The sequence below is a fragment of the Xenophilus azovorans DSM 13620 genome (genome assembly GCF_000745855.1).
Lineage (GTDB): Bacteria > Pseudomonadota > Gammaproteobacteria > Burkholderiales > Burkholderiaceae_C > Xenophilus > Xenophilus azovorans.
The window spans coordinates 1-56681 of record NZ_KN050768.1; the positions used below are offsets into that span (position 1 = coordinate 1).

General features: G+C 70.9%; 51 protein-coding genes (1 of these 51 running past the window's edge). 15 read left to right on the forward strand and 36 right to left on the reverse strand.

Going from position 1 to position 56681, the window contains the following annotated elements; genetic code table 11:
* The 7 genes from Q392_RS29995 to Q392_RS30025 all read left to right on the forward strand — a co-directional run.
* A partial coding sequence (locus tag Q392_RS29995; RefSeq protein WP_211260338.1) for an IS110 family RNA-guided transposase occupies window positions 1-1211 on the forward strand: 1211 nt, incomplete at its 5' end.
* Window positions 1212-1426: 215 nt separating this feature from the next.
* Window positions 1427-1927 carry a PadR family transcriptional regulator gene (locus tag Q392_RS30000; protein ID WP_038218154.1) on the forward strand — a complete coding sequence of 167 codons (501 nt, stop codon included), beginning with the start codon at window positions 1427-1429 and terminating at the stop codon, window positions 1925-1927.
* 3 nt (window positions 1928-1930) lie between these two features.
* Window positions 1931-2776, forward strand: coding sequence for a siderophore-interacting protein (locus Q392_RS30005; RefSeq protein ID WP_038218155.1), 846 nt, complete (start codon window positions 1931-1933; stop codon window positions 2774-2776).
* Window positions 2777-2926: 150 nt separating this feature from the next.
* Complete coding sequence (locus tag Q392_RS30010; RefSeq protein ID WP_038218156.1) at window positions 2927-3511, forward strand: hypothetical protein; 585 nt, start codon at window positions 2927-2929, stop codon at window positions 3509-3511.
* A gap of 120 nt (window positions 3512-3631) precedes the next feature.
* Window positions 3632-4870 (forward strand): glycosyltransferase, encoded by a 1239-nt coding sequence (locus Q392_RS30015; protein WP_051954099.1) that lies wholly within the window; start codon window positions 3632-3634, stop codon window positions 4868-4870.
* A 223-nt stretch (window positions 4871-5093) separates the two neighbouring features.
* The gene (mutS, locus tag Q392_RS30020) at window positions 5094-7685 is read left to right on the forward strand and encodes a DNA mismatch repair protein MutS (RefSeq protein WP_051954100.1); all 2592 of its coding nucleotides are present in this window, start codon (window positions 5094-5096) and stop codon (window positions 7683-7685) included.
* A gap of 22 nt (window positions 7686-7707) precedes the next feature.
* Window positions 7708-8535, forward strand: coding sequence for a proteasome-type protease (locus Q392_RS30025; RefSeq protein ID WP_038218157.1), 828 nt, complete (start codon window positions 7708-7710; stop codon window positions 8533-8535).
* Between the two features lie 24 nt (window positions 8536-8559).
* Here the strand turns inward: Q392_RS30025 and Q392_RS30030 are convergent, their stop codons facing one another.
* On the reverse strand, window positions 8560-8865 hold the full coding sequence (locus Q392_RS30030; protein ID WP_157008443.1) for a hypothetical protein: 306 nt from the start codon (window positions 8863-8865) through the stop codon (window positions 8560-8562).
* A 199-nt stretch (window positions 8866-9064) separates the two neighbouring features.
* On the opposite strand from Q392_RS30030, the gene Q392_RS30035 reads away from it, so the two are divergent.
* Window positions 9065-9754 carry a response regulator transcription factor gene (locus tag Q392_RS30035; RefSeq protein WP_245610866.1) on the forward strand — a complete coding sequence of 230 codons (690 nt, stop codon included), beginning with the start codon at window positions 9065-9067 and terminating at the stop codon, window positions 9752-9754.
* Complete coding sequence (locus tag Q392_RS30040; RefSeq protein WP_051954101.1) at window positions 9664-11601, forward strand: sensor histidine kinase; 1938 nt, start codon at window positions 9664-9666, stop codon at window positions 11599-11601. Before Q392_RS30035 ends, Q392_RS30040 begins: the two co-directional genes overlap by 91 nt.
* Before the next feature lie 17 nt (window positions 11602-11618).
* Here the strand turns inward: Q392_RS30040 and Q392_RS30045 are convergent, their stop codons facing one another.
* From Q392_RS30045 to Q392_RS30065, 5 genes are all read right to left on the reverse strand, one after another.
* Window positions 11619-12443, reverse strand: a complete 825-nt coding sequence (locus Q392_RS30045) for an undecaprenyl-diphosphate phosphatase (RefSeq protein ID WP_038218165.1) — start codon at window positions 12441-12443, stop codon at window positions 11619-11621.
* Window positions 12444-12469: 26 nt separating this feature from the next.
* Window positions 12470-13138 (reverse strand): aspartate/glutamate racemase family protein, encoded by a 669-nt coding sequence (locus Q392_RS30050; protein WP_038218166.1) that lies wholly within the window; start codon window positions 13136-13138, stop codon window positions 12470-12472.
* On the reverse strand, window positions 13135-15720 hold the full coding sequence (locus Q392_RS30055; protein WP_038218167.1) for a TRAP transporter permease: 2586 nt from the start codon (window positions 15718-15720) through the stop codon (window positions 13135-13137). The genes Q392_RS30050 and Q392_RS30055 overlap by 4 nt, the downstream gene beginning before the upstream one ends.
* Before the next feature lie 117 nt (window positions 15721-15837).
* The gene (locus Q392_RS30060) at window positions 15838-16818 is read right to left on the reverse strand and encodes a TAXI family TRAP transporter solute-binding subunit (protein ID WP_038218169.1); all 981 of its coding nucleotides are present in this window, start codon (window positions 16816-16818) and stop codon (window positions 15838-15840) included.
* 40 nt (window positions 16819-16858) lie between these two features.
* Window positions 16859-18184, reverse strand: coding sequence for an aspartate aminotransferase family protein (locus tag Q392_RS30065; protein ID WP_038218171.1), 1326 nt, complete (start codon window positions 18182-18184; stop codon window positions 16859-16861).
* A 142-nt stretch (window positions 18185-18326) separates the two neighbouring features.
* Between Q392_RS30065 and Q392_RS30070 the strand changes: the two genes are divergently transcribed.
* Window positions 18327-19193, forward strand: a complete 867-nt coding sequence (locus Q392_RS30070; RefSeq protein ID WP_038218179.1) for a MurR/RpiR family transcriptional regulator — start codon at window positions 18327-18329, stop codon at window positions 19191-19193.
* Window positions 19194-19204: 11 nt separating this feature from the next.
* Here Q392_RS30070 and Q392_RS30075 read toward each other — a convergent pair whose 3' ends face one another.
* The 18 genes from Q392_RS30075 to Q392_RS30160 all read right to left on the reverse strand — a co-directional run bounded on the left by Q392_RS30075 (window position 19205) and on the right by Q392_RS30160 (window position 36592).
* Window positions 19205-20488, reverse strand: a complete 1284-nt coding sequence (locus Q392_RS30075; protein WP_051954102.1) for a lytic murein transglycosylase — start codon at window positions 20486-20488, stop codon at window positions 19205-19207.
* Complete coding sequence (locus Q392_RS30080) at window positions 20488-21513, reverse strand: aldo/keto reductase (protein ID WP_038218182.1); 1026 nt, start codon at window positions 21511-21513, stop codon at window positions 20488-20490. The genes Q392_RS30075 and Q392_RS30080 overlap by 1 nt, the downstream gene beginning before the upstream one ends.
* A 190-nt stretch (window positions 21514-21703) precedes the next feature.
* Window positions 21704-22294, reverse strand: a complete 591-nt coding sequence (locus Q392_RS30085) for a rhomboid family intramembrane serine protease (RefSeq protein ID WP_038218185.1) — start codon at window positions 22292-22294, stop codon at window positions 21704-21706.
* 41 nt (window positions 22295-22335) lie between these two features.
* On the reverse strand, window positions 22336-23526 hold the full coding sequence (locus tag Q392_RS30090) for an MFS transporter (protein ID WP_038218187.1): 1191 nt from the start codon (window positions 23524-23526) through the stop codon (window positions 22336-22338).
* The gene (gene aroC / locus Q392_RS30095) at window positions 23523-24656 is read right to left on the reverse strand and encodes a chorismate synthase (RefSeq protein ID WP_038218188.1); all 1134 of its coding nucleotides are present in this window, start codon (window positions 24654-24656) and stop codon (window positions 23523-23525) included. Before aroC ends, Q392_RS30090 begins: the two co-directional genes overlap by 4 nt.
* Before the next feature lie 37 nt (window positions 24657-24693).
* Window positions 24694-25455 carry an ABC transporter ATP-binding protein gene (locus Q392_RS30100; RefSeq protein ID WP_038218189.1) on the reverse strand — a complete coding sequence of 254 codons (762 nt, stop codon included), beginning with the start codon at window positions 25453-25455 and terminating at the stop codon, window positions 24694-24696.
* Window positions 25452-27305, reverse strand: coding sequence for a branched-chain amino acid ABC transporter ATP-binding protein/permease (locus Q392_RS30105; RefSeq protein ID WP_051954103.1), 1854 nt, complete (start codon window positions 27303-27305; stop codon window positions 25452-25454). Before Q392_RS30105 ends, Q392_RS30100 begins: the two co-directional genes overlap by 4 nt.
* Entirely contained in the window at window positions 27302-28330 is a 1029-nt protein-coding gene (locus Q392_RS30110) for a branched-chain amino acid ABC transporter permease (protein WP_038218190.1), read from the reverse strand. Before Q392_RS30110 ends, Q392_RS30105 begins: the two co-directional genes overlap by 4 nt.
* A gap of 92 nt (window positions 28331-28422) precedes the next feature.
* Window positions 28423-29574: an ABC transporter substrate-binding protein gene (locus tag Q392_RS30115; RefSeq protein WP_038218191.1), complete on the reverse strand. Its 1152-nt coding sequence runs from the start codon at window positions 29572-29574 to the stop codon at window positions 28423-28425.
* Window positions 29575-29655: 81 nt separating this feature from the next.
* Window positions 29656-30276 carry a TetR/AcrR family transcriptional regulator gene (locus Q392_RS30120; RefSeq protein WP_038218192.1) on the reverse strand — a complete coding sequence of 207 codons (621 nt, stop codon included), beginning with the start codon at window positions 30274-30276 and terminating at the stop codon, window positions 29656-29658.
* A gap of 10 nt (window positions 30277-30286) precedes the next feature.
* Window positions 30287-31381: a 1,2-phenylacetyl-CoA epoxidase subunit PaaE gene (gene paaE, locus Q392_RS30125; RefSeq protein ID WP_038218194.1), complete on the reverse strand. Its 1095-nt coding sequence runs from the start codon at window positions 31379-31381 to the stop codon at window positions 30287-30289.
* Window positions 31378-31902: a 1,2-phenylacetyl-CoA epoxidase subunit PaaD gene (gene paaD, locus Q392_RS30130; protein ID WP_084217498.1), complete on the reverse strand. Its 525-nt coding sequence runs from the start codon at window positions 31900-31902 to the stop codon at window positions 31378-31380. Before paaD ends, paaE begins: the two co-directional genes overlap by 4 nt.
* Entirely contained in the window at window positions 31899-32672 is a 774-nt protein-coding gene (gene paaC, locus Q392_RS30135) for a 1,2-phenylacetyl-CoA epoxidase subunit PaaC (protein WP_038218198.1), read from the reverse strand. Before paaC ends, paaD begins: the two co-directional genes overlap by 4 nt.
* Before the next feature lie 10 nt (window positions 32673-32682).
* Window positions 32683-32988 carry a 1,2-phenylacetyl-CoA epoxidase subunit PaaB gene (gene paaB / locus Q392_RS30140; protein ID WP_038218200.1) on the reverse strand — a complete coding sequence of 102 codons (306 nt, stop codon included), beginning with the start codon at window positions 32986-32988 and terminating at the stop codon, window positions 32683-32685.
* Window positions 32985-33995 (reverse strand): 1,2-phenylacetyl-CoA epoxidase subunit PaaA, encoded by a 1011-nt coding sequence (paaA, locus tag Q392_RS30145; protein WP_038218202.1) that lies wholly within the window; start codon window positions 33993-33995, stop codon window positions 32985-32987. Before paaA ends, paaB begins: the two co-directional genes overlap by 4 nt.
* Before the next feature lie 19 nt (window positions 33996-34014).
* Complete coding sequence (gene paaK, locus Q392_RS30150; protein WP_038218205.1) at window positions 34015-35325, reverse strand: phenylacetate--CoA ligase PaaK; 1311 nt, start codon at window positions 35323-35325, stop codon at window positions 34015-34017.
* 25 nt (window positions 35326-35350) lie between these two features.
* Window positions 35351-35791 (reverse strand): hydroxyphenylacetyl-CoA thioesterase PaaI, encoded by a 441-nt coding sequence (gene paaI / locus Q392_RS30155; RefSeq protein WP_038218207.1) that lies wholly within the window; start codon window positions 35789-35791, stop codon window positions 35351-35353.
* A 3-nt stretch (window positions 35792-35794) separates the two neighbouring features.
* The gene (locus Q392_RS30160) at window positions 35795-36592 is read right to left on the reverse strand and encodes an enoyl-CoA hydratase-related protein (RefSeq protein ID WP_038218208.1); all 798 of its coding nucleotides are present in this window, start codon (window positions 36590-36592) and stop codon (window positions 35795-35797) included.
* Window positions 36593-36738: 146 nt separating this feature from the next.
* Between Q392_RS30160 and Q392_RS30165 the strand changes: the two genes are divergently transcribed.
* The 3 genes from Q392_RS30165 to Q392_RS30175 all read left to right on the forward strand — a co-directional run bounded on the left by Q392_RS30165 (window position 36739) and on the right by Q392_RS30175 (window position 38328).
* The gene (locus Q392_RS30165) at window positions 36739-37341 is read left to right on the forward strand and encodes a phenylacetic acid degradation protein PaaY (RefSeq protein WP_038218209.1); all 603 of its coding nucleotides are present in this window, start codon (window positions 36739-36741) and stop codon (window positions 37339-37341) included.
* Between the two features lie 173 nt (window positions 37342-37514).
* The gene (locus Q392_RS30170) at window positions 37515-37826 is read left to right on the forward strand and encodes an EthD family reductase (protein ID WP_038218214.1); all 312 of its coding nucleotides are present in this window, start codon (window positions 37515-37517) and stop codon (window positions 37824-37826) included.
* A gap of 79 nt (window positions 37827-37905) precedes the next feature.
* Window positions 37906-38328, forward strand: coding sequence for a cupin domain-containing protein (locus Q392_RS30175; protein WP_038218219.1), 423 nt, complete (start codon window positions 37906-37908; stop codon window positions 38326-38328).
* Window positions 38329-38331: 3 nt separating this feature from the next.
* On the opposite strand, the gene Q392_RS33585 is transcribed toward Q392_RS30175, so the two are convergent.
* Window positions 38332-38571 carry a response regulator gene (locus Q392_RS33585; protein WP_051954104.1) on the reverse strand — a complete coding sequence of 80 codons (240 nt, stop codon included), beginning with the start codon at window positions 38569-38571 and terminating at the stop codon, window positions 38332-38334.
* Window positions 38559-40163, reverse strand: coding sequence for a sensor histidine kinase (locus Q392_RS31585; protein WP_051954105.1), 1605 nt, complete (start codon window positions 40161-40163; stop codon window positions 38559-38561). The genes Q392_RS33585 and Q392_RS31585 overlap by 13 nt, the downstream gene beginning before the upstream one ends.
* 85 nt (window positions 40164-40248) lie before the next feature.
* Here Q392_RS31585 and Q392_RS30185 point away from each other — a divergent pair, with 85 nt between their 5' ends.
* Both Q392_RS30185 and Q392_RS30190 read left to right on the forward strand, forming a co-directional pair.
* On the forward strand, window positions 40249-40827 hold the full coding sequence (locus tag Q392_RS30185; RefSeq protein ID WP_038218221.1) for a GbsR/MarR family transcriptional regulator: 579 nt from the start codon (window positions 40249-40251) through the stop codon (window positions 40825-40827).
* 576 nt (window positions 40828-41403) lie between these two features.
* Window positions 41404-44820: a hypothetical protein gene (locus Q392_RS30190; RefSeq protein WP_157008449.1), complete on the forward strand. Its 3417-nt coding sequence runs from the start codon at window positions 41404-41406 to the stop codon at window positions 44818-44820.
* A gap of 274 nt (window positions 44821-45094) precedes the next feature.
* Here the strand turns inward: Q392_RS30190 and cydX are convergent, their stop codons facing one another.
* The 10 genes from cydX to Q392_RS30235 form a co-directional block, all read right to left on the reverse strand.
* Window positions 45095-45223, reverse strand: a complete 129-nt coding sequence (gene cydX / locus Q392_RS31590) for a cytochrome bd-I oxidase subunit CydX (RefSeq protein WP_051954106.1) — start codon at window positions 45221-45223, stop codon at window positions 45095-45097.
* Between the two features lie 38 nt (window positions 45224-45261).
* Entirely contained in the window at window positions 45262-46416 is a 1155-nt protein-coding gene (gene cydB, locus Q392_RS30195) for a cytochrome d ubiquinol oxidase subunit II (protein WP_038218224.1), read from the reverse strand.
* A gap of 19 nt (window positions 46417-46435) precedes the next feature.
* Window positions 46436-48022: a cytochrome ubiquinol oxidase subunit I gene (locus Q392_RS30200; RefSeq protein WP_051954107.1), complete on the reverse strand. Its 1587-nt coding sequence runs from the start codon at window positions 48020-48022 to the stop codon at window positions 46436-46438.
* A 42-nt stretch (window positions 48023-48064) separates the two neighbouring features.
* Window positions 48065-49774 (reverse strand): ATP-binding cassette domain-containing protein, encoded by a 1710-nt coding sequence (locus tag Q392_RS30205; protein ID WP_051954108.1) that lies wholly within the window; start codon window positions 49772-49774, stop codon window positions 48065-48067.
* Window positions 49775-49835: 61 nt separating this feature from the next.
* Window positions 49836-51509: a thiol reductant ABC exporter subunit CydD gene (cydD, locus tag Q392_RS30210; protein ID WP_038218225.1), complete on the reverse strand. Its 1674-nt coding sequence runs from the start codon at window positions 51507-51509 to the stop codon at window positions 49836-49838.
* A gap of 179 nt (window positions 51510-51688) precedes the next feature.
* Complete coding sequence (locus Q392_RS30215; protein ID WP_038218226.1) at window positions 51689-52780, reverse strand: BMP family ABC transporter substrate-binding protein; 1092 nt, start codon at window positions 52778-52780, stop codon at window positions 51689-51691.
* A gap of 103 nt (window positions 52781-52883) precedes the next feature.
* Entirely contained in the window at window positions 52884-53933 is a 1050-nt protein-coding gene (locus Q392_RS30220; protein WP_038218235.1) for an adenosine deaminase, read from the reverse strand.
* Between the two features lie 92 nt (window positions 53934-54025).
* The gene (locus Q392_RS30225) at window positions 54026-54766 is read right to left on the reverse strand and encodes an enoyl-CoA hydratase/isomerase family protein (protein ID WP_051954109.1); all 741 of its coding nucleotides are present in this window, start codon (window positions 54764-54766) and stop codon (window positions 54026-54028) included.
* A complete protein-coding gene (locus Q392_RS30230) occupies window positions 54759-55919 on the reverse strand; it encodes a CaiB/BaiF CoA transferase family protein (protein ID WP_038218237.1) in 1161 nt (386 codons plus the stop codon). The genes Q392_RS30225 and Q392_RS30230 overlap by 8 nt, the downstream gene beginning before the upstream one ends.
* A 25-nt stretch (window positions 55920-55944) precedes the next feature.
* Window positions 55945-56681 carry the 3' portion of an MmgE/PrpD family protein gene (locus tag Q392_RS30235; RefSeq protein WP_051954110.1) on the reverse strand. 664 nt of this gene lie beyond the right edge of the window, so the window shows 737 of its 1401 coding nt (coding positions 665-1401); the start codon falls outside the window, past its right edge; the stop codon is at window positions 55945-55947.

The following is a 56681-nucleotide window of genomic DNA, read 5'->3' on the forward strand; positions in this document are numbered from 1 at the left end:
GCTTCGACAGGCTTGTATGGTTTTGCCACCGCAACAACCATTGGAGAAAGGGCAAGGCGCCGGGGTGGAGGGACATCGACAGGCCTGGGCGATGTAGAGGCATCGACCCACCCACTGAGCAACGTCCCACCCTTGCACCGAGCGTCGATAAGGAACCCGGCGCCGCCTTGGCGAGCGCCGATGCCTGCAAGCTGACGCCGTTGCACGAGCCCCGCCCCGGCCTTTGCATTGTCACCATGCATCCCAGGCTGACAAGCCAGACGATCTGGCATCTTGGGGCCGATGTGGCCAGCACCCACCTGGACATTGCCGTGCACGGCGACAAGGCCGGCGTGCGGCGCATCGCCAACAACGCCCCGGCCATCGCGCAATGGCTGGCGCAGGTACCGCCGGGCTCGTGCCTGGCCATGGAGTCCACCGGCCGCTACCACCTGCTGCTGGCGCGCCTGGCCCACGCTCAGGGGCTGCAGGTGCATGTGCTCAATCCGCGGGATGTGAGCCACTACGCGCGAGGCGTGGGCCAGCGCGGCAAGACCGACCGGCTCGATGCGCAGGTGATTGCCCGCTACCTGGCCCATGAGCACGCGCAGTTGCGCAGCTGGCAGCCCGTGCCCCCGGCGCTGGCCGAACTGGACAGCCTGCTGCGCCGACGAGCGGCGCTGGTGCGTCACCAGGGCGCGCTGCGCCAGAGCATGGGCGAGGACCCGGTGACCCGGGCGTTGCTGCCCCAGGTGATGCTGCCCCTGACACAGGTACTGCAGACGTTGGACAAGCGCATCGCCCAGGTGGCCCAAGGCATCCAGGGCGCGCAGCAGGCGCTGGGCAGCATCACCTCGGTGCCGGGCGTGGGGGCGCTCAGCGGCGCGGCCCTGCTCGTGCTGTTCACACGCCTGGCTCAGGCGAGCGCTGACGCGGTGGTGGCCTTCACCGGGCTGGATCCGCGCCCGATGGACTCGGGCCACAAGCGGGGTGTGCGCAGGCTGTCCAAGCGCGGGCCGGCCGAGCTGCGGCGGCTGATGTTCAATGCGGCGATGTCCGCGTCCCGAACGGCGGCCTGGCGCGAGGTCTATGCGCGCGAGATCGCCAAGGGCTTGCCGCGCACGGCAGCCCTGGTGGTGCTGGCCCGCAAGCTCGTGCGTGTGGCCTTCAGCCTGTTCAAAAACCGCGCAACCTTCGATCCGACTCTCCACCAGGCGGTCAAGATCGCTTGACGCGGACCATAGAACCTCAGCGTGAACGGGTGAGGGGAATTGAACGGGCAAGGGGTGTTCTGCAAAGGTGCGTTGGGTCGCGGGCGCAGGCCCAGGCCCCGGTGAGGGGCCGGACCACGAACACCCCCTTCGGCCATCCCCCCGACAACCTCCATCCCGAAAGGGACATTGTTTTCGATATATCGTTTACTTTTTCGATATAGACGAAACATCGCATGAGAAACATGACTCCCGGCCATGGCAGCGGCCACCGCGTGTTCGGCCGCGGCGGACTGCGGCTGGTGCTGCTGCAGCTGATCGCCGACGCGCCCCGCCACGGGTACGAACTCATCAAGGCCATCGAGGAGCGCCTCGGCGGCCGCTACAGCCCCAGCCCGGGGGTGGTCTACCCCACCCTCACCCTGCTGGAGGAAACGGGGCTGGTACAAGTAGACGCCCCCGATGCGGGCGGACGCAAGCGCTACAGCGTCACCCCCGCCGGCCAGGCCCACCTGGCCGAGCACCGATCCCACACCGATGAACTGATGGCCCGCATGCGCGCGGGCGTGGACGGCGCGGGCCTGCGCGCCGGCCGCCCCCCGCAGGTGACGCGGGCCATCGAGAACCTCAAGCTCGCGATGCGCCTGCGGCTCGCGGGCGAGCCCCTCAACGATGAACAGGCGCACGCCTTCGCGGCCGTGCTCGACCAAGCCGCGCAACACATCGAACGGATCTGACCGATGACCGACACCACCACCCTGTCCCGCCCGGCGCCCGTGCCGCACCCCGAGCGCCTGCCGCAGCGCGTGCGCCACGTGCTGCGCTTCCGCCGCCTGTCGGTGCTGCGCACCGAGCGCGTCACCCCGCACCTCGTGCGCATCACCTTCGGCGGCGCCGACATGGCAGGCTTCACCAGCCCCGGCTTCGACGACCACGTCAAGCTGTTCTTTCCCGACCCGGCCACCGGCCGGCTGACGCTGCCCACGGCCGGCCCGGACGGCCCCGTGTGGCCCGAGGGCGCCAAGCCGGTGATGCGCGACTACACCCCGCACCACCACGACGACGCGGCCGGCACCGTGCAGATCGACTTCGCGCTGCACGAGGCCGGCCCCGCCACCGCCTGGGCCGAGCACGCCGAACCGGGCGACCTGCTGGGCGTGGGCGGCCCGCGCGGCTCCTTCATCGTGCCCACCGCCTTCGACTGGCACCTGCTGGCCGGCGACGATACCGCCCTGCCCGCCATCGCCCGCCGCCTGGCCGAACTGCCTGCCGGCGCCCGGGCGCTGGTGCTGGCCGAGGTGGACGGCCCCGCCGACGAACTGCCGCTGCCCAGCGCCGCCGACGTGCAGGTGGTGTGGGTGCACCGCAGCGGCAGCGAAGCCGCCGAGCCCCCGCTGCTGGCGGCCCTGCGCCGCACGCCGCTGCCCAGCGGCGACTTCCACGCCTGGATCGGCTGCGAGTCCGCCACCGCCAAGGCGCTGCGCGCGCACCTGGTCGACGAATGCCGGGCGAACCCGAAGTGGATCCGCGCCTCCGGCTACTGGCGGCGCGGCGCCGCCGGCACGCACGATTCGCTCGACGGCTGACGGCGGCCCGAGGGTCCGGCGGAGGCGGCCGGTGCACCGCCACCCCTTTTGTTTTTGAATACAAAAGGAGTAAGATTCTGCAATCCCAGGGAGCAGACATCCGCCGGCACGCAAGACCGGTCCTGCGCAACGCGCCTGCACGCAAGCACCATGACCGACCTCAGCCACTGGCAGACGTTCATGCTCATCGCCGTCATCGCCCTGGGGGTGATCGCCCTGGCCTACCGGCTGGGCGAGCGGCTGTTGACCCGGCGCCAGCAGCGCAAACGCATCCTGGCCGCGCGCGTGCGCTCCGGCCTGGTGCCGCTGGAGATCCCGACCACCACCGCGCGCGCCGCGCTCGACAACCCGAGCACCAGCTTCGGCGCCACCGGCTTCGGCACCACCGAGTTCGGCTCGCCTTCCTCCGGCCACGCCTCGCTCTGGGGCCAGCTCGGCGAGGACGAGCAGAGCCACCCCATCGTCGACGAGCAACCGCTCATCCGCATCCGCTACCTCGACATCTACGGCAAGTACGCCGAGCGCACCATCCAGGTCGAGCTGCTGGACCTGCACCGCCAGGCCATCGTCGCCCGGGTCGACAACATCAACGATCCGCGCATCTTCCCGCTCAACCGCATCGCCCAGGCGCGCGACGTGCGCTCCGGCCGGCCCTTCAACCTGGGCCTGTGGGTGGACGCGGTGCGCGTGGCGCGCCGCCGGCGCGAGGCCTCCCACCCGGCCGTGCTGGCCTGAAGGCGGCAGCAGCCCTGCGACAGCACGGACGTCCGGACACCGCAGGGTGGATTTCTTGAGCCAGGGAGCCACGGGAAGCACGAGGCATCCAAGCCCGGCTTCGCACAACGATCGACGCCAGTGACCGGCAGACACTCATCCACGACGTGGCCCCTGGAGGCGCCCGCGGGGCTCCTCGATGCCGCAGGCCGGCCGCTTCCGGCCGCCCGGACCCAGGACCCTGCGCCCGGCTCGCCACCCGTCCTGGCCCCGCCGACGGCGCAGCGCGGGTCGGCGGCGTCCAAGGCGGGCCGCTACCTCATCGACGACTCGCTGTCGCTGATCAACAGGACCGGCGCCTACCAGATCGCCAAGGACCTGACCGACGCCTTCGCCGCCGAATCCCGCATCCGGCGCTGGCGCCTCTTCGGGCCGAACCTCGCCCAGGGGCTGGCGCGCAAGGTCCTGGCGCGCCTGCTGCTCAGGGAGCTGGAGCTGCTGAAGGACGCCCCGGCCCTGCGCTGGCCCGATCGGGGGCTGCGCCAGCTCTTCCTCGACCCGCTCTACGTGCTGCGCGCGCCGCTGGGCCCGCGCGACATGGTGCTGTGCCACGACGTGGGCCCCCATACCGCCCCCGAGCTGTACCTGCCCGCCACCCGGGCGCTGTACGACCGGGCATACGCGAAGATCAAGGCGGCCCGGCCTTCCATGGTGTTCGTCAGCGAGACCTCCAGGCGCCAGTTCACCGGCTGGCTGGGGCAGGACTTCCCCTCGCTCAGCGTCATCCCCCTGTACCTGAGGAACGGCATCCATGCCTCGCGCACGGAGCGCGTGCCGTCCGTCCAGGGCCGGTTCCTGCTGTGCGTCGGCGCCCTGGAGCGCCGCAAGAACCACCTCCTGACCATCGAGGCCTTCGCAGTCAGCGGGCTGGCCGGCCAGGGCGTGCAGCTCGTCATCTGCGGCTCCAACGGCGACCAGAAGGACGCCGTGCGAGCCGCCGCGGCGCGCCAGGCCGGCGTGGAACTGCTCGGCTACGTCTCCGACGCGCAGCTCGGGTGGCTCTACCAGAACGCCCTGGGCTTCGTGCTGCCCAGCAAGCTCGAGGGCTTCGGCATGCCCGTCCTGGAGGCGGCGGCCCACGGCCTGCCGGCCATCATCTCCTCCGACGGCGCGCTGTACGAGGCGGTGGGCGGGATCGGGGTGGTGGTCCCGGGCGACGACGTGCCGGGTGTCGCGGCCGCCATGCAGCAGCTCGTCCACATGCCCGCCGACGCGCGCGGCGCCCTGTCCGACCGGCTGAAGGCGCATGCCGGCACGCTGACCCAGCAGCGCTTCCTCGAGCGCTGGCGCGCCGAGATCGACGCCTGGCTCGCCCGCTGAGCCCTGCGCGCGCAGCGCGCGCGGGCCCCGGACGCATCCCCCGATAATCGGCCGCCCGGCTGAAGCGGCGCCGTTCCTGCCGCGCTTCGAGCCTCTGCGTACGGCGCCCCCGATGGGCGGCGCCGGCCCGCTTGCCAACCATGCCCATGCCGACAACAGGTTATCGAGGGAAGGCGTGACTGCTGCACATCCGACGAAGCCCGCCCTTTCAGAGCACACGCCCATGATGGCGCAGTACCTGCGCCTCAAGGCCGACCATCCGGACACGCTGCTGTTCTACCGGATGGGCGATTTCTACGAGCTGTTCTACGCCGATGCCGAGAAGGCCTCGCGCCTGATGGACATCACGCTCACCACGCGCGGCCAGTCCGCCGGCGCGCCGGTGGTGATGTGCGGCGTGCCCTTCCATTCGGTCGAGACCTACCTCGCGCGGCTCATCAAGCTGGGCGAATCGGTCGCCATCTGCGAGCAGGTGGGCGAGGTCGGCGCCAGCAAGGGGCCGGTCGAGCGCAAGGTGGTGCGCGTCGTCACGCCCGGCACGCTGACCGACGCCGAGCTGCTGGCCGACAAGCGCGACGCGCTGCTGATGGCCGTACATGCCGGCCCGCGCAACACGCTGGGCCTGGCCTGGCTGTCCGTCACCGGCGCCGACGTGCACCTGGCCGAATGCCCGGCCGATGCGCTGGAAGCCTGGCTGGGCCGGGTCGCGCCGAGCGAGCTGCTCTACAGCGCCGAGGTCACGCCCGCCTTCGAGCAGCGGCTCAAGGCCGCGCGCGAGGCCGGCGGCTTCACGCTCGCCGTGCGGCCGGCCTGGCAGTTCGGCGCCAGCCTGGGCGAACGCAAGCTGGCCGAGCAGCTCGGCGCCGCCTCGCTCGCGGCCTGGAGCGCCGACGGCCTGGAGCAGGCGCACGCCGCGGGCGCCGCCCTGCTGGGCTATGCGGAGCACACGCAGGGCCGCGCGCTCACCCACCTGCAGCGCATCGTGGTCGAGCGCGACGGCGAGCTGATCGAGCTGCCGGCCGCCACCCGGCGCAACCTGGAGCTGGTGCAGACGCTGCGCGGCGAGGACTCGCCGACCCTGTTCTCGCTGCTGGACACCTGCATGACCGGCATGGGCAGCCGCGCCCTGCGCCGCTGGCTGCTGGCGCCGCGGCGCGAGCGGCACGAGGCGCAGTTGCGGCTGGAAGCCATCGCCGCGCTGCAGGCGCCCGCGCCCGGCGAGACCGCCGCGCCGTGGAAGCGCCTGCGCGAGCAACTGAAGAACACCAGCGACGTGGAGCGCATCAGCGCGCGCGTCGCGCTGCGGCAGGTGCGGCCGCGCGAGCTGGTCGCGCTGGGCCTGGCGCTGCAGAAGGCGCAGCACCTGGCGCCGCTGCTGCCGGCCGCGGCGACCCTGCTGACCCACGTGGCCGAGGAGCTGGCGCCGCCGCCCGGCTGCGCGCAACTGCTGGCCGCCGCGCTGCTGCCCGAACCCGCCGCGCTGGTGCGCGACGGCGGCGTGATCGCCACCGGCCACGACGCCGAGCTGGACGAGCTGCGCGCCATCAGCGAGAACGCCGACGGCTTCCTGATCGAGCTGGAGGCGCGCGAGCGCAACCTCACCGGCATCGCCAACCTGAAGGTGCAGTTCAACCGCGTGCACGGCTTCTACATCGAGGTGACGCAGAGCGCCCTCTCGAAGGTGCCCGACCACTACCGTCGCCGCCAGACGCTGAAGAACGCCGAGCGCTTCATCACGCCGGAGCTCAAGGCCTTCGAGGACAAGGCGCTGTCGGCGCAGGAGCGCGCCCTGGCGCGCGAGAAATGGCTGTACGAGCAGCTGCTCGACGCCCTGCAGGCCCACGTGCCTGCCCTCACCCGCCTGGCCGACGCGCTGGCCACGCTCGACGCGCTGTGCGCCCTGGCCGAGCGCGCCCACACGCTGGGCTGGAACGCGCCGCACTTCGTCGCCCACCCCTGCATCGAGATCGAGCAGGGCCGCCACCCGGTGGTGGAGGCGCGGCTGGCCGAGCGCTCGGCCGGCGCCTTCATCGCCAACGACACGCGCCTGGGGCCGAGCCAGCGCATGCAGGTCATCACCGGTCCCAACATGGGCGGCAAGTCCACCTACATGCGGCAAGTGGCACTGATCGTGCTGCTGGCCTCGATGGGCTCCTTCGTGCCGGCGGCGAACTGCCGGCTCGGGCCCATCGACGCCATCCACACCCGCATCGGCGCCGCCGACGACCTGGCCAACGCACAGTCCACCTTCATGCTCGAGATGACCGAAGCAGCGCAGATCCTGCACGGCGCCACGCCGCAGTCACTGGTGCTGATGGACGAGATCGGCCGCGGCACCAGCACCTTCGACGGGCTGGCGCTGGCCGCCGGCATCGCGGCGCACCTGCACGACCGCACCAAGGCCTTCGCCCTCTTCGCCACGCACTACTTCGAGCTGACCGAGTTCCCGGCCACGCACCACGCAGCAGTGAACATGCACGTCAGCGCGACCGAGTCGGGGCGCGACATCGTCTTCCTGCACGAGCTGCAGCCCGGGCCCGCCAGCCGCAGCTACGGCATCCAGGTGGCGCGGCTGGCCGGCATGCCGGCGGCGGTGGTCAACCATGCGCGCCAGGCGCTGGAGGCGCTGGAGGCGCAGCAGAGCGAGACACGCGCGCAGGTGGACCTGTTCGCGCCGCCGCCCGTGGCCGAGACGCCGCAGGACAGCCCCATAGAATCCGCCGTGGCCGCGCTCGACCCCGACGCGATGAGCCCAAGGGAGGCGCTGGAAGCGCTCTACAAACTCAAGAAACTGCACGAACGCGAGCGGGCCTGAGGGGCCCTGCCGCGCCACACCCATGACGTACTGCGTAGGCATCAAACTCAACGCCGGGCTGGTGTTCCTGTCCGACTCGCGCACCAACGCGGGGGTCGACCACATCAGCACCTTCCGCAAGATGATCGTCTACGAGCAGCCGGGCGAGCGCGTCATGGTGCTGCTGTCGGCCGGCAACCTCAGCATCTCGCAGTCGGTGCGCGAGATCCTGCAGACCGAGGAGCTGCAGGAGCCCGGCAGCGACACCCCCACCACGATCTGGAACGCGCGCAGCATGTTCGACGCCGCGCGCGTGCTGGGCGCGGCCGTGCGTCACGTCTACGACCGCGACGCCGAGGCGCTCAAGCACGCCGGCGTGGACTTCAACGTCACCTTCGTCTTCGGCGGGCAGATCAAGGGCGAGGGCATGCGCCTGTTCCTCGTCTATTCGGCCGGCAACTTCATCGAGGCCACCACCGAGACGCCCTACTTCCAGATCGGCGAATCGAAGTACGGCAAGCCGGTGCTCGACCGCGTGCTCACGCCCGAGACGCCGCTGGCCGAGGCCGCCAAGTGCGCGCTGGTGTCGATGGACTCGACCATGAAGTCCAACCTCTCGGTGGGCCTGCCGCTGGACCTGGTGGTCTACGAGGCCGGCGGCCTGGCGGCCGACAAGATCGTCTGCATCGACGCCGACAACCCCTACTACCGCATGATCCACGATGGCTGGGGCCAGAAGCTGCGCGAGGTGTTCGACAGCCTGGAGGACCCGGTGTGGGACGACGCCGCCACCGAGCACCCCCTGAAGATGCCGGCGGTGCGGCACGAGGCGCTGCGCAAGATCTCCACGCCCGAGGAAAAGCTCATCTGAGCGGGTTTCGGCCGCGCCGGGGCCTCAGCGGCCGGCGTGCCCGGACGCGCCGCGGCGCCGCGACAGCGCCGCCAGGAAGCGCTCGGCCAGCCCCCGGGGGTTGCGGCGCAGCAATTCGGTGGTGCAGGCGCCCACCACGCTGCCCTCGTAGCGCATCTGCACGCGCGGGAAGTAGTGGCCCAGCGAATCTCCCGCGTCCTGCAGGCAGGTTTCCAGCGAATCGAAGGCGCTCTCGTAGCAGGCGGCGTCGCCGTCCTGGGAGCCGTCCGTGGTGATGCTGTAGGCGTAGCGGTCGGGGCGAAGTTGATGGATATCCAGTAACAAATTCATGACAATCTCCCGGCCTGCCTAGCTGTCAAGCCAAGAATTTCCAACGTGCGCCCTTTCATTCGTTACCAGAGGCGCAAAAAAATGAGGACGAAAGATACAAAATGTGGACTTTCGCACCAATCCCCGAAAACTGGTACCTCTTTGGTACTAATCCCTTCCCCGGGGGACGGTGCGGTGGTCTTGGCAAGGAGCAGTCCCCTTGGAAGTGATCGAACCGGTCCACCTGAGCCCTGCGCTGGTGGTGGATGACGAGCCCGCCGTGCGGCAGCGCCTGGCCGGCGTGCTGCAGGGCCTGGGCTGCCCGCCCGAGGCCATCGCCATGGCCGAGAGCGTGGCGAAGGCGCGCGACCGGGTGGGCGAGCGCCGCTTCGGCGTGGTGCTGGTGGACATCGGCCTGCCCGACGGCAGCGGCGTCGAGTTCATCGGCTGGATGCGCCGCCACCAGCCCGACACACCCGCCGTGGTGATCTCGGCCTGGCGCACCGAGGACGTGATCGTCAGCGCGCTGCGCGCCGGGGCGATCGGCTACCTGCTCAAGGAGCGCGACGACCTGGAGCTGAGCCTGGCGCTGCGCAGCATCGAGCGCGGCGGCGCCCCCATCGACCCCTTCGTCGCGCGCCGCATCATGGGCCTGCTGGCCGCCCCCGCACCGCCGGGCGGCAGCAGCCCCGCGCCGTCCGACGGCGAGCCCGTCCCCTCGCTCAGCCCGCGTGAACGCGAGATCCTCCGCCTGGTCGCCCAGGGTCTGAGCAACCGCGAGATGGCGGACCTGCTTTCGATCTCGAAGCTGACGGTCGAATGCCACACCAAGAACATCTACCGCAAGCTGGTGGTGAACTCGCGCACCGAGGCGGTGTTCGAGGCGCGCCGGCACGGGCTGCTTTCCTGATCCGGCGCGGATGGCTGGCGCCGCTGCTGGCGGTGCTGGCGCTGCTGCTGGCCGGCCCGGCGCCGGCGGCGGCGGGGGAACTGCTCGAGCTGGCCCGGGCGCAGGCCGTGCGCGGCGGCTGGCACGACGCGGCGCCGCCCGAGGCCGGCTGGCAGGCGGTCGGCCTGCCCGACAACTGGGCCGTCCGCTGGCCGTCGCACGACGGCGTCGTCTGGTACCGCTTCACCTGGCAGCACGCCGGCGACGCGCCCGCGGCGCTGATGCTGGCGTGGATCAACATGGCCGGCAGCGTGTACGTGAACGGCATCGAGCTGCACCGCGACGCCAGCCTGCTGGAGCCGCTCACGCGCAGCTGGAACACGCCGCGCCAGTGGCTGGTGGCGCCGGCGCTGCTGCGCGAGGGCGAGAACACCGTGCTGGTGCGCGTGGCCGGCATGGCGGCCTACCAGGGCGGCCTGCCGCCGCTGCTGGTGGGCGAGCCGGCGCAGGTGCAGTCCCGCTACGAGGAGGAACTGCTGTGGCGCCACGACCTGCCCCTGATCGCCATGGCCGCCAGCGTGGTGATCGTCCTGCTGTTCGGCGGCCTGTGGCTGATGCGCCCGCGCGAGACGGCCTATGCCTGGTTCGCGCTGATGTCGCTGGCCTGGCTGCTGTTCGAGTTCAACCACCTGGCGACCTCGCCCTGGCCGCTGGCGGGCACCGACGCCTGGCAGGCGCTGAACACCTCGCTGCTGGTCTTCTTCGCCGCCGCCTTCCTGCTGTTCGTGCTGCGGCTGCGGCGCGAGGAAGGCGCGCCCCTGGTGGAGGCCGCCATCTGGCTCGCCGCGGTGCTGGCCTGGGCCGACCTGTGGAGCCTGCCGCGCACCGGCATGGCCGCGCACCGGGCGCTGTGGAGCAGCGTGGCCGCCGCCGCGACGGCCACGGCGGCCGTGGGCGTGTTCGCCGTGCGCTGGCCGGTCTCCAGCCGGCGCGAGCGGACGCTGCTGCTCGTGCTGATGCTGATCGTGCTGGCGGCGGCGGCACACGACCTGCTGGTGTTCCTGCAATGGCTGCCGGGCACGCGCTACTACGCCGGCATCGCCTCCTGCGCGCTGCTGGTGGCGCTGGCCGTGCTGCTGGCGCGCCGCTTCACGCAGGCGCTGCGTGAGACGGAGCAGTTCAACGCGCGCCTGATCGCCCAGGTCGAGGCGGCGAAGACCGAGCTGCGCGACACGCTGGAGCGCACGCACGCGCTCAAGCTGATGCATGCGCGCGCCCATGAGCGGGTGGCGCTGGCCAGCGACCTGCACGACGGCCTGGGCGGCATGCTGGTGGGCAGCATCGCCTCGCTGGAGCACGCCTCGCAGCCGGTGCCGCAGGATCGCATCCTCGCCATGCTCAAGGACCTGCGCGACGACCTGCGGCTGATCCTGGACGCCACCGGCCAGCAGCCGGGGCTGCAGCCGCTGGACGACGTGATCGCCCCGCTGCGCCACCGCTTGGGCACGCTCTTCGAGGCCAACGGCGTCGTCTGCCGCTGGCACCTGCTCAACGTCGGCGACCTGACGCTCACCGCCTCGCTGAACATCGGCGTGCTGCGCTTCCTGCAGGAGGCGCTGACCAACGTGCTCAAGCACAGCGGCGCGCGCCGGGCGGACGTCTACGTCACCCGCACCCGCACGCACCTGCGGCTGGACGTGCGCGACGACGGCCGCGGCTTCGCCGTCGAGTCGGCCGGCGACGCGCCGGGCAACGGCCTGCGCAACATGCGCACGCGCGCCGAGCGGCTGGCGGGCGTGGTGCAGTGGCAGTCGCGGCCGGGCCGCACGGTGGTCACGCTGCTGATCGACCTGCTCTCGGCGCGCTAGCTAGCGCAGCAGCCGGCTCACTCGGCCCACTGCACCACGCCGCTCCAGGCCGTGGCCAGCACCACGATGCCGAAGGCGATGCGGTACCAGGCGAAGGGCACGAAGCTGTGGCTGGAGATGTAGCGCAGCAGCCAGCGCACGCACAGCCAGGCGCTCACGAACGAGAACACCAGGCCCACCGCGAACAGCGGGATGTCGGCCGCCGACAGCAGCGCCCGCTCCTTGTAGAGGCTGTAGACACCGGCGCCGATGAGCGTGGGGATGGCCAGGAAGAAGGAGAAGTCCGTCGCCGCCTTGCGCGACAGGCCCAGCAGCATGCCGCCGATGATGGTCGCGCCCGATCGGCTGGTGCCCGGGATCATGGCGAAGCACTGCACCAGGCCGACTTTGAGCGCGTCCCAGGGCGTCATGTCGTCCACGTGCTCCACGCGCACGGCGCCGGGCGGGCGCTTCTCGGCCCAGAGGATGACGAAGCCGCCGAGGATGAAGGTGGTGGCCACCACCACCGGCGTGAACAGGTTCGCCTTGATGGCCTTGCCGAACACCAGGCCCAGCACCACCGCCGGCAGGAAGCCGATCAGCACGTTGAGCGCGAAGCGCCGCGCCTTCGGCTGGCGCGGCAGCGCCGTGACGGTCGAGCGGATCTTCTGCCAGTACACCAGGATGACGGCGAAGATCGCGCCGGTCTGGATGGCGATGTCGAACACCTTGGCCTTGCCGTCGTCGAAACCCAGCAGCGCGCCGGCGAGGATGAGGTGGCCGGTGGACGAGATGGGGAGGAATTCGGTCAGACCCTCCACGATGCCCATGACCGCGGCCTTGACCAAGAGAACGATATCCAAACTGACGCTCCTACAAAGAGCGCCGATTATCGCGAGGGGTCAGGGTCCTCCCGGATGCGCTCGCGCAGCGCCCGTACCGCGCTGCCCGGCGTGGTCAGCACCGGCACCTGCGCCGGCAGCTCGCGGCGCAGCAGCGGCGCCGCCCGCGCCATGCTGAACTGCGCCAGCGCGATCACCTCGCAGCCCTCGGCCAGCAGCGCCCGCGCGGCGTGCAGCACGGCCTCGTCGTGCGCCTGCACGCGGCCCTCGTCCAGCGCCTGCAGGGCGCCTTCGGCCAGCCGGGTGCGCAGCGGCACCGCGGCGGGGAATTCCGGCGGCATGCTCCGCAGCGTGGGCGCGAAGGAGGCGATCAGCCCGACCCGGCCGCCGGAGCGCGCCGCGTCGGCGATCATCGCCTCGTTGGGCTTGAGCACCGGCATGTGCGGCCGCCGCGCCGCCGCGGCCTCGATGCAGGGCCCGAAGGCCGAGCAGGTGAACAGGATGCCCCTCGCGCCGGTGCCTTCGGCGTAGGCGCTCAGCGTCTCGAAGCGCCGGTGCATCGCCTCGTCGAGCCCGCGGCCGGACCGGGCCAGGTCGGCCGAGAGGCTGTCGTCCAGCAGGTTCATGCGCTGGCATGCGGGCCAGGCCCGCGCCATCTCCTCGTTGATGGGCGCGACCGAGTGGGCCAGCGCGTGGATCAGGGCGACGCGCGTCATGCCACCCCCTTGGCGCCCAGCGGCTCGGCGCGCGCGCGCCGGCCCTGCCCCCACCACAGCAGCAGCACCAGCAGCGTCGCGGGCAGGTAGATCCAGTAGGCGGAGGGCCGGTCGCTGGGCACCATCACCGCGGCCACTTCCCAGCCGGGCTCGAAGCCGCTCTTGCGCGCCTGGCTGCCGAAGCGCACGTTGGCGATCCGCACCTGCTCGCCCAGCGACGTGACGGTCAGGCCCGCCTTCTGCAGCCGCTCGCGCCCGGGCCCGGCTTCGTCGAGCTGCACCGCGACGGTCTTGCGCACCTCGTCGCCCTCGATGTTGGTGCCGTGGATCTGCAGCACCAGCCGCTCCTTCTCGCCCAGCGCCTCGGCCGACTCGAAGATCCGGCTGGCCGGCGCCTCGCTGTAGGGCGCGGCGTACTGGTCCACCACCCAGTCGGGGCGGAACAGCAGGAAGGTGGCGACCAGCAGCAGCAGCACCTCCCACCAGCGGCAGCGGGTGCGGAACCAGCCCATGGTGGCTGCCGCGAAGGTGAGCGAGGCCAGCGTGGCGGTGAGAGCGACCAGCGCGATCTCCCACCAGCCGCGCACGTCGATCATCAGCAGCGCCGGATTGAAGACGAAGACGAAGGGAAGCACCACCGTGCGCATGGCGTACAGCGAACCCTGCACGCCGGTCCTGATCGGGTCCTCGCCCGAGATCGCCGCCGCGGCGAAGGTGGCCAGGCCCGCCGGCGGCGTGACGTCGGCCATGATGCCGTAGTAGAAGACGAACAGGTGCACCGCGATGAGCGGGATCACCAGCCCCGACTGCGCGCCCAGCTCGACGATGACCGGCGCCATCAGCGAGGCCATCAGCACGTAGTTGGCGGTGGTGGGCACGCCCAGGCCCAGCACCAGGCAGACGAAGGCGGTGAACAGCAGCATCAGGATCACGTTGCCCTGCGACACCAGTTCCACGAAGTCGGTCATGCGGAAGCCCAGCCCGGTGAGCGTGATGCCGCCGACGATGATGCCCGCCGTCGCGGTGGCGATGCCGATGCCGATCATGTTGCGGCTGCCGTCGTTCAGGCCCTGGACGACCTCGTTCGCGCTGTCCTTCCACGCCTGCAGCGGCATGCCGCGGCCGCGGAAGAAGGCCAGCAGCGGCCGCTGCGTGAGCATCAGCACGATCATGGTCACGGTGGCCCAGAAGGCCGACAGCGCGGGCGAGAGCTCGTCCACCGCCAGGCACCAGATCAGCACGCCGATGGGGATCAGGTAGTAGAGGCCGGCGCGCACCGTGGGCCAGGCCTGCGGCAGCACGGGGTTGTTGACGTCGATGTCCTCCGGCAGGTCGGGGCTGCGCGCAGCCACCCGCAGCAGCCAGACGTACAGGCCTGCCAGCAGCCCGATCAGCACCCAGGGCGCGGCCGCGCCGAGCAGCGCGCGCGCGCCGATGGCGATCCAGTACACCGCGCCCATCACGGCGATGGTGCCCGAGATGCCGAGCGCGCGGCCGGTGAACTTCTGCCGCGCGGTGCGCGCCTGCGCCATCGCCATCGGCCTGATGCCCAGCTTCACCGCCTCCAGGTGGACGATGTAGAACAGCGCGATGTAGGAGATGACGGCCGGCAGCAGCGCGTGCCTGATGATGTCCACGTAGGGGATGCCCACGTACTCCACCATCAGGAAGGCCGCGGCGCCCATCACCGGCGGCATGATCTGGCCGTTGATGGACGAGGCGGTCTCGATCGCGCCGGCCTTCACGCCGCCGTAGCCGGCCTTCTTCATCAGCGGGATGGTGAAGATGCCGCCGGTGACCACGTTGGACACCGACGAGCCCGAGATCAGCCCGTTGAGCGCCGACGAGACCACCGCCACCTTGGCCGGCCCGCCGCGCAGGTGGCCCAGCAGCGCGAAGGACACCTGCATCATGTAGTTGCCGCCGCCGGCGCGGTCGAGCAGCGCGCCGAACAGCACGAAGATGTAGATGAAGGCCACCGACACGCCCAGCGCCACGCCGTACACGCCCTCGGTCGTCAGCCACATGTGCGAGGCCATGCGCTCCAGCGAGGCGCCCTTGTGCGCGATCACGTCGGGCAGCCAGGGCCCCAGGAAGACGTAGCCCAGGAACACGATGCCCAGGATCGCCATCGGCAGGCCCACCGCGCGGCGGGTGGCCTCCAGCAGCAGCACCAGCCCCGCGCAGGCGGTGGCGACGTCCATCGCCGTCGGCTGGCCGGGCCGCGTGGCCAACTCGCGGTAGAACAGCATCAGGTAGGCGCCCGCGAAGGCGGCCGCCAGCGCCAGCGCCCAGTCCTGCAGCGGGATGCGGTCGCGCGGCGAGCGCCGCGTCGCCGGAAAGGCCAGGAAGGCCAGGAACAGCGCCGTGCCCAGGTGGATGGCGCGCGCCTCGGTGTCGTTGAGCACGCCGAAGCCCAGCATGAAGGGCAGCGGCGAGGCGTACCAGAGCTGGAACAGCGCCCAGCCCACCGCGCCGATGAAGATCACCATGCCGGGCGCGCCGCCGGCCGTGCGGCCGCCGGTGTCGACGTCCGCCACCAGCTGCTGCAGTTCCGGGGATGCCTTGTCGAGGTCACTCATGTACCGGCCCTCCTTTCCCCTGTGCTACGGGGTTCAGTCCTGTTCCCGAAAAAGGCGGATGGCCTTGCGGGATCCATCCGCCTCCCTGCACCCGCATCGGGCGTGCGCGGCGCCGGGTTACTTCACCCAGCCCTTTTCCTTGTAGTAACGCAGCGCGCCCTCGTGCAGCGGCGCGGTCTGCCCCGCCTTGACCATGTCCTCGGGCTTGAGGTTGGCGAAGGCCGGATGCAGGCGCTTGAAGTCCTCGAAGTTGTCGAACACCGCCTTGACCACCTGGTAGATGGTGTCGGCCGGCACCTTGGCGGAGCTGACGAAGGTGGCCAGCACGCCATAGGTCTCGGTGGCCTGCGGGTTGTTCGGATACAGCCCGGCGGGGATGGTGGCCTTGGCGAAGTAGGGGTTGTCGGCCACCAGCTTGTCGACCACCGGGCCGGTCAGCGGCACCAGCTTGGCGCCGCAGCTCGTGGTCGGGTCCTGGATGTTGGCCGAGGGGTGGCCCACGGCGTAGAAGAAGCCGTCGATCTTGCCGTCGCACAGCGCGGGGCCGTGCTCGTCGGCCTTGAGTTCGGAGGCGAGGCCGAAGTCGCTCATCTTCCAGCCCAGCGCGTTGACGAGCTGGGTGGACGAGGCCAGCGTGCCCGAGCCCGGGTTGCCGACGTTGAAGCGCTTGCCCTTGAAGTCCTCGAACTTCGTGATGTTGGCTTCCTTGCGCGCCACCACGGTGAAGGGCTCCGGGTGCAGCGAGAACACCGCGCGCAGCTCGGGGTAGGCGCCGGCGCTCTGGAACTGGCCCTGCCCCTTCACCGCGTTGAACTGCACGTCGCTCTGCGCCACGCCCATGTCCAGCTCGCCGGCCTTGATGGTGTTGATGTTGAACACCGAGCCGCCGGTGGACTCCACCGAGCAGCGGATGCCGTGCTGCGCGCGGTCCTTGTTGACCAGGCGGCAGATCGCGCCGCCGGCCGCGTAGTACACGCCGGTCACGCCGCCGGTGCCGATGGTGACGAACTTGGACTGCGCCAGCGCGGGCGCGGCGGCCAGGCCGGACGCGGCCACGGCGAGCGCGCCGGCCAGCGCGGGGAACGGGTTCTTCTTCATCACTGCTTTCTCCTCGGTTCGGGTTGGAAAGGGGAAACGCTCACGCGGCCAGTGCCGCGTCCAGCGCCGTCGCCAGCAGCCGGGCGATCTGTGCCAGGTCGGCCTCGCTGGCGATGAACGGCGGAGCGAGCAGCACGTGGTCGCCCTGCCGCCCGTCGACGGTGCCACCCATCGGGTACACCAGCAGGCCCTGTGCCATCGCCGCCTGCTTGACGCGCGCATGCAGCCGCCGCGCCGGGTCGAAGGGCGTCTTGCCGGCGCGCTCGGCCACGAGTTCGACGCCCCAGAAGAAGCCGCGCCCGCGGATGTCGCCCACGTGCGGGTGCGCGCCCAGCGCCTCGCGCAGCAGGCGGCCGAAGACCTCGCCGCGCTCGCGCACCCGGGCCAGCAGGCCGTCGCGGTGGATGACCCGCTGCACCGCCAGCGCCGCCGCGCAGGCGACCGGGTGGCCGAGGTAGGTGTGGCCGTGCTGGAAGAAGCCGCTGCCGCTGGACATGGCCTCCACGATGCGGCGCTGGGCGAGCACCGCGCCCACCGGCTGGTAGCCGCCGCCCAGCCCCTTGGCGACGGTGACGAGGTCGGGCGCCACGCCCTCCTGCTCGCAGGCGTAGAGCGTGCCGGTGCGGCCCATGCCGCACATCACCTCGTCGAGGATCAGCAGCACGCCGTGGCGGTCGCAGACCTCGCGCACCGCCTTGAAGTAGCCCGGCACCGGCGTCAGCACGCCGGCAGTGGCGCCGCCCACCGTCTCGGCGACGAAGGCGATCACGCGATCGGCGCCCTGCGCCAGGATGGCCTGCTCCAGCTCGTCGGCCAGCCGCTGGCCGTACTGCTGCGCGTTCTCGCCCTCGCGCTGCTCGCGGTAGGGATAGCACGGCGACACGTGCGTGGCCGGCACCAGGATGGGCGCGAAGGGCTCGCGCCGCCAGGCGTTGCCGCCGACGGCCAGCGCGCCCAGCGTGTTGCCGTGGTAGCTCTGGCGGCGCGCGATGAAGTGGGTGCGCTGCGGCTGGCCGGTCTCCACGAAGTACTGGCGCGCCATCTTCAGCGCCGCCTCCACGGCCTCCGAGCCGCCGCTGACCAGGTAGGCATGGCTCGTGCCCTCGGGCGCCGTGCGCACCAGTTCGTCGGCGAGCTGCTCCGCCACCTCGGTGGTGAAGAAGCTGGTGTGGGCGTAGGCCAGCCGGTCGATCTGCGCGTGCATGGCGGCGATCACGTCGGGGTGCCCGTGGCCGAGCGAGGAGACGGCCGCGCCGCCCGAGGCGTCGAGGTACGCCCGGCCCTGCGCGTCGCGGATGAACATCCCGCTGGCGGACACGGCCTGCGGCGGGGTGTGGCGCAGGTGGCGGTGGAAGACGTGGCTCATGGCGAGAGGGGATTCGGAACTAATGTTTTGAGAAATTCTGTTTTGGAACAAATGTTCCGTCAACCCTCGATAGCCCTGATGGTGGAACACCTCATACCGTTTCGGTACATTCGTTCCACTCTGCCGCCACCCTCCTCCCGCCATGCCCTCCGTCCAGGAACAGATCCGCCAGCGCTTCCCCGAACTGAGCCCCGCGCTGCAGCGGATCGCCCGCTACCTGCTGGACCACCCGGCCGAGGTGGTGACGACCTCGATGCGCCGCATCGGCGTGCACGCCGACGCCACGCCGGCGACGCTGGTGCGCTTCGCGCAGCACTTCGGCTTCGACGGCTGGCCGCCGCTGAAGGCGGCCTTCGCCGCCGAGATGGGCCTGGGCCCGCGGGCCTACGGAGAACGGGCGCAGCAGCTCATCGGCCGCGCGCGCGAGGCGGGCCTGGCGGACGAGATGTTCGAGGTGCAGCGCCGCAACCTGGAGGAGACGCAGGCGCACTGCGCCCCTTCGCTGGAGCGGGTCTGCGCGGTGCTGGAGAAGGCGCCCGCCGTGCATGCCGCGGGCTTTCGCGCCTGCTATCCGATCGCCTTCGCCTTCGTCTACCTGTACCGGCTGTTCCGGCCCTCGGTGCATCTGGTGGACGGCCTGGGCGGCGCGCTGGAGATGCAGCAGCGCAGCTTCGCCCGGGGCGACGCGCTGCTGGTGGCCAGCTTCGCGCCCTACTCGCGCGAGGCGCTGCAGGTGGCCCAGGCCGCGCGCGCGGCCGGCTGCCGCGTGATCGCGCTGACCGACAGCAGCACTTCGCCGCTGTCGCTGCAGGCGCACGAGACGCTGCTGTTCGCCAACCACAGCCCCTCGTTCTTTCCCTCGGTGTCCGCCGGCATGACGCTGGCCGAGACCCTGCTGGAGCTGCTGGCCAGCCGCGCCGGCAAGGCCGCCGTGCGCCGCATCGACGAGGCGGAGCGCCAGCTGCACGAATCCGGCGCCTACCTGGAGGCGCCGCGCAGCCGGGCCTGAATCCCGGGGTCCTAGGGCTGCTGCAGCCGCTGCAGCAGGTCCGCGGTCGGGAAGCCGTCGGCCGGCAGGCCGGCGCTGCGCTGCCAGTCGCGCAGCGCACGGCGGGTGGCCGAGCCGGCGACGCCGTCGGGCTCGCCAGGGTCGAAGCCCCGCGCCTTCAGCGCCTGCTGGAGCAGGCGCACCTGGCTGCGCGTGAGCGGCACCAGGTCGCGCGGCCAGGCGGCCTGCACGCCCGCGCCGCCCGCCAGCCGCTGGGCCAGCAGGCCGACGCCCAGGGCGTAGCTGGTCGAGTTGTTGTAGCGCAGCAGCGCGCGGAAGTTGGGCCCGGCCAGGAAGGCCGGGCCGCGCGCACCGGCCGGCAGCAGCAGCTGCGCATCGGGCAGCGGCGGCAGCGCGGCGCCGGATACCGACTGCACGCCCTCGGCGGCCCAGGCGGCGGCGTCCTGGCGCACGCCGGCATCGGCGCGCGCCACGTCGAAGCCGGGCGGCAGGCGCACTTCCACGCCCCAGGGCTGGCCCGCCTGCCAGCCGGAGCGGGCCAGGAAGCTGGCGGTGGAGGCCATCACGTCGGCCATGCTGCCCCAGATGTCGCGCCGGCCGTCGCCGTCGGCGTCGACGGCGTGGCCGAGGAAGGTCGAGGGCATGAACTGCGTCTGCCCCATGGCGCCGGCCCAGGAGCCGATCATGTGCGCGCGGTCGATGTCGCGGTTGTCGATGATGCGCAGCGCGGCCAGCAGTTCCCTGCGCGCCCAGTCGGCGCGGCGGCCGTCGAAGGCCAGGGTGGCCAGCGCGTCGACGGTCGGCGTGTCGCCGACGTTGGCGCCGTAGTTGCTCTCCATGCCCCAGACGGCGCCCAGCACCTCGGCCGGCACGCCGTAGCGCGCGGCGGCGGCATCGGCCTCGGGGCGCACGCGCGCCAGCTGCTCCTGCCCGCGGGCGACGCGCGCGTCGCTGACGGCGGTGTCGAGGTAGTCCCACACGGCGCGGGTGAACTCGGGCTGCGCGCGGTCCAGCTCGACCACGCGCGGCAGGTACTGCGCCGGGCCGAGCGCAGCCGCCAGCGTCGCCTCGCCGATGCCGGCGGCGCGCGCCTCGGTGCGGAAGGCGGCCAGCCAGGCGGCGAAGCCGTCGGCGGGCGCCGCGGCCTGGGATGCCGGCGGCGCAGGCGTCGGCGTGGGCTGCGTCTGCGGCTGCTGGGGCCCCTTCGGCGGCTGCGACGCGCAGGCCGCCAGCGCCAGGGCGGCCAGGCCCGCGGCCCATCGCCGGGCGGCCGGTGCGGCGGCGAGCCAGGGCATCAGACGTGCCCCGTCACCGCATGCGGACGGTACGGCGCCTCCAGCCGCGCGATCTCTTCGGCCGACAACGCCACGTCCAGCGCCGCCACGGCCTGGTCGAGCTGCCAGGTCTTGCTGGCGCCGACGATCGGCCCGGCGATGCCCTTGTGCAGCAGCCAGGCGTAGGCCAGCGTGGCGTTGGTCAGGCCGCGCTCGCCGGCCAGTTGCGTCAGCGCCTCCACCACGGCGAAGTCGCTGTCGGCGTAGTAGTACTTCTGGGCGATGTCGTCGGTCTGCGCGCGGCTGGTGGCGCCGGCGGCCTTGTCGTCGGCCTTGCGGTTGCCCGCCAGGAAGCCGCGCGCCAGCGGGCTCCAGGGGATCAGGCCCACGCCCTGGTCGTGGCACAGCGGGATCATCTCGCGCTCTTCCTCGCGGTAGACCAGGTTGTAGTGGTTCTGCATCGAGACGAAGCGCGTCCAGCCGTTCTCCCTGGCGACCTGCTGCGCCTTGGCGAACTGCCAGGCGAACATGCTGGAGGCGCCGATGTAGCGCACCTTGCCGCTCTTCACGATGTCGTGCAGCGCCTCCATCGTCTCCTCGATCGGCGTGTCGTGGTCCAGGCGATGGATCTGCCAGAGGTCGATGTAGTCGGTGCCCAGCCGGCGCAGCGAGTCGTCCACCGCGTGGAACAGGCGCTTGCGCGAGAGGCCATCGGCGTTGGGCCGGCGGTCCGGCTTGGCGGCGGCGCTGTTGCCGCCCTTGAAGTCGAGCGCGACGGGGTAATAGACCTTGGTGGCGATCACCGTCTCCTCGCGCCGGCAGAACTCGCGCACGAACTGGCCCGTCAGCACCTCCGACTCGCCGGCCGAGTACATGTCGGCCGTGTCGAAGAAGTTGATGCCCAGCTCCACCGCGTGGCGCACCACCTCGCGCGAGGGGCCCGCCTCCAGCACCCACGGCCGCCACTTCGGCGTGCCGTAGGTCATCATGCCCAGGGCGATGCGGGAAACCGTGAGGCCGGTGCGGCCGAGGCGGGTGTAGTGCATGGGAAAACTCCTGAAACAGGACAAGTTTGTCATGTCTCGCACGAACCCGCGATGCGCATGCCTCGTTCAGGAGGCCGCGGAGCAGGCCATGCGGGGACACCCACGGAACGGGCTTGGCCCGGCCGTCGGGTGTGCCCCCTTGCGGGGGGTTGGCGGAGCGGAACGAAGTCCGCGGAGACTGGGGGTGGGCCTATCTTCGTCCGAAGGGGGACTGGCCGCGCCAGTAGCGGATGAGCAGCCAGCCCGCGGCCAGCCCGCCCAGGTGCGCGAAGTGCGCCACGCCGGCGAAGCTGCCGGTCACGCCGAAGATCAGTTCCAGCGCGCCGTACAGCGCCACGAAGACCGGCGCCGGCATGGGGATGGGCGGGATCAGCGGCACGATCTTGCGCTTGGGGAACATCATGGCGAAGCCCACCAGGATGCCGAACAGGCCGCCCGAGGCGCCGACCGTCGGGTAGGTGCTGTCGCCCAGCGCCGCCACCACGAGCTGCGCCGCCGCCGCGCCGAGCACGCTGACGAAGTAGAAGACCAGCAGGCGCTTCGAGCCCCACAGCCGCTCCAGGTCGGAGCCGAACATCCACAGGCCGAACATGTTGAACAGCAGGTGCGAGAAGCCGCCGTGCAGGAAGGCGTAGGTCACCAGCTGCCAGGGCGCGAAGAAGCCGGAGCCGACGGGCCACAGCGCCAGCGCGCCGGTCAGCCCTTCCGACAGGCCCTGGGCCAGGAACACGATGACGTTGGTGAGGATCAGCGCCTGGACGGCGGGAGGCATGGAGAACATCCGGTCGGGACTTTCGTCGAAGACAGAGGGAAAGGGTCGGCTCAGGCGGGCGCCCCGGACTCGCAGCGCAGCACGCGCCAGGCGCACAGGCTGCCGGCCAGCGCCAGCACCGCCGCGGCGCCGAACATGGCCACGAAGCCGAAGCGCTGGGCTGCGGCGCCGCCGGCCAGCACGCCGATCACGCCCCCGAAACCATAGCCGATCACGGTGAACAGCGCCTGGCCCCGGCCCCGCAGGCTGCCGGGGAAATGCTGCGACACCAGCGCGATGCAGGTGGTGTGGTGCGCCGCGAACGACAGCGCATGCAGCAACTGCGCCAGCACCAGCGCGGCGAACCACTGGCCCAGGCCGCCGGTCAGCGCGAAGCGCAGCACGCCCGCGGCGCCGCACAGCAACAGCCAGCGCGGCATGCTCAGGCGGCGCATCAGGCGCCCCTGCAGCCAGAACCAGCCGATCTCCACCAGCACCGACAGCGCCCACAGGAAGCCGATCACGCCCTTGCCGTAGCCCAGCGAGTCCAGGTACAGCGACAGGAAGCCGTAGACGCTGAAGTGCGCCATCACGTGGAAGAACAGCGAGGCCAGGAACCAGCGCACCGCCGGCTGTCGCAGCACCGGCCCGACCGGCGCCTGCGCCTGCGCGGCCTGGGCCACCGGCTCGCGCGTGTCGGGCAGCCGCAGCGTGGCCAGCAGCACCAGCGCCAGCGAGCCCGTCGCCCAGCCGGGGAAGTGCCCCATGCCGAAGCGCTCGAACCACTCGCCCGCCAGCAGCACGGTGACGAGGAAGCCCGCCGAGCCGCACAGGCGGATGCGCCCGTAGCGGCCCCAGTCGCCCGCCACCAGGTGCGCCATCGCCGCCTCGGTCAGCGACATCATCGAGCTGGTGTGGGTGAACATCACCAGCAGCACCACCAGCACCCACCAGGCGCCGCCGCCGTGCCACCACAGGCCGAGCGAGCCGACCAGCGCCACGGCCGCGCTGTAGCGCAGCAGCTTGACGCGCTCGCCGGTGCGGTCGGACAGCGCGCCCCAGGCATAGGGCGCGAACACCCGGGTGACGGACTGCACCGAGGTCAGCAGGCTGATGGTGAAGATCGGCAGCCCCAGGCTCTGCAGCCACAGCGGCAGGTAGGGGTTGAAGAAGCCGATGTGCGCGAAATAGCTGGCCGACAGGCCCGCGAAGGCCAGCAGCGAACGCCGGCTCGCCGCCGCGGCCGGTGGCGCGGGGCTCACAGGAAGGAGGACTGCGGGCCCTCGTGCTCCGTCGCGGTGCCGCCGGCCTCGCGCCGGCGCGCGCGCTCCACGTCGCCGCACTGCGCGCGGTGGCGCAGCGCGTGCTCCATCACCACCAGCGCCAGCATCGCCTCGGCGATGGGCGTGGCGCGGATGCCCACGCAGGGGTCGTGGCGGCCCTTGGTGACGACCTCGACCGGCTGGTCGTGGATGTCCACCGAGCGGCGCGGGCTGATGATGGAGCTGGTGGGCTTGATGGCGATGCTCACCTCCAGGTCCTGCCCGGTGCTGATGCCGCCCAGCACGCCGCCGGCGTTGTTGCTCTCGAAGCGCCCACCGGGGCCGATGCTGTCGCCGTGCCGGGTGCCGCGCTGCGCCACGCTGGCGAAGCCGGCGCCGATCTCCACGCCCTTGACGGCGTTGATGCCCATCATCGCGTAGGCGATGTCGGCGTCGAGCTTGTCGAACAGCGGCTCGCCCAGGCCCACCGGCACCCGGCTGGCGGTGACGCGGATGCGCGCGCCGCAGGAGTCGCCGGCCTTGCGCAGCGCGTCCATGTACGCCTCCAGCGGCGCGACGTCGGCGATCGGCGCGAAGAAGGGGTTCTGGTCGACGTGGTCCCACGAGGCGAAGGGGATCTCCAGCTCGCCGATCTGCGCCATGCAGCCGCGAAACACGGTGCCGTACTGCTCGAACAGCCACTTCTTGGCCACCGCGCCGGCCGCCACCATGGGCGCCGTCAGCCGCGCCGAGGAGCGGCCGCCGCCGCGCGGGTCGCGGATGCCGTACTTCTTCCAGTAGGTGTAGTCGGCATGGCCCGGGCGGAACTGCTGCGCGATGGCGCCGTAGTCCTTGCTGCGCTGGTCGGTGTTCTGGATCAAGAGCGCGATCGGCGTGCCGGTGGTGCGGCCCTCGTACACGCCGCTGAGGATCTGCACCGCGTCGGGCTCGTTGCGCTGGGTGACGTGGCGGCTGGTGCCGGGGCGGCGGCGGTCCAGGTCGGGCTGGATGTCGGCCTCGGCGAGGCGCAGCCCGGGCGGGCAGCCGTCGATCACGCAGCCGATCGCGGGGCCATGCGATTCGCCGAAATTGGTGACCGCGAACAGGGTGCCGAAGGTGTTGCCGCTCATGGCGGCGGATTATCCCCAGAACGGTGCGGCGCCGCGCTCAGCCCGCCGCCGTCACGGCATGCTTGTTGCCCAGCCCCAGGTAGGTGTCGATGATGCGGCGGTCGCTCAGCAGGTCGCCGGCGGCGCCCTCCAGCGCCACCTTGCCGGTCTCCAGCACGTAGCCGCGGTCGGCCACCTGCAGCGCGGCGCGGGCGTTCTGCTCGACCAGCAGCACCGACACGCCGTGCGAGCGCAGCGCGCCCACCACCTGCAGCACCTCGCGCACCACCAGCGGCGCCAGGCCGAGGGACGGCTCGTCCAGCATCAGCAGGCGCGGGCGCGCCATCAGCGCGCGGCCGATGGCCAGCATCTGCCGCTCGCCGCCCGACAGCGTGCTCGCCAGCTGCGCCCGGCGCTCCTTCAGGCGCGGGAAGATGGCGAACACCTCCTCCATGCGCTCGCGCTGGTCGCGCCGGCCGGTGCGCCAGCGGTAGAAGCCGCCGAGCAGCAGGTTGTCCTCCACCGGCATCTCGCCGAACAGCTCGCGCCGCTCGGGCACCAGGGCGACGCCGCGCGCCACCATCGCCTCGACGCTGGGACGCGCGATGCGCTCGCCGTCGAAGGTGAGCGCGCCGCGCGAGGGCAGCAGGCCCATGGCAGCCCCCAGCAGCGTGGTCTTGCCGGCGCCGTTGGGGCCGATCACGGTGACGATCTCGCCCTCGTCGATGTGCAGGGCCACGCCGTGCACCGCCTCCACGCTGCCGTAGGACACGTGGAAGTCCTCCAGCGCGAACAGACGCCGGGTATCGCCCGTGCTCATGCCACCGCTCCCGCCACCACCACCCCGGGCACGGCGGCCGGCGCCACGTCGTCGCCCCCACCCAGGTAGGCGTCCAGCACGCGCGGGTTGCGCTGCACCTCGTCGGGCGTGCCTTCGGCGATGACGCAGCCGAATTCCAGCACCGTCACGCGGTCGGCCAGGTTCATGACGAACTCCATGTCGTGTTCCACCACCAGGATGCCCAGCCCTTCCGCGCGCAGTTGCGACAGCAGCCGCGCCAGCGCCTGCTTCTCCAGGTGGCGCAGGCCGGCGGCCGGCTCGTCCAGCAGCAGCGCCGCCGGCTGGCCGGCCAGGGCGCGCGCGATCTCGACCACGCGCTGCTGGCCCAGGGCCAGCGACGCCGCCGGCCGGTCGGCGAACTCGCCCAGGCCGCAGCGCTCGATCTGGCGCCGCGCCTCGGCCAGCAGGTCGGCCTCCTCCGCGCGGTCCAGCCGCAGCATGGCGGCCAGCCAGCCCTTGCGGCCGCGCAGGTGGGCGCCCAGGGCGACGTTCTCCAGCACGCTGCGCTCGCCCAGCAGGCGCACGTGCTGGAAGGTGCGGCCCAGGCCGCGCGCCGCGAAGTCGCGCGAGGGCCGGCCGTTCATCGGCTCGCCCAGCAGGCGCACCTGGCCCTCGGTGGGGTCGTCCACGCCGGAGATCATGTTGAAGAAGGTGCTCTTGCCGGCGCCGTTGGGGCCGATCAGCGCGTGCACCTCGCCGGCGCGCAGGGTCATGTTCACGTCGCTGTTGGCGACCAGGCCGCCGAAGCGCTTGGTCACGCCGGCGGCCTCCAGCAGCAGCTCGCCGGCCGCGGGCAGCGCACGGGTGGGCAGCGGGCGCGCCTCGCGCGGCGAGCGGCGGCGCCCGGGCCGCAGGAAGGGGGCGCTCCAGCGCGCCAGCGTGGGCCACAGCCCTTCCGCGAAGCGCTGCAGCACCAGCACCATCAGCAGGCCGAAGACGATCTGCTCGAAGTTGCCGCTGGCGCCCAGCAGGTGCGGCAGCCAGTCCTGGAGCTGCTCCTTGAGCAGCGTGATGAGCGTGGCGCCCAGCACCGCGCCCCACAGGTGGCCGGCGCCGCCGACCACCGCCATGAACAGGTACTCGATGCCGATGTTCAGGCCGAAGGGCGTGGGGTTCACGAAGCGCTGCATGTGGGCGTACAGCCAGCCCGACAGCGCCGCCAGCAGCGCCGCCAGCACGAACACCTTGACGCGATGGCGCGCCGTGTCCACGCCCATCGACTCGGCCATGAGCTGCCCCGACTTCAGCGCGCGGATGGCGCGGCCCTCGCGCGAGTCCAGCAGGTTGTGCAGCGCCCACAGCGCCAGCAGCAGCACCGCCCAGATCACCGGCCCCAGCACGCGCGGCGAGGCCAGCGAGAAGCCGAACACGTCGAGCGCCGGCAGCCCGCGCACGCCGGTCTGCCCGCCGAGGAACTCGAGGTTGCCGAACAGGTAGTACAGGCCCAGCCCCCAGGCGATGGTGCACAGCGGCAGATAGTGCCCCGAGAGCTTGACGGTGATGGCGCCCAGCCCCCACGCCAGCGCGAAGGTGATCGCCAGGCCGAGCGCCAGCCCCAGCCAGGGCAGCAGCGCCGGCGGCAAGGCGGCCAGCGCCGAGGTGGCCGTCGGCGAGGTGCAGGCCCAGGCCGTCGCGTAAGCGCCGAGCGCGACGAAGGAGGCCTGGCCGAAGGAGGTCATGCCGCCGACGCCGGTGAGCATGACCAGCCCGGCCGCCACCATCGCGTACAGCGCGATGTAGCTGAAGACGGTGGTGGTGAAGTCGGGCAGGAAGGGCCAGGCCACCGCGAGGGCCGCGATGAACGCCAGCGTCAGGTGGCGCCGCGTCATTCTTCATCCTCCACGTGCCGGCTGTGCAGCGAGCGCCACCACAGCACGGGGATGATGAGCGTGAACACCAGCACCTCCTTGAAGGCGCTGGCCCAGAAGGAGGAGAAGGACTCCAGTTGCCCCACCACCAGCGCGCCCAGCAGCGCCGCCGGGTAGCTGGCGAGGCCGCCGACGATGGCGGCGACGAAGCCCTTCAGGCCGATCAGGAAGCCGGTGTCGTAGTAGACGGTGGTGATGGGCGCCACCAGCAGCCCCGCCACCGCGCCGATCAGCGCCGCCAGCGCGAAGCTCAGGTCGCCCGAGAGGTCGGTCGGGATGCCCATCAGCCGTGCGCCGACGCGGTTCATCGCCACCGCGCGCAGCGCCTTGCCGACGATGGAGCGCTCGAAGAAGACGAACATCAGCACCACCAGCAGCACCGTCACGCCGACCACCACCAGCGACTGGCCCGCCACCGGGATGCCGCCGAGGTCCAGCCGCGCGTCGGAGAAGGCCGGCGTGCGCGAGCCCTCGGCGCCGAAGAACAGCAGCCCCAGCCCGACCAACACGCCGTGCAGCGCCACCGAGACGATCAGCAGGATCAGCACCTTGGCATGCGCCAGCGGCCGGAAGGCCAGCCGGTACAGCAGCGGCCCGAGCGGCGTGATCACCAGCAGCGTCGCCAGCGCCTGGCTCCACAGCGACGCCGGCTTGCCCAGCAGCACGACCGCCGCCGCGAGCAGCGGGAAGACGACGGCCCAGGCCAGCGTGGACTTCCACTCCACCATCGCGCCGCGCCTGGCGCGCCACAGCTCGACCACGATCACCAGCGCCGCCAGCACCAGCAGCAGCCACAGCGTGCCCGGCACCTTGCCGGCGCCCAGCGCCGCCATCGACAGCGCGCCGAAGGCCACCAGTTCGCCCTGCGGGATGAAGATGACGCGCGTGACCGAGAACACCAGCACCAGTGCCAGTGCCATCAGCGCATAGATCGCGCCGTTGACGATGCCGTCCTGCCCCAGCAGCAGGGCGATCTGAAGGTCCATGTCAGTCCGTTTTCAAGGGGCCGCAGCGCGGCCGGATACAGGAAGGCGGCCGGCACCCTCGCGGATGCACGGCCGCCGCCGCAGCATGCCGCTCAGTTCGAGATGTATTTCCAGGCGCCGTTCTGGATGGTGACCATCACGCGGGCGCGGTTGTCCAGGCCCAGGTGGTCGGTCGGCGTCATGCTGAACACGCCGTGCGCGCCGGCCACTTCCTTGACGCCTTCCAGCGCGTCGCGCAGCGCGGCGCGGAACTCGGGCGTGCCCGGCTGCGCCTTCTTCAGCGCCTCGGGCACGGCCGCCTGCAGCACCAGCCCGGCGTCCCAGGCGTGGCCGCCGAAGGTGGCGGTGGAACCCTTGCCGTTGGCGGCCTCGTAGGCCGTCACGTAGGCCAGCGCGGACTTCTTCACCGGATTGGCGTCGGGCAGCTGGTCGGCCACGAGCATCGGGCCCGAGGGCAGGATGGTGCCCTCCACGTCCTTGCCGCCCACGCGCAGGAAGTCGTTGTTCGCCACGCCGTGCGTCTGGTAGATCTTGCCCTTGTAGCCGCGCTCCACCAGCGTCTTCTGCGGCAGCGCCGCGGGCGTGCCCGAGCCGGCGACCAGCACCGCGTCCGGGTTGGACGAGATGATCTTCAGCGCCTGGCCGGTGACGGAGGTGTCGGTGCGCGAGTAGCGCTCGTTGGCCAGCAGCTTGATGTTCTTGGCCGCGGCGGCCTTGGAGAACACGTCGTGCCAGCCCTCGCCGTAGGCGTCGGAGAAGCCGATGAAGGCCACCGACTTGACGCCGTGGGCGGCCATGTAGTCGACGATGGCCTGGGCCATCATGTCGTCGTTCTGCGGCGTCTTGAAGACCCACTTCTTCTTGTCGTCCATGGGCGAGATGATCCGCGCCGAGGCGGCCAGCGTGATCATCGGCGTCTTGCCCTCGGCCACCACGTCGATCATCGCCAGCGAGTTGGGCGTGACGCTGGAGCCGATGATCACGTCGGCCTTGCTCTCGGTGATCAGCTTGCGGGTGTTGTTGACGGCGGTGGTGGTGTCGCTGGCGTCGTCGAGCACCACGTAGTTGACCTTCTGGCCGCCGATGGTCTTGGGCATCAGCGCGATGGTGTTCTTCTGCGGGATGCCCAGCGAGGCCGCCGGGCCGGTGGTCGAGAGCGTGACGCCGACGGTGAGGTCGGCCCACGACAGGCCGGCTGCGCACACGAGGGCCACGGCGGCCAGCGCCTTGATCTTGAACTTCATTGGGGTTGTCTCCTTGGTGGTCGGAAGCGGATGGAAATTAATTTAATAAGTTAAGTAATTCTTCGCAATAGATTGAAACACCTAGACGCCGGTTTCCGCCTCCTGCGGAACCCTCACTTTCGGCAGCCCGCCCAGGAACAGGTCGGCCACCACCGGGGCCATGTCCTCGTAGTCCAGCGGGCCCTCGGGCTTCATCCAGGTGAACATCCAGTTGATCATGCCGAACAGCAGCATCGTGAGCGGCATGCCCATGACGGTGCCCTCCAGGTCCGGCCGCAGGGCGACGACGGCGCGGGCGAAGCCGCGCACCACGGCGCGCTCCTGGTCCAGCACGCGCTGCCGGTCGTCGGGCTCGAGGAACTTCACGTCCTCGGTCAGCACCCGGTGCGCGCTCTGGGCGGTGGCGTACTCGCGCACCAGGCTCAGGATCAGCTCGCGCATGCGCTGCTCGGCCGGCAGGCGCCGGGCCGCCACCTCCTCCACGATCGCGGCCAGCCGCGTGACGTGCGCCTCGGCGATGTTGACCAGCAGCGTGTACTTGTCCTTGTAGTAGTGGTAGAGCGTGGCCTTCGACAGGCCGCAGGCCTCCGCCACCTGGTTCATGGACGTGGCCGGGTAGCCGCGCCGGGCGAACAGCAGGCCCGCCTGCGCCAGGATCATGTCGCGCTGGTCGTCGTAGCCGGCTGCCCGTCCTCTGGCCATCGTCTTCCTTTCACCGTTCGTCGAAGGACAGGACCACCCGCTCGGTGGTCGGGTGCGCCTGGCAGGTGAGCACGAAGCCGGCCGCCACCTCGGCCTTGTCGAGCGCGAAGTTGCGCTCCATGCGCACGTCGCCCTCCAGCACCTTGGAGCGGCAGGTGCCGCACACGCCGGAGGTGCAGGAGTACGGCACCTCCAGCCCGGCGGCCGAGGCGCAGTCGAGGATGCTGGGCTGATCGCGGTGGAACTCGATCTCGCGCCTGAGGCCGTCGCGCACGATGACGATGCGGGCGCGCTCGGCGTCGCCCGGCCGCGCCTCGTGCATCACGGCGCCGATGCCGGCGGGCGCGCCGGGCGCGGCCTGCGCGATGCCGAAGCGCTCGATGTGGATGGCCGACTCGGGCACGCCGGCCGCGCGCAGCGCCGCCTCGGCCTCGTCGTTCATCTGGAAGGGGCCGCAGATGTAGGCATGGTCGATGGTCCAGGCCGGCACCAGGGTGGACAAAAAGTCGCCGATCTTCTCGCGGTCGAGCACGCCCATGTTGATCGGCGCGTCGGTGTGCTCGTCGGAGAAGACGTGGTGCAGCACCAGCCGCGTGAGGTAGCGGTTCTTCAGGTCCTCCAGCTCCTCCTTGAACATGGTGGAGCGCAGGTGGCGGTTGCCGTAGATCAGCGTGAAGCGGCTGCCCGGCTCGCGCGCCAGCACGGTCTTCATGATCGAGAGGATCGGCGTGATGCCGCTGCCGCCGGCGATGCCGAGGTGGTGGCGGTGTTCTTCCGGCGCCAGCGGCACGAAGAAGCGGCCCTGCGGCGCCATCGCGCTGATCTCGTCGCCGGGCTGGAGCTGTTCGTTGATCCAGTTGGAGAACACGCCGCCGCGCACCTTGCGCACGCCCACGCGCAGCACGCCGTCGTCGACGCCGGCGCAGATGGAGTAGGAGCGGCGCAGGTCCTGCCCCTCGATCTGCTTGCGCGGCGTGAGGTACTGGCCCTGGGTGAAGCCGAAGGTCTCGCGCAGGTCGGGCGGTACCTCGAAGCTGACGACGACGGCTTCCTGGGTGTCCGGCTCGATGGCCTTGACCTTGAGGGAATGGAACAAGGTGCTCATATCGGCTTGAAATGCTCGAAGGGCTCGCGGCAGGCGATGCAGCGGTACAGCGCCTTGCAGGCGGTGGAGCCGAAGGCCGAGAGGCGCTCGGTGCGCTCGCTGCCGCAGCGCGGGCAGGGCACCGGCGGCGCGGCGCGGCGGCTCACGATCCGGATGGGGACGCCCTCGCCCGCCGCGGCGGCACCCGGCGGCGCGATGCCGTACTCGCGCAGCTTGCGGCGGCCTTCGGCGCTGATCCAGTCGGTGGTCCAGGCCGGGGCGCGGCGCAGCGTGGCGCGCGCGGGGCCGAGGCCGGCGGCGGCCAGGGCGTCGAGCACGCTCCGTTCGATGACTTCGGTGGCGGGGCAGCCGGAATAGGTCGGCGTCAGCACCACCTCCAGCGCGTCGCCCTCCTCGCGCACCTCGCGCACGATGCCGAGGTCGCACACCGACAGCGCGGGCACTTCCGGGTCCGGCACGCCGGCCAGCACGTCCCACGCGCGCTCGACACGCGGCGATGCGGCGACGGCCAGCGCGTTCACCACACGCCTCCGGGGTAGGCGCGCTGCAGGTGCTGCATCTCGGCCAGGATGAAGCCCATGTGCTCGCTGTGCACGCCGCGCTTGCCGGTGCTGAGGAAGGGCGTCTCCGCCGGCACGGCCAGGCCGGCCTCGCCCAGCACCTCGACCATCTGCGCCTGCCAGTCGCTCTTCAATTCGCTCCAGCGCGGGCCCAGGCCGCTCGCGGCCGCCGCCTCGTCCACCGCGTCGTCGGCGAACAGCTCGGCGGCGTAGGGCCACAGCGTCTCCAGCGCGGCCAGCATGCGGCGGCGCGATTCCTCGGTGCCGTCGCCCAGGCGCACCACCCAGTCGGCGGCATGCTGCTGGTGGTAGCGCGCCTCCTTGACGGCCTTGGCGGCGATGGCGGCCAGCTCCTCGTCGCCCGACGCCTGGAGCCGCGTCCACAGCAGGCGCAGGAAGGTGGCGGCCATCGCGTTGCGCAGCACCGTGAAGGCGAAGTCGCCGCGCGGCAGCTCCACCAGCGTCGGGTTGCGGTAGTCGCGCTCCTCGCGCAGGAAGGCGAGCTGGTCCTCGTCATGGCCGCGGCCTTCCACCGCGCCGGCATGCAAGAACACGGCGCGCGCCTGGCCGATCAGGTCCAGCGCCATGTTGGCCAGCGCGATGTCCTCCTCCAGCACCGGCGCGTGGCCGGTCCACTCGCCCAGGCGCTGGCCGAGGATGAGCGCGGTGTCGCCGATGCGCAGCAGGTACTGCGTGGCCGCGTCGGGCGCGATGTCGATGGATGGCTGCATCACGCTGCCCTCACATGTGGTCCACCGAACCCGGCAGCTTGTAGAAGGTCGGGTGGCGGTACACCTTGTCCTCCATCGGGTCGAAGTACATGTCCTTGTCGCCCGGGTCGCTGGCCACGATCTGGTCGGCGCGCACCACCCACACGCTGGTGCCTTCCTGGCGCCGGGTGTAGACGTCGCGCGCCATCTGGATCGCCATCTTCGCGTCGGCGGCGTGCAGGCTGCCGCAGTGCTTGTGGTCCAGGCCGGCCTTGGTCCGCACGAACACCTCCCACAGCGGCCACTCGGCGCCTTCGGGTTTCACGTTGTCGTTCATGCAGCCTCCTTGAATTTCTGCTCGTGCTTGGCGGCATGCGCCAGCGCCGCCTCTCGCACCCAGGCGCCGTCTTCCCAGGCCTTCACGCGCGCGGCCAGCCGCTCGCGGTTGCAAGGGCCGTTGCCGCCGATCACGCGCCAGAACTCGTCCCAGTCGATGCGGCCGTAGTCGTGATGCTGGCGCTCCTCGTTCCATTTCAGGTCCGGGTCCGGCAGCGTCACGCCCAGCACCTTGGCCTGCTCCACCGCGGCGTCGACGAACTTCTGCCGCAGCTCGTCGTTGGAGACACGCTTGATGCCCCAGCGCATGGACTGCGCCGAGTTGGGGCTCTGGTCGTCCGGCGGGCCGAACATCATCACCGAGGGCCACCACCAGCGGTTGACCGCATCCTGCACCATCGCCTTCTGCGCCTCGGTGCCCTGCTGCATCATCACCAGCAGGCTCTCGAAGCCCTGGCGCTGGTGGAAGCTCTCCTCGCGGCAGATGCGCACCATGGCCCGCGCATAGGGTGCGTAGGAGCAGCGGCAGATCGGCACCTGGTTCATGATGGCCGCGCCGTCCACCAGCCAGCCGATGGTGCCGACGTCGGCCCAGGTGAGCGTGGGATAGTTGAAGATCGAGCTGTACTTGGCCTTGCCCGTGTGCAGCGCCTCCAGCATCTGGTCGCGGCTGGTGCCCAGCGTCTCGGCCGCGGCGTACAGGTACAGGCCGTGGCCGCCCTCGTCCTGCACCTTGGCCAGCAGGATGGCCTTGCGCTTGAGGGTGGGCGCGCGGGTGATCCAGTTGCCCTCGGGCAGCATGCCGACGATCTCCGAGTGCGCGTGCTGGCTGATCTGGCGCACCAGCGTCTTGCGGTAGTGCTCGGGCATCCAGTCCTTGGCCTCGATGAAGGCGCCGTCGTCGATGCGCGCATCGAAGCGCGCCTCCAGCATCGCCTCCTCGGCGGAGCGGACGGGCTTGCGGGCGTCGGCGTCCTTGCCGGCGGTGTCCATGGCTTGGGTGTACATGACGGAACTCCTTGGCTGTTCAGCGCGAACGCTGGTCGAACACGCGCCTGGCCTTGCCGGTGAGCGTGCGCTCGATGCCGTCGGGCGGCAGCACGCTCACCACCGTGCTCACGCCGATCAGCGTCTTGATGCGGTGCTGCACCCAGGCGGCGATCTCCTGCACCGGGGCGCCGGCGGCGGCATCGGGCTGCAGCTCGCAGCGCACCTCCACCTCGTCCAGGTGGCCCTGGCGGCGCACCACGAGCTGGTACTGGCCCGAGAGCTGCGGGTGCTGCAGCACGATCTCCTCCACCTGCGTGGGGAACAGGTTCACGCCGCGGATGATGAGCATGTCGTCGCTGCGGCCGACGATCTTGCCCATGCGGCGGAAGGCGCGCGAGGTGGGCGGCAGCAAACGCGTGAGGTCGCGCGTGCGGTAGCGCACGATGGGCAGCGCCTCCTTGGTGAGCGTGGTGAAGACCAGCTCGCCCTCCTCGCCGTCGGGCAGCACCTCGCCGGTCTCCGGGTCGATGATCTCCGGGTAGAAGTGGTCTTCCCAGATCACCGGGCCGTCCTTCGACTCGATGCACTCGCTCGCCACGCCGGGGCCCATCACCTCCGACAGGCCGTAGATGTCCACCGCGTCGATGCCGGCCTTGGCCTCGATCTCGCGGCGCATCGCCTCGGTCCACGGCTCGGCGCCGAAGATGCCGACCTTGAGCGACGACTCGCGCGCATCCACGCCCTGGCGCGCGAACTCCTCGACGATCACCTGCATGTAGCTGGGGGTGACCATGATGATCGAGGGCTGCAGGTCGCGGATGAGCTGCACCTGCTTCTCGGTCTGCCCGCCCGACATGGGGATGACGGTGCAGCCCAGCCGCTCGGCGCCGTAGTGGGCGCCCAGCCCGCCGGTGAACAGGCCGTAGCCGTAGGACACGTGCACCAGGTCGCCGGCCCGCCCGCCGGCGGCGCGGATGGAACGCGCCACCAGGTCGGCCCAGCGGTCGATGTCGCCCAGCGTGTAGCCCACCACCGTCGGCTTGCCGGTGGTGCCGGACGAAGCGTGTACCCGCGCCAGTTGCTCGCGCGGCACGGCCAGCATGCCGAAGGGGTAGTTGTCGCGCAGGTCGTGCTTGACGGTGAAGGGGAACTTCGAGAGGTCGGACAGCTGCTTGAGATCCGACGGGTGCACGCCCTTCGCGTCGAAGGCGCGGCGGTAGTGCGGCACGTTCTCGTAGGCATGCGCCAGCGTAGCGCGCAGGCGCTCCAGCTGCAGCGCGGCGATCTCGTCGCGGCTGGCGGTCTCGATGGGTTCCAGGTCGCCGGGGGCGGGCTGCTTGACGGGCATCAGGTGTCTCCTTGGTCTTCTCGGCTCAGCGCGGTACGGCCGGCCGGCCCTTGGCGGTGTAGGAACGGCCGCGGAACACCGCGATGCGCTCGCCGCGCTGGTTGCTCACTTCCACGTCGTACACGCCGGTGCGCCCGGCCCTCGACACCTCGGCGCAGCGGGCGGTGAGCACGTCGCCCAGGCGGCCGGGCGCGACGAAGTCGACGCCGAAGCCCGAAGCCACGGTCAGCTCGTCGTAGGAATTGCAGGCATAGGCGAAGGCGGAATCGGCCAGCGTGGCGATCAGGCCGCCGTGGCAGATGTCGTGGCCGTTGAGCATGTCCTCGCGCACGGTCATGGTCACGGCGGCGCGGCCGGGGGCGATCTCCGTCACCTCCATGCCCAGCGCCTTGAGCGCGCGGTCGTTGGCGAACATGCCGCGCCGCACGTGCTCGGCGATCTGCTGCGGTGTGGTGCTGTCGGTCATCGTTCAGCGGTCGGTGAACTGCGGGGCACGGCGCGCGCCGAAGGCGGCGACGCCTTCCTGGTAGTCGTGGGCGCGGCCCAGGTCGCTCTGCAGGCGCGCCTCTTCGTCCAGGGCCTGCTCCAGCGTGAGCGACTGGGCGCCGTCGAGCGCCGCGCGCGTGGCGGCGAGCGCCCTGGACGGCATGGCCGCGAGCCTGCCCGCCAGCGCCGCGGCCTCGTCGGCCAGCGCCGCGTCGTCCACGCAGCGCCAGACCAGGCCGATGCGCTCGGCCTCCTCCGCAGCCAGCTTGTCGCCCAGCATCGCCAGGCCCAGCGCCCGCGCACGGCCCACCAGGCGCGGCAGCAGCCAGGTGCCTGCGGTGTCAGGCACCAGCCCGATCTTGGCGAAGGCCTGGATGAAGCTGGCCGAGCGCGCGGCCAGCACGACATCGCAGCACAGGGCCAGGTTGGCGCCGGCACCGGCGGCCACGCCGTTGACGGCCGCCACCACCGGCACCGGCATGCTTTTCAGGCGCAGCACCAGCGGCTTGTAGAAGCGCGAGATCACCTCGCCCAGGTCCTTGGGCGCAGCGCCCGGCTCGGGCGCGACGGCGGGATCGGCCAGGTCCTGCCCGGCGCAGAAGGCCCGGCCGGCGCCGGTCAGCACCACGGCGCGCACGGCGGCGTCGCCCGCGGCGGCGTCCAGCGCGGCCATCAACTGGGCGTGCATCTCCTGCGTGAAGCTGTTGAGCGCCGCGGGGCGGTTCAGCGTCAGGGTGCGCACGGGGCCGTTCGTGCTTTCCTGCACCAGGGCGTCGGACATGGGGCGTCTCCGGGGATGTGGGGTCGTCGGCCGGGCTCGAAAAATACTTTCGACCGACCGGTCGGCAGATCATAGAATTGCCGCCGGCGTTGACGCAAGTCGCACGCTCCCCGTGAAAACCCGAAGCCATCAGGAGACAAGAACCCATGCCCTGCTACGCCATCGAAGGCGTGGTCCCCGTGGTGGACCCGAGCGCCTATGTGCACCCCACCGCCGTGCTGATCGGCGACGTGATCGTCGGCCCCGGCTGCTATGTCGGCCCGGCCGCCTGCCTGCGCGGCGACTTCGGCCGCATCGTGCTGGAGGCCGGCTCGAACGCGCAGGACACCTGCGTGGTGCACGGCTTCCCGGCGCAGGACACGGTGGTGCGCGAGAACGGCCACATCGGCCACGGCGCGGTGCTGCACAGCTGCGTGGTCGGCCGCGACGCGCTGGTGGGCATGAACGCGGTGGTGATGGACGAGGCGGTGATCGGCGAGCGCGCCATCGTCGCCGCCTGCGCCTTCGTGCCCGCCGGCATGCAGGTGCCGCCCGCCACGCTGGTGGCCGGCGTGCCGGCGAAGGTGAAGCGCCCGCTGGGCGACGAGGAGATCGCCTGGAAGCTGGAGGGCACCCACACCTACCAGGACCTCACGCGCCGCTGCCTGGCCAGCATGCGCGAGGTGTCGCCGCTGGCGCAGGTCGAGGCCGATCGGCCGCGTGTGCAATCACCGGACGTCAAGCCTTTGATCGCAGCACGCCGCGGTTGATGCCGGATCGCGGTCAACCATCGACCGTTCACGCCGAGCTTGTCGAAGCGCCGCGCGAGGCTTCGATCCTTCGACAAGCTCAGGACAGGCCGAGCTCAGCCCGAACGGCTCAGGCAGATCGACACCAGTCCTATGAGACGATTTCCCCTCACCCCAACGAAAAGGAGACCCCCGTGATCCGTGTCAGCGTCATGTACCCCTTCACCGAAGGCGCCCGCTTCGACCACGACTACTACCGCGACCAGCACATGCCGATGTTCAAGGCGCGCCTGGGCGACGCCTGCCGCAGCGTCCAGGTCGACCGCGGCCTGGCCGGCCCCACGCCGGGCTCCAAGCCGCTGTACGAGGCGATGTGCCACGTGCTGTGCGACTCGGTGGAAGCCTTCCAGGCCGCCTTCGGCCCGCATGCGAAGGAGATCAACGGCGACGTGAAGAACTACACCGACATCCGGCCGGTGATGCAGATCAGCAGCGTCGTCGCCTGAGCCGCGCCGGCCCGCCGGGCCGGGAATGCTTCGTGCATGCGGCCGCGCAGCATCCCTCTTCCCACGAAAGGAGTGCCCCATGCTGGACCGTGCCGCGACGAAGTTCTCCCATGTGAAGCCCGGCGACACCGAATACAAGAGCGGCGGCTTGCGCGACTTCTTCCTCTACCGCGACCTCGGCGTGGCCGAGGCGACCCACGGCAAGGTGATCGCGCACCTGGTCAAGGCCAACATGGCACCCGAGGAGGGCACCGGCTGGCACCGCCATGAGGCGGACTTCCAGATCGTCATCATGGTCAAGGGCTGGGCCCGCTTCATGTACGAGGACCGGGAGACGCTGGTCGAGGCGGGCGACGTGGTGCACCAGCGCCCCGGCATCCGCCACTACCTGTTCGACTACTCGCCGGACATGGAGTACCTGGAGATCGTCTCGCCGGCCGACTTCAGGAGCGTCGACGTCGAGCCCGTGTGCGCGGTGCCGGAGCCCACGCCCTGGAAGTAGCGGCTACGCCTCCGGCGCCGCGCCGACCAGGTCGCGCACGGTGTCCAGCAGGTGTTCCGGCTGCACCGGCTTGAACAGCACCACCAGCCCGCTCTCGTAGGCGGCGCGCACGCGCGCCGGCGCCGTGTCGCCGGTGACCAGGATGGCCGGCAGCGCCCGGCCCGCCTGCTCGCGCAGCAGCGCCGCGGCCTGGATGCCGTTGAGCTCGTCGGCCAGGCGGAAGTCCACGATCAGCACGTCCACCGCGCCGCCAGCGCCTCGCTGGCCTGCGCCACGGTCTGCGCCACGTCCACCCGCTCGCAGTGCGGCGCCAGCCAGATGCGCATGGCCTCGCCGACGGCGCGCTCGTCGTCCAGCACCAGCACCCGCGGACGCACCGCGCCCGCCGCCGCGGACGCGGGCGCCTGCGCGTCGGCCGGCGCGGCAGAAGGCGGCACCACCGCATGGCGCGGCAGATCGAGCCAGAACACGCTGCCCCGCCCGGGCACCGAGCGCAGCCCCACCTGCGCCTGCAGCAGCGCCGCCAGCCGCTTGACGATCGACAGCCCGATGCCCAGGCCGTTGCTGATGTCGCGGTGCGCGTTGTCCACCTGGTAGAACTCGTCGAACAGCAGCGGCAGGTGTTCGGCCCGCACGCCGCGGCCGGTATCCCACACCGCCAGGCGCAGCCGGTCGCCGCGCACCCGCGCGCTGACCAGCACGCCGCCGCGCTGCGTGTACTTGAGCGCGTTGTCGACGAGGTTGGACAGCACGCGGAACACCAGGTCCGCGTCGGTCGCCACCACCTCCGGCAGCGGGTGGAAGCGCAGCGCCAGCCCCGCCGCCTCGGCGCGCTCGCCGTGGATCTGCGCCAGCCGCAGGAAGACCTGCTCGATCGCCACCGGCGCGAACACCGGCTGCACCGCGCCGGCCTCGATCTTCGAGATGTCGAGCATCGCGTTGAGCAGGCCGCTGACGGCGTCGGTGGCCTCCACCACCCGGTCGGCCACCGGCAGCGATGGATGGCCCTGCAGGTCGCGCTGCAGCGAACGCGAGAACAGCGCCAGCGCGTGGATCGGCTGGCGCAGGTCGTGGCTGGCCGAGGCGAAGAAGCGGCTGCGCTCGCGGTGCAGCCGCTCCAGGTCGAGCGACTGGCGCATCAGCTGCTCGCTCAGCGCCTCCCGCTCCAGCTGGGCGTGCAGACCCTGGCGCAGCAGCGCATGCTGGGTGAAGCCGAAGCGCGCCGTGACGACGGTGAACATCACCGCCGCGGCGGCCAGCGCCCAGCCGAGCACGCCGCCGTCCCACGCGAAGCGCGAGGCCAGGCCCAGCCCCACCGGAAACAGCCATGCGCCCACCGCCGAACGCCAGGGCGCGACGCCCGGCAGCGAGGCGGCCAGCATGCCGAAGATCATCACGGCCATCAGCGCCTGGGCGCCCGGCTGCGCGCCGGGGCCGCCCGCCGGCAGCATGAGCCAGGGCGCCAGGCCCCACGCGACGGCGGCGGCCGCCAGCGGGAAGACATAGCGCCAGGCGCCCCGGGGCTGTTCGGTCGGGAAGCGGTCGGCCGGGTAGAGCTGCTCGTTGCGGCGCATGTGCCACCAGCGCAGCGCCTGCGCCGCATGCACCGCCGCCGCCCACACGAAGACCATCGGGCTGCGCGTGAGGGCCCAGAACATGACCCAGGTGAACACCGCCGCCACGAAGGCCGCGAACTGCGTGCGGCGTCCCATCACGAAGAGCTGCCGCAGCAGCCGCCCGCGCACCGCCTCCTCGGGCACCGCCACCGGCTGCGGCTGCACCGCCGCCGATGGCCCCAGTGCACCGGGGGCAGTGACGGGCGGGTCGGCGAGCATGCGTCCAGTTTACGGAACACGCCGCGCGCCGGGCGATGCCTTCAGACATTCCTGAACTTTCAGCAGACGCGGCACAATCGCGCGGATGGCCGATGCTCGTGAACTCCCTCCGCTGAACCGCCAGTTCATCGCCCACTTCGGCGAGATGGGCAGCCGCTGGGGCATCAACCGCACGGTGGGGCAGATCTACGCGCTGCTGTACCTCTCGCAGCGGCCGCTCAATGCCGACGAGATCGCCGAGCTGCTGGCCTTCTCGCGCTCGAACGTCAGCATGGGCCTGAAGGAACTGCAGGCCTGGCGGCTGGTGAAGCTGCGCCACCACCCAGGCGACCGGCGCGAGTACTTCGAGGCGCCCTCGGACGTATGGGAGATCTTCCGCGTGCTGGCCGAGGAGCGGCGCCGCCGCGAGATCGAGCCGACGCTCTCCATGCTGCGCGGCGCGCTGCTGGAGGAGCCGGCCAGCGACGAAGAGCGCCACGCGCAGCAGCGCATGCGCGAGATGCACGACCTGATCGACCGCCTGATGACCTGGTTCGACGACGTGCAGCGGCTGGAGCCGGAGACCGCCATGAAGTTGATGGGCATGGGGGCGACGGTGACGAAGGTGCTGGGGTTGAAGAGTCGGATTGCGGGGGCGGCGGGGAGGAAGAAGAAGGAAGGCTGAGTACGGGAGCTCGGAGCGACTATTCGGGTGCGAGTTGGGATGGGTGCTTCAGACTGGGAGCAGCCGCTCGACCGCATCGGCCTGGACGGCAGCTTCCGACCCCGCAGCTAACAGTCGCCGATCAAAACGAGCGTCCCGTAGAGCGGTCGGTGGCCCAGTGTCGGACGCGCGGAGACAGCAAGGGCATCGCTCTGAACTTCGATCAAGTGGGTCATGGCGGCGAGGGTCGCTGCCGCTGCGGCGGCGATGGCTACCTCCTGCTCTTGCACCAGTTTTGAAATGCATGGAAGGCCTTGTAGCAAGCTTGGCACTGCTCTGAGAGCAGTTCTATACCCAGCTTCAGCTCAAGCGGCTGCGTGCCGCCGAACCCTTGGATAACCTGCTCGGTCTTGGCGCTGAACATGCGTGTGAGCATGTTGGTCTGACCGAAGACGACTCGCGGTGCGAAGGGGTGCGATAAGCCCGCGGGCAGGGCATGCTCAGCGGTCGCACGGGTGGCGCGGTCGAGGCCTGGGTTTCGGCGGCCGTGACACGCTGCGTCACGGCGGCACCGACGGCGAGGCGACAATTCATCGGATGCCAATGATGCGCTCATTTGGGTTGATCCGGGATCTGGTGAAGGCGCCGTGGTCGGTGCGCGCGGTTGCAAGACGCGACGAAGCTGCCTGGTTCGCCCAGAACGCACACAGGCGGCGGCTTTCCCTGTCGCGTTTGGAACGTGAACTGCTGTTTGCCGGTGAACATCCCTTGCGGTTCGCCTTCTCGCTGCTTGCACTGCAGGTCGCGCTGCTTGTGCTCGTGGCGAAGCTTCCGCCAGAGTGGTTTGCTCCTGCGTGGTTGTTCGACTGGAAGGTGGCGGAGCAGCTATCGCACTTTTCCACGGTGTGGACCATCCAGGCCACGCTGGCGGCGCTGGTGTATCCGATCGTGATCTCCTTTGTCGCGGTGTACCTGCAACGCCGACCGGCAGCCGAGGCGTTCGTTCATCTCTACATGCTCGACTCGGGCGCGCTTGCGGCAGGCCTGTCTTCATTGGCTCTTGTGGTCGTGATGGGGGTGCAGTACTTGATGCTGAGCACCTGGGGAACTGAGGCGCTGCCCGGCTGGGCGATGATCGATACAGTTTGGTTCGTTCTGAACGCCGCATTGACGACCTTCTTCCTCTTCCGAACCGTGGAGTTCCTTCGGCCAGAGGTGCAAGCCAGCGTGATTCAGCGGTACACGGTGAACGTGGCGCTGCCCAGAGACGTGCAGCGCTTGAACACGTTTCAAGTGCTGGCCGGAAGCATCGCGAAGGGCTGGTTTCCAGTTCCGTCATACGGCGATGAAAAGGCGCCGGACGGACCTCGCCTGTTGATCGGCCGGTACGGCTTTCGCGAGGGAGACGTTCAAGGTGAGATTCCGCTGCAGGCCCAGGTCCGCCTGGTCGACGTGCGCCTCTGGCTGGTTCGCCTGGTGGTGGGGGCGTGGTACCGCAAGGCGCTGACATGGTCGCGGCCGGAGAAGACCAAGTCGTTTGGTGACGACAAGTCCTGGCCGCTGCTGACCTTGCCCATGAGCCCGGGGACCACCTACGAAGGCGAGTTCCCGTTGGCACGCGTTGCGGATGGCCCCGCGCTTTCCGGGTGGCAACGGCGGCTTCTGCGGTTGTCGGTCGTCCTGCGGCGCACTTCGCGGGAGAGGTATGGCATTCGGGTGGACGCCATCCTCGATGAGCTGGCAGCAGACGCTCGTGGTACAGCGGGCAAGTCTGACAACGAGGGGTTCGAGCGCGCCTACAGTGCCCTGATCGAACTGCACGAACTGTTGTTGGCAGCGTGCTTGGAGAAGACGGAGTCTGGGGAACAAGGCAGCTGGGCCCTGCTGCCGGACACCGAGAAGTTCTTCGGTCGCAGGCTGCACGAGAACTGGAGCGAGGCCTACAGGGGCGTCTTCCAGTCGGCCATCGAAGGCATGGTTCGGGATCCGCGGCCACTGCGTCGCTTGTGCTATCTGCTGCAACACCTGGATGGGGATGAGCTCCGAGCGTCACCCGTCGAGATTCGCGAACACCTCCTGCAATTGCCGCCGCTGATGATGTACCAGCTCAGCAACTGGTGGGCGTTCCGAGTCGAGGAGCAAGGGATCATCGAGCACAGTCACATGCAGATGGTGCTGTTGCGGCCACCTCTCAACCGGGTCTACGAAGAGGTGCTTTCCGCCTTTGTCGCTGGGTGGGAGAACGGACGACCCGACAAACCCAGGCGGAGTCGCGACGCGCAGAAGTTGGACTGGGCGGCACTGCCGGCGCTGGCCCGCTTGAACGTCAAGCACATCGAGGAAACGGCTCGGATGCTGCTTGCTGCTGTGATGCGCGGTGACCAGGCCGCTGCGGAGTGGCTGGCCGACGTGTTGAGCAAGTGGTGGGGTACGCTGGACTTCGATCACGGGCCCTACCAGCTCTATGACAAGACAGCGTTCATCACCATCGACGACTTGGCGCTTCAGTGGCCTGCCTTCTGCGCCAAGTTCAGCTTGGGAAGCGATGACGACGAGGTGGATGAGCGGCTGAGGCCCACTTTGCAGCAGGGCGCCTTCCAGGCTGCGCTGCGGAACTTCTGGACCGACGTGCGCTTCTTGTCCATCGAGCTCATGCTCGATTGGGTTCGCACGTTGCCGATTGCCACTGTGGGTGGTTCGTTGGCCTTTGAAATCGCCAGCGGCTTCCTGACAGACAAGCAATGGAAGTCGGGAGGTCAGGCAGTCGATTCGCTCAGGGACCTGTCACCAGCCGAGTACCTTGTCGCCAAGGCGCGCCAGTTCGCGGCATCCGGCGAGTGGCGTGGCGGCTATGTAGGGAGGCTGGACCGTTTCGTCGAGCGAGTGAAGGACATGCGCAGGCCCAATATGGTCAGCTCACGCGTCTACTCGTTCGGCGGTGCTGACGATGTGGAGTCACTCCAGGAGTCCCAGTTGGAACTGTTGGCCGTACTGGCAAACTCGGACTGGACATTGCCGCGATCACTGCAGCGACAGCTGGATGTCTGGTTCGACCCTCGATTCGACCAGTACAGCAGCATCGAGATCCTTCGAAGCCGTTTGAAGAGCTGGCTTGACAGGCTGGAGCAGGAGCCTGGCCTTTCGGCTGACCACATCGGTATGCTCAAGGAGCGGGTCAGGCCGGGCGTGACTGCGCAGGCCGGAATCGCGCACATGAAGGCCGGCCTGCTGGCCACCCAGCAGGCGCTGGATGGACGACGCGAGGAGACATTGGCCGCGCAGCCAATCGACCCGGATCGGCTTCTGGAGATTGCGCGCTTCGCATCGTCAACGGCGTTCGCCAGGGAAGAAGGGCGCTTCCCCGTTCACCTGTTCCCCATCGAGAGCACAACCGAGGCCCTGGAAGACTTCACGCTGACGTTCACCCAAGTTCGCCGCGGTGAACTCACGCAGATGCAGATGGAACAGCGTGCGGTCAACGAGGAGGAGTACTTCGCTGATGCGATGTCGCAGCAGGTCGCGATCGTTGTGCTCAGCGACGTCCTGCATCGATCAGACATCAAGGAGGTTGCGGTCCAGGAAGCCGAGGCCTACTGGAAGGCTTTGAAGGCGGAGGCGCAGCTGATCCTGGCCAGGGGAGGCAAACCCATCCTGCTGCTGGACAACTCGACTCGTCCTGACTGGGTCTGGGATTGGCAGCACGCAGACTTTGGCGCCGACCACAAGCGGCCGGAAGACCTGCAGGTCAGGCGCCGCGACGGCATGGGCGCAGGATACGTTTGCGACTTCAACGACATCGAGGTCTATGTCGCACCTTTGCCGATCGGACAATCGATCCTGCTGTCTAGGGATACGTTCCGCTTGTTGACCTTCACCAACTTTGGCGATGGTCGGTTCGTCAAGGTCGAGGTGGCGGAGCTGGAGGGAGCCAGGAATCTGGTGGATCTCAAGCTCACTTTCTCGCGCAAAGTTGAGGCCGGGCAGTCGAGGGTTGTGAGGCTCGTCTACGCGTAGACCAAAGAATGCCGTCACTAATGCAGGATGAGCGAGGGGATTGCCGAACATCGAGATCGTGCCTGGAGTGGTTGCATTGCAGGCAGGAACCCGCTTGACCCAATTCAGCAAACCGCCTCATACACAGAATTCCGGACACCCCCAGCTTTGGCAATTACTCATCAGCCTGCGACAAAACTGCCGTTCGCGTGCGACGGCTCTTGGCCGGGAGCAGCCGCCCGGCGGTTTGGTGTCGACCGACCGCAACCGCTGCTCAGCAGTCGCCCAACACATCTCACCTCGCCGGATCATCCAGCTTGTCCCGCCGCACCGCCTCGTCGTCCATCAGCTCGTACCACATCGCATTGAGCACGGCGAAAGCCGCGGCCAGGGGCAGTCCCAGGAGCCAGGCGAAGTACCACATGGTCGGATGTCCTTTCGTCGCTGTCGTTGTTCGGTGCGTCAGTACGCGTGGGTCTTCTCTTCACGGATCGCGTCGGCGTCCACCTTGCCGCGCAGCACCGCGAACACCCAGCTCGTGTAGGCCAGGATGATCGGCATGAAGATGGCCGTCACCACCACCATGATGAACAGCGTCAGGTGGCTGGAGGACGCGTCCCACGCCGTCAGGCTGGCGCGCGGATCCAGCGACGAGGGCAGGAGGAAGGGGAACATCGACACGCCCACGCTGACGATGATGCCGGCGATGGCCAGCCCGCTGGCCAGCAGCGCCGCCAGCGCCCTCCTCGCGGCCATGGCGGCGGCGGCCAGCAGCGCGCCGGCCGCGCCCAGCGCCGGCACCGCCCACAGCGCGGGGTGAGCCGCGTAGTTGGCGAACCAGGCGCCCGGCACCTGCACCACCGTCTTGAGCAGCGGGTTGGAGGGCCCGTTGTCCACGATGCCGGCGGTGATCTGGTAGCCGGGAACGAACTTCGCCAGCAGCACGCCGGCCAGCACGTACAGCGCCGCGGTCGCCAGCGCGGCGGCGATGCCGAAGCGGCGCGCGCGGCCGGCCACCGCGCCCTCGGTCTTGAGCAGCAGCCAGGCGGCGCCGTGCATCAGCAGCATCGCCAGCGAGACCAGCCCGGCCAGCAGCGCGTAGGGATTGAGCAGGCCGAGGAAGCTGCCCTCGTAGAAGATGCGCATGTCCGGCGCGAAGCGGAAGGGCACGCCCTGCAGCACGTTGCCCATGGCCACGCCGAAGATCAGCGCCGGCACCAGGCCGCCGATGCACAGCACCCAGTCCCAGCGCGTGCGCCAGGCCGGCTCTTCGCGCTTGCTGCGGAACTTGAAGGCCACCGGCCGCAGGATCAGCGCCATCAGGATGGCGAACATCGCGAGGTAGAAGCCGGAGAAGGACACGGCGTAGATGTGCGGCCAGGCCGCGAAGATCGCGCCGCCGCCCAGGATCAGCCAGACCTGGTTGCCCTCCCACACCGGGCCGACGCTGTTGATGACGATGCGCCGCTCCAGGTCGGTCTTCGCGACGAAGGGCAGCAGCGCGGCGGTGCCCAGGTCGAAGCCGTCCATGACGGCGAAGCCCACCAGCAGCACGCCCAGCAGGGCCCACCAGATCAGGCGCAGGGTGTCGTAGGAGACGAGTTCGTGAAGGATCATGGTGCGTTCTCCTCGGGGTTCAGGATGCGGCGGCCGCCAGTTCGGGCCCGGCCGGGCCGCGGCGCCCGCCGGCCGGCGCCTCTTCCTGCGGCCCCTTGCGGATGGCCTTGAACATCAGCTTCATCTCGATGACCAGCAGGACCGTGTACAGCGCCACGAAGCCGATGATGGTGGCCAGCACCGTTCCCGCGCCGAGGCTGGAGACGGCCACCGCGGTGGGCAGCACGCCCTCGATCACCCACGGCTGGCGGCCGAACTCGGCCACGAACCAGCCGCACTCGATGGCGATCCACGGCAGCGGGATGGCCCACACCGCCACCTTGAGCAGCCAGCGGTGCGCATCCAGCCGGCGCCGCGCCGACAGCCAGAAGAAGACCGCCGTCAGCAGGATGAAGAACATCCCCAGGGCGACCATGATGCGGAAGGTCCAGTACAGCGGCGCCACCTGCGGCACCGTGTCCCACGCCGCCTTGGCGATCTGCTCCTGCGTGGCCTGCCGCGGATCGTCCACGTAGCGCTTGAGCAGCAGCGCGTAGCCCAGCATCGCGCCGTTGACCTCGAAGTCGGCGCGCGCCTGCACGGGCACCTCGGCGTCGGTCTTCGCGGCGCGGATCTGCTGCAGCGCGTCGTAGGCCTTGAGTCCGTCGCGGATGTGGCCCTCGGCCCGCTTGACCAGATCCTCGATGCCGGGGATCTCGGTGGTCAGCGAGCGCGTGCCGATCAGCCCCATCGCCCAGGGGATGTGCACCGCGAAGTGCGTCTCGCGCGCCTCCTGGTCGGGAAAGCCGAAGGCGGTGAAGGCGGCCGGCGCCGGTTCGGTCTTCCACATCGCCTCGATGGCGGCCAGCTTCATCTTCTGGTGTTCGGTGGAGAGGTAGCCGCTCTCGTCGCCCAGCACCACCACCGACAGCGCCGAGGCCAGCCCGAAGGAAGCGGCCACCGTCATCGAGCGCTTGGCGAGCTGCACGTGCCGCCCCTTGAGCAGATACCACGCCGCCACGCCCAGCACGAACAGCGCCGCGCACACGTAGCCGGCCGAGACGGTGTGCACGAACTTGGCCTGCGCCACCGGGTTGGTCAGCACCGCGGCGAAGTCCGTCACTTCCATGCGCATGGTCTGCGGGTTGAACTGCGCGCCCACCGGGTTCTGCATCCAGCCGTTGGCGATCAGGATCCACAGCGCCGAGAAGTTGGAGCCCAGCGCCACGCACCAGGTGACGATCAGGTGCTTGAGCTTGGAGAGCTTGTCCCAGCCGAAGAAGAACAGGCCGACGAAGGTGGCCTCCAGGAAGAAGGCCATCAATCCCTCAATGGCCAGCGGCGCGCCGAACACGTCGCCCACGTAGTGGCTGTAGTAGCTCCAGTTCATGCCGAACTGGAACTCCATCACGATGCCGGTGGCCACGCCCATCGCGAAGTTGATGCCGAAGAGCACGCCCCAGAACTTGGTCATGTCGCGCCAGATGGGGCGTCCCGTCATCACGTAGACCGTCTCCATGATGGCGATCAGGATCGACAGGCCCAGCGTCAGGGGCACGAACAGGAAGTGGTACAGCGCCGTGAGCGCGAACTGCAATCGCGAGAGGGCGACGATGTCGAGGTCCATGGGGCTTGTTCCTTCTTGGCTTGCTCGGTGGTGGGGATTCGGTCAGTCGGCGCGCAGCCCGGCGAGCAGCGCGTCGAAGCCCGGCTCGCCGCGCCGCAGGGCGCTCGCGATGCGGCCGTGCTCGACACGCAGCAGCCGGTCGGCCAGCGCGGCCTCGCGGCGCAGGTGGGTGGCGATCAGCATCGTGCGGCCGCCGGTGCGCGACCCGGCGTCCAGGCGCGCCAGCACATCGCGCGCGGTGCGGGCGTCCAGCGCCTCGGTGCATTCGTCCAGCAGCCACAGCGGCCGGCGCTGCAGCAGCAGCCGGGCCAGCGCCAGGCGCCGCGCCTGGCCGCCCGAGAGGCCCTGGCCGCCCTCGCCCAGCAGCGTGTCCAGGCCCTGCGGGAGGGCGCGCACGTCGCCGGCCAGGCCGGCAGCCGCCAGCACGGTGTCCAGTCGTGCGTCCGTGGCGTCGGGGTCGGCCAGCCGCAGGTTGTCCCGCAGGCTGTCCTGGAACAGGTCGATGCGCTGGGTGAGCCAGGCGGCCGCGGGCGCCTGGATGCGTCCGGCCTGCGGCGCCAGTTCGCCGGCGATGAGCGCCAGCAGCGTGGACTTGCCCGCGCCGCTCGCGCCGACAAGCGCGACACGCTCGCCCGGCTCGATGGCCAGCCAGGGCACGACGAAGGCCGCGTGCGCTTCGCCGTCGCGCACGCAGCGCACGTCGTGCAGCCGCACGGCGCCGGCATCGGCCGCCGACGGGCCGGCCTCCGCTGCACAGCCCGATGGCGCATCGCACTCGCTCAGGGCCGGCCCGAGGCGGCGTACCGCCAGCAGCGCGCGCCCGGCGTCCAGGGCGCCGCGGCGCAACGCGCCCAGCGGCTCCGGCGCCGCCAGCGCCACCAGCAGCATCAGCGCCGCGACGGGCGCGCCGATGCGGCCCTGCTCCGCCAGCCACGCCGCGCCCAGCAGCACGCCGGCCAGCGTCAGCGCCGCCGCGGCGCCGTGGGCGAACAGCGCGCGCCCCTCGAGGCGCTGGAGCCGCGCGTCGTTCGCGGCGATGCGCGCGTCGCTCGCCGCGATCGCCCGGCACTGGGCCTGAAGCCTGCCGGCCATCGCCAGCTCGACACGGCCCGCCACCAGGTCGGCCGTGCGCGCGCGCAGCGTCTCCACGGCGGCCCCGCGCTGCGCCGCCGGACGCGCCGCGCGCCGGGCGAGCAGCCACGCGCTGCCCCACCCCACCGCCAGCAGCCAGGCGAACAGCCCCATCCCCAGCACGGCATCCTGCATGCCGACCACCGCGCCCGCCGCCAGCGCGGCGCCGAAGGTCGCGGCCGCGGGCACCAGCAGCCGCAGGTACAGCGTCTCCAGCGCATCGATGTCGGCCGTCAGGCGAAGCAACAGGCGCGCCGGCCGCAGTTGCAGCAGCCGCGCCGCGCGCGGGCCGGACCAGGCACGGAACAGGCGCTCGCGCAGCGCGGCCAGCACACCCAGCGTGGCATCGTGCGTGGCCAGCCGCTCGCCGTAGCGCGACAGCGTGCGGCCCAGCGCCAGCAAGCGGATGCCCGCGGAAGGCATGAACACGTCGAAGACCAGCGCCGTCGCCACCTGCGCGCCCGCCAGCGCGGTGGCCGTGATGAACCAGCCCGCCAGCCCCAGCAGCCCGATGCCCGCCAGCACCGTCAGCACGGCCAGCAGCAGGCCCAGCGCCAGGCCGCGGCCCTGCGCGGCGGCGAACAGCCGGGCCACGGCCCCGAGGCGCGCGGCGCTGCTCATTGGGTAGCCTCCGCACTTCGTGCTGCGGTGCGAGCCCCCTTCGGAACGGCCGGGCGTGGGCTCATGCCGCCTCCATCTGCGCGCCGGTCTCGTCCAGCCGCACCACGCGATGCATGCGCGCCGCCAGCGCCGGGTCGTGGGTGGCGACGATGAGCGTGCGGCCCCGGGCGAGTTGCAGCAGGGCCTCCGTCACCTGCGCGGCCGTGTCGCCGTCCAGGTGCGCCGTGGGCTCGTCGACCAGCAGCAGCCCGGCCTCGCGCTGCGCCGCCAGGCGGGCGAGCGCCAGCCGCACCATCTCGCCGCCGGACAGGCCCTGGCCGCCCTCGCCCAGCGACGCCGCCGGCCGCGCGGCCGCCAGTTCGCCCAGCCCGGCCAGATGCAGCGCCGCGTCGATGTCCCGCGCGCCGACGCCGGGCCTGCCCAGGGCCACGTTGTCGCGCAGCGAGCCGGCGAAGACGTGGGGCCGCTGGTCCATCCAGCCGATGCGCCGCCGCAGCGCATCGGCGCTGCCCGCATTCATCGCCGCCGCGCCGATGCGCACCTCGCCGGCCTGCGGTGCGAGCAGGCCGGCCAGCAGCGCCAGCAGGGTGCTCTTGCCGCCGCCGCTGGCGGCCACCAGCGCCACGTGCTCGCCCGGACGCACGTGCAGCGCGAAGCCGTCGAAGACGCCCGCGCGGCCCGGATGCGCGAAGCGCAGCCCGCGCACCTGCACGTCCAGCGGCCCGGCCGACGGCAGCGCGGCGGCCGCCTCCAGGGACGCATCCGACCCACCCGCGGACGCGGGCGCCAGCTGCCGCAGCCGGTCCATCGCCGCTTCGCCCGCGGCGCGGTCGTGCCAGACGGCCGCCAGGTCGCGCAGCGGCTCGAAGAAGGCCGGCGCCAGCAGCAGGACGAACAGCCCCTCGCCCAGGCTCAGCGTGCGCCCCCAGGCGCCGAAGCCGATCTGGCCGAGCAGATGGAAGCCGACGTACACGGCCACCATCGCCACGCCCAGCGCCGAGAACAGCTCCAGCACGGCCGACGACAGGAAGGCGATGCGCAGCACCGCCATCGTGCGCCGGCGCAGGTCCTGCGCAGCGGCATGCACCCGCTGCGCCGTCCGGCCGACGGCGCCCAGCGCGCGCAGCGTCGGCAGGCCGCGCAGCCGGTCGAGCAGGAAGCCGTTCATCCGGCCCAGCTCCGCCATCTGCGCGTCGCTCGCCGACCGGGCGCGCCAGCCGACGATGGCCATGAACAGGGGAATGAGCGGCGCGGCCACCAGCAGGATCAGCGCCGCCGCCCACGACCACCACAGCACCGCCAGCAGCAGCACCGGAGGCACCCAGATCACCCGCAGGCGCACCGGCGCGAAACGCACGCGCCAGGGCAGCACCGCCTCGGCCTGCTCGGCCAGCGTGCTGGCCGCCTCGCCGGAAGCCGGTGCGTCCGGATCGGCCTGCGCCGGCCGCGCCGCCAGGGCTGCCGCCGCACCGGCGCGCAGGCCGGACAACTCGCGCCGCGCCGCCGTGAATGCCAGGCGCAGCCCCCATTTGTCGCAGGCGGCCCGCAGCAAACCCACCAGCGCCACGCCTGCCGCCGCGGGCAGCACCGCGGCCACGCCGCCGCCGTCCGCGATCCGCTGCACCGCCCAGGCCAGGAGCGCCGCCTGGGGCACCCAGAGCAGCGCCGCCAGGAGCTGGATCACGCCACCGGCCTGCGGCGGAGCAGTGTGCGGCTGCGGAGCAGTGGTCGGCATCCGTAGGGTACTGAGTTTTCAGTAATTATTGAAATTACTGCAATGATACGACCTCAATCAAGAAGCGGCCAGGCACATGGTTCATCATTTGGCAGCCGAGCGCCACCCCCGGGGCGCGGCCGGGCCGCCCCCGGCGCGACGGCGAGACCGCCCGCCGGCCGCTCGTGCAGGCGCGGGGCTCAGCGCGAGATGCGCCCCTGCACCCCTTCGGCCAGCCAGTCCATCTTCAGGATCCGGCCGTCGTCCAGCGCCGCGCCGCGCGCGATGGCGACCCGGCCCTCGTTGTCGCGCACGTCGGCGCCGGCGGCCGCAAAGGGCTTCAGGCGGCCGGCCGCGATGTCCTGCTGGCGTGCCAGCACCTCGCGGCGCACGGCCTCGGGCACCCTGGGGCCGAAGTCGCCCACGCGGATCATTCCTTCCTTGACGCCGCCCCAGGTGTCGGTGCTCTGCCAGCGGCCCTCCAGCACTGCACGGGCCCGCTCGGTGTCGTAGGTGCCCCACTGGTGGGTGATGGCCAGCAGCTGTGCATCGGGCGCCACCCGGCGCATGTCGGAGTGGTAGGCCACGGCCAGCCGGCCGCGCTCCTGCGCCGCCCGCATCACGGCGGTGGAGCCGGTGTGGAAGGCCAGCACGTCGGCGCCCTGGTCCATCAGGCGCATGGCGGCGTCGTGCTCCAGCGCGGGGTCGAACCAGGTGTTGAGCCACAGCACCTTCACCTGCGCCTGCGGATTGACCGAGCGCATGCCCAGCGTGAAGGCGTTGATGCCCTGCAGCACCTCGGGGATCGGGAAGCCCGCCACGTAGCCCGCCGTGCCCGACTTCGTCATCCGCCCGGCCGCGATGCCGGCCAGGTAGCGCCCCTCGTAGTAGCGCGCGTTGACGGTGGCCACGTTGGCGGCGCGCTGGTAGCCGGTGACGGACTCGAACTTCACCTCCGGAAACTCCCTGGCCACCTTCAGCGTCGGCTCCATGTAGCCGAAGCTGGGCGTGAAGATGAGCCGGTGGCCCTGGCGCGCGAGGTCGCGGATCACGCGCTCCGCGTCCGGCCCTTCGGCCACGTTCTCGACGTAGGTCGTCTGCACCCGGCCGGGCAGCGCCGCCTCGACGGCCCGGCGGCCCTGGTCGTGCTGGTGCACCCAGCCGGCGTCGCCCAGCGGCGTGACGTAGACGAAGCCGATCTTCAGCGGCGCGGCGGCGGGCTGCGCGGGACAGGCAAGGGGGGAAAGCAAAAGACAGGCAGCCGCGAACGCGGCAGCGAGGTTTTTGTACATGGTGTTCCTCTACATGGCCCCGGCGTGGATGAACGAAAAACGCGCTGCAGCCGGGACGCCTGCAGCGCGAAGGGGGTGGATTGTAGAAGCCCTGGAACAGGCCTCAGGCAAAGGCAGCGAAGTGGGCGCTCAGCCGATCCATGTACGCCTGCTTGGCCTGCGCGTCGGCAAAGCTGCCCGTGAAGCTGTTGGCCGCCAGCTGCCAGGCCTGCCGCGCCCCCAGCCCGGTGGCCGCGAAGGTCCGGGTGAAGTTCTCGTTGACGTAGCCGCCGAAGTAGGCCGGGTCGTCGGAGTTGACGGTGGCGACCAGGCCCGCGTCGAGCAACTGCCCCAGGTTGTGCTGCGCCAGGTCGGGGAAGACGCACAGCTTCAGGTTCGACAGCGGGCACACCGTCAGCGGGATGCGGTCGGCCGCCAGGCGGCGCATCAGGGTCGGGTCCTTCGGGCTCTGCACGCCGTGGTCGATGCGTTCGGCCTTGAGCACGTCCAGGGCGCTCCACACGTAGTCGGGCGGCCCCTCCTCGCCGGCGTGCGCGACGATGTGCAGGCCCAGCTCGCGGCAGCGCGCGAACACGCGGGCGAACTTCTCCGGCGGATGGCCGACCTCGCTGGAATCGAGGCCGACGCCGATGAAGCGGTCCCGGAAAGGCAGCGCCTGCTCCAGCGTGGCGAAGGCGTCCTCCTCGCTCAGGTGGCGCAGGAAGCACAGGATCAGCGCGGCATCGACGCCGAGCTGCGTCTTCGCCTCGGCGCAGGCGCGCGAGAGGCCGTCCACCACGGTCGCCATCGACACGCCGCGCACGGTATGCGTCTGCGGATCGAAGAACATCTCGGTGCGCAGCACGTTGTCGGCCGCCGCGCGCTGCAGGTAGGCCCAGGCCATGTCGTGGAAGTCCTGCTCGTGGAGCAGCACGCTGGCGCCGGCGTAGTAGATGTCCAGGAAGCTCTGCAGGTTGGTGAAGGCGTAGGCGCGGCGCAGCTCCTCGACGCTGGCGTAGGGGATGGCGACGCCGTTGCGCTGCGCGAGCCGGAAGATCAGCTCGGGCTCCAGCGAGCCCTCGATGTGCATGTGCAGCTCGGCCTTGGGCATGCTGCGCAGCAGCTCGGGCAGGCGCTCGGCGGGAATGGCGGCGGGGTCGAAAGGCAGGCTCATGGCGTTCGCGGGGCGTGGGAGGTCTTGCTGCGTCGGAGCATAAGACACGGCCCCTGCCCCGTCCTCCCCGGGGCCTGCCGCCGGATCGGGCCTCAGCGGCTCTGGGCGGCGGCCAGCACGCGCGCGCGGTAGCCCTCGATGCGCGACTTGAGCCCCGGCGTCGCGGCCGAGCGGACCAGCGCTGCCAGGTCACCGTCGTCGCGGTCGGTCCCGCGTGTGGCGGCCCGGATGGCCGCCGCCGTTGCGCGGTCGACTGCGGGCGGGGCGCAAAGCGCCGCCAGCCACCGATCCTCCTCCCCTCCTCCCGCCACGAGGTCGGTGACAAGCCCCGCCTGCACGGCATCGGCCGCGCCCAGGTTCACGCCCTGTGTGATCCAGGCGCGCGCGCGATCGACGCCCACGCGCTCCGCCAGGCGGCGGCTGCCGAGCACCAGGCCGAACTGCGCCCCCGGGAAGCTGAACGACGTACCGGGATCGGCTGCCCTGACGTCGCACGCCGCGAAGAGGTCTGCCCCGGCGCCCCAGGTCCGGCCGCGCGCGCAGGCCACGGTCCGCAGCGGGGCGTGCCACAGTGCGTTCAGCAGTTGCTCGACGCGAACGAAGCGATGCAGCAGATCGCCGTCCGACTGGCGGTCCAGGTCGGACAGGTCGAAGCCGGTGCAGAAGTGCGATCCGCGGGGACGCAGGACCAGGGTGTGGATGTCGTGGTCATCCGCGATCCGCGGCAGCGCGGACAGCAGCGACTCCACGAGCTCCACCGTCAGCGAGTTGCCGCGCGGCGCGCGGTCGAAGTCCAGCGCCACCACGCCCGGTGCGATGAGGTCCTCACGCATCGAGCGGACTCACGGTCTCGGCGCCCCGCAGGGCCTCGGTGTGCTCGCCCAGGACGGGCAGGTCCGTGCGCAGGGGCACGGGCGCGCCGTCGATCCACACCGGGCAGCCGACCGTGCGCGTGCGGGTGGCGCCGGGCAGCTCGATGTCCTGCACCAGTTGCAGGTGCGCAGCCTGCGGGTCGCACAGCGCCTCGGCGTAGCCGTTGATCGCGGAGGCCGGCACGCCGGCCTTCTCGAAGGCCTGCAGCCAGTGGGCCGCATCGCCGGTGGCGAAGCGCGCTTCGAGCAGGACCTTGAGCGCGGCCTGGTTCTGCGCCCGCAGCGTGGGCGTCAGGAACCGGGGATCGTCCAGCAGTTGCGGGCTGTCCACGACCTCGCACACCGCCTGCCAGAGCCGGTTGTTGCCGGCCGCGATGGCGAACCAGCCGTCGCGCGCGCGAAAGGCCTCGTAGGGAGCGTTGCGCGGATGCGCCGACCCGAGCTTGCGCGGGTTGGTGCCGGTGCCGAAGTATTCGCTGGTCTGCAGCGCGGCAATGGCCAGCGTCGTGCCGAACATGGGCACGTCGATGTGTCCGCCCGGGCCGCCCGCGGCCACGCGCGCCAGCATCGACGACACGGTGAACGCGCCGTAGAGACCGGCGGCGAAGTCGGCGATCGGCACGCCGCACTTCACCGGCGCGCCGTCGGCCTCGCCCGTCACGCTCATCACGCCGGCGGCTGCCTGGATCGTGAGGTCGAAGCCGCCCTCGGCGGCGCGCGGGCCGGTCTGGCCGAAGGCGGAGATCGAGCAATAGACCAGCGAAGGCTTTCGCGGTTCGAACCAGTCCCATCCGAGACCGAGCCGCTGCATGACGCCGGGGCGGTTGTTCTCGACCAGCACGTCGGCTTCGAGCACCAGCGATCGCGCCAGCGCCAGGTCGGCCGGCGCCTTGAGGTCCAGCGCCACCGAGCGCTTGCCGCGGTTCAGCGACGCGAAGTTTTCGCTGTAGCCGCCCGACAGCGGCGGCCACTGCCGCAGCGAATCTCCCTCCCGCGGCTCGACCTTGACGACCTCGGCCCCGTAGTCCGACAGCAGCATGCCGCAGAACGGCCCTGCCGCGACCTGGCAGAACTCCACGACCTTGACGCCGGACAGGGGTAGCTGGGAACTCATCGGAAATCCTTTTCTCGGGTGCGGTTCATTGCGGCGCGCGGCGCAGGCGGCCCACCCACCGGGCATCGGGCTGCCGGTGCAGGTCGCGCAGGGTCTCGAGGGCGGCCGCGGCATAGTCCGGGCCGAGGTGGGCGCAGTTGGTCTCGAACTTCTCGATCAGGTGCGCGAGAGACATCGGACGGTGCAGGCTCCCGTAGGCGTCGTCGACGCGGTCCTGCCACAGCAGCTCGTCGCCGGCGAAGAACTTCAGCGCCCCTGCCACGTGCTGCGGGAACACGGCCTCGAAGGACGGGTCGGTGGTGAACTCGACCTTCGAGGCCAGCGCGCGCGTCGCGTCGTCGCAGACGTAGTTCTCCCTGAAATCGGGCAGGAAGAGATGTCCGGTTCCCGGCTTCAGCAGCGCGCGGGCAATGCAGTACGGTGCGCTCATCAGGGCCATGAAGGGGTCGGCCGGTGCGATTTTCGTGGCCTTGGGCGTGAACAGCGTGACGAAGCGCCCCGTGGCGCTGGCCTCGATGCGCGTGACGGCGCCGAGCCGCTGGCCGATGCCGGCGCGCGCGCGGTCGGCCATCTCCACCAGGGGGTGGATGATGTATTCGAGGGGATACCACTTGAACGACATCTCCTCGCACACCCAGGGCGTGTCCGCCTGCCGGCGCAGCGCCTCGGGCCGGTAGGTGTTGCCCGTGAATGCCTCGAAGAAGCCCTGGCCGGTTTCGAGCACCGAATCGGGCCCCGTGAAGCCCTCCTTCGCCAGCAGCG

Coding starts and splice junctions, on each gene's coding strand:
- Q392_RS31585 (WP_051954105.1), bottom strand. CDS start 40,163: ATGCTCGCCGACCCGCCCGTCACTGCCCCCGGTGCACTGGGGCCATCG.
- Q392_RS30215 (WP_038218226.1), bottom strand. CDS start 52,780: ATGTACAAAAACCTCGCTGCCGCGTTCGCGGCTGCCTGTCTTTTGCTT.
- Q392_RS30205 (WP_051954108.1), bottom strand. CDS start 49,774: ATGAGCAGCGCCGCGCGCCTCGGGGCCGTGGCCCGGCTGTTCGCCGCC.
- Q392_RS30165 (WP_038218209.1), top strand. CDS start 36,739: ATGCCCTGCTACGCCATCGAAGGCGTGGTCCCCGTGGTGGACCCGAGC.
- mutS (WP_051954100.1), top strand. CDS start 5,094: ATGATGGCGCAGTACCTGCGCCTCAAGGCCGACCATCCGGACACGCTG.
- aroC (WP_038218188.1), bottom strand. CDS start 24,656: ATGAGCGGCAACACCTTCGGCACCCTGTTCGCGGTCACCAATTTCGGC.
- Q392_RS30000 (WP_038218154.1), top strand. CDS start 1,427: ATGAGAAACATGACTCCCGGCCATGGCAGCGGCCACCGCGTGTTCGGC.
- Q392_RS30025 (WP_038218157.1), top strand. CDS start 7,708: ATGACGTACTGCGTAGGCATCAAACTCAACGCCGGGCTGGTGTTCCTG.
- Q392_RS30190 (WP_157008449.1), top strand. CDS start 41,404: ATGCCAATGATGCGCTCATTTGGGTTGATCCGGGATCTGGTGAAGGCG.
- Q392_RS30085 (WP_038218185.1), bottom strand. CDS start 22,294: ATGTTCTCCATGCCTCCCGCCGTCCAGGCGCTGATCCTCACCAACGTC.
- Q392_RS30120 (WP_038218192.1), bottom strand. CDS start 30,276: ATGGCCAGAGGACGGGCAGCCGGCTACGACGACCAGCGCGACATGATC.
- paaB (WP_038218200.1), bottom strand. CDS start 32,988: ATGAACGACAACGTGAAACCCGAAGGCGCCGAGTGGCCGCTGTGGGAG.
- Q392_RS30055 (WP_038218167.1), bottom strand. CDS start 15,720: ATGAGTGACCTCGACAAGGCATCCCCGGAACTGCAGCAGCTGGTGGCG.
- Q392_RS30185 (WP_038218221.1), top strand. CDS start 40,249: ATGGCCGATGCTCGTGAACTCCCTCCGCTGAACCGCCAGTTCATCGCC.
- paaC (WP_038218198.1), bottom strand. CDS start 32,672: ATGCAGCCATCCATCGACATCGCGCCCGACGCGGCCACGCAGTACCTG.
- Q392_RS30230 (WP_038218237.1), bottom strand. CDS start 55,919: ATGAGTTCCCAGCTACCCCTGTCCGGCGTCAAGGTCGTGGAGTTCTGC.
- Q392_RS30175 (WP_038218219.1), top strand. CDS start 37,906: ATGCTGGACCGTGCCGCGACGAAGTTCTCCCATGTGAAGCCCGGCGAC.
- Q392_RS30220 (WP_038218235.1), bottom strand. CDS start 53,933: ATGAGCCTGCCTTTCGACCCCGCCGCCATTCCCGCCGAGCGCCTGCCC.
- Q392_RS30115 (WP_038218191.1), bottom strand. CDS start 29,574: ATGAAGTTCAAGATCAAGGCGCTGGCCGCCGTGGCCCTCGTGTGCGCA.
- cydX (WP_051954106.1), bottom strand. CDS start 45,223: ATGTGGTACTTCGCCTGGCTCCTGGGACTGCCCCTGGCCGCGGCTTTC.
- Q392_RS30075 (WP_051954102.1), bottom strand. CDS start 20,488: ATGCCCTGGCTCGCCGCCGCACCGGCCGCCCGGCGATGGGCCGCGGGC.
- paaE (WP_038218194.1), bottom strand. CDS start 31,381: ATGAGCACCTTGTTCCATTCCCTCAAGGTCAAGGCCATCGAGCCGGAC.
- Q392_RS30030 (WP_157008443.1), bottom strand. CDS start 8,865: ATGAATTTGTTACTGGATATCCATCAACTTCGCCCCGACCGCTACGCC.
- Q392_RS30070 (WP_038218179.1), top strand. CDS start 18,327: ATGCCCTCCGTCCAGGAACAGATCCGCCAGCGCTTCCCCGAACTGAGC.
- Q392_RS30080 (WP_038218182.1), bottom strand. CDS start 21,513: ATGCACTACACCCGCCTCGGCCGCACCGGCCTCACGGTTTCCCGCATC.
- Q392_RS30050 (WP_038218166.1), bottom strand. CDS start 13,138: ATGACGCGCGTCGCCCTGATCCACGCGCTGGCCCACTCGGTCGCGCCC.
- Q392_RS30110 (WP_038218190.1), bottom strand. CDS start 28,330: ATGGACCTTCAGATCGCCCTGCTGCTGGGGCAGGACGGCATCGTCAAC.
- cydB (WP_038218224.1), bottom strand. CDS start 46,416: ATGATCCTTCACGAACTCGTCTCCTACGACACCCTGCGCCTGATCTGG.
- Q392_RS30105 (WP_051954103.1), bottom strand. CDS start 27,305: ATGACGCGGCGCCACCTGACGCTGGCGTTCATCGCGGCCCTCGCGGTG.
- paaA (WP_038218202.1), bottom strand. CDS start 33,995: ATGTACACCCAAGCCATGGACACCGCCGGCAAGGACGCCGACGCCCGC.
- Q392_RS30225 (WP_051954109.1), bottom strand. CDS start 54,766: ATGCGTGAGGACCTCATCGCACCGGGCGTGGTGGCGCTGGACTTCGAC.
- Q392_RS30160 (WP_038218208.1), bottom strand. CDS start 36,592: ATGTCCGACGCCCTGGTGCAGGAAAGCACGAACGGCCCCGTGCGCACC.
- cydD (WP_038218225.1), bottom strand. CDS start 51,509: ATGCCGACCACTGCTCCGCAGCCGCACACTGCTCCGCCGCAGGCCGGT.
- Q392_RS30005 (WP_038218155.1), top strand. CDS start 1,931: ATGACCGACACCACCACCCTGTCCCGCCCGGCGCCCGTGCCGCACCCC.
- Q392_RS30100 (WP_038218189.1), bottom strand. CDS start 25,455: ATGAGCACGGGCGATACCCGGCGTCTGTTCGCGCTGGAGGACTTCCAC.
- Q392_RS30065 (WP_038218171.1), bottom strand. CDS start 18,184: ATGAGCCACGTCTTCCACCGCCACCTGCGCCACACCCCGCCGCAGGCC.
- Q392_RS30040 (WP_051954101.1), top strand. CDS start 9,664: ATGCCACACCAAGAACATCTACCGCAAGCTGGTGGTGAACTCGCGCAC.
- Q392_RS30200 (WP_051954107.1), bottom strand. CDS start 48,022: ATGGACCTCGACATCGTCGCCCTCTCGCGATTGCAGTTCGCGCTCACG.
- Q392_RS30060 (WP_038218169.1), bottom strand. CDS start 16,818: ATGAAGAAGAACCCGTTCCCCGCGCTGGCCGGCGCGCTCGCCGTGGCC.
- paaK (WP_038218205.1), bottom strand. CDS start 35,325: ATGCCCGTCAAGCAGCCCGCCCCCGGCGACCTGGAACCCATCGAGACC.
- Q392_RS30010 (WP_038218156.1), top strand. CDS start 2,927: ATGACCGACCTCAGCCACTGGCAGACGTTCATGCTCATCGCCGTCATC.
- paaI (WP_038218207.1), bottom strand. CDS start 35,791: ATGACCGACAGCACCACACCGCAGCAGATCGCCGAGCACGTGCGGCGC.